The following is a 55,814-nucleotide window of genomic DNA, read 5'->3' on the forward strand; positions in this document are numbered from 1 at the left end:
CTCTCCACCGACGACTCGTGCGTACCGCAGTCCGGGTACCCCGGCGGGATCGCTTTCAAGCCTGTCCGCAAATCGCGGGCTACAGGTTGCGGGCGACGACCGCCTCGGTGACGCGATCGTCGATAGACGTCACCGGGGACTCCTTCGTCACCCAATTGTCCCCGCCGAAGTAGGTCTGGAAGATCTTTTCCGCCGTACGCGTGCCGATCGCCTGGGTCGTCAGGGTTGGATTGGGGCCACCGAGGGAATTGGCCAACGCCGAGTTGTCGGCGATGTAGAGACGTTTGACCCATCTGGCCTGGGCATCGGAGGCGAGCACCGACGTGTTGGGGTCCTCGCCCATGCGCATGCTCGACTGTGAATGCAGGATGAGCGGGGGCCAGTCGCACCGGTGGACTGTGTGGGCGCCTGCGGCCCGCATGAGTTCCACCGCCTTCTCGGTGCAGTACTTCCTGTTCCGTTTGGTCCGGGCCGACCGGTTGCGATGTTGCATGGTGACGCGCGGCGCCAGGCCGTTCTCGTCCGGGGGGAGGATGCCGGGTACCGAGACGGTGTTGCCGGGCTCGACGTCGTCGTCAGTGATGACCAGCGCGGCAAGCGTTCTGTTGGCGTCGCCCAGGGTGGTGAGCAGATCGCGGCCGACCAGGCGGCCATAGGTGTCGGCGCCCGCGGAATCGACCACACTGCCGGCGCGACCGTGGCCTTGGATGCCCGAGTCGCTGAAGTTCATCGCGTACGCCTGCAGGGCCGGCGGTAGGCAGATCTGTTCGATGCCGCCATAGCCCGGGAAGTCCACACGGGCGTTGGATCCTGCGCCTTTCGTCTGGCCGGTGTATTCGTCGAATACACCGAAGACACAGTCCATGTGGTGGTCGGTGATCCCCCGACCCACCCAACCGTTCGGGTTGGGGAGCAGGGACTGCAGCCACAGTCGCGGAGACTCGACACAGCCTGCGGCCAGAACGACCACCTTCGCGGTCTCCTCGTGGATCGACCCGTCCACGGTCCGGAACTGGACGCCATGAGCGGTGGTCTCACCGTTCACGTCGTGGGTCAGGATCCTGGTCACGAACGCGTCGGTGATGAGCCTGGCTGCCTTGCCCCCACGGGACCACGCGTCGGCGGTGAGCATCATCGGAATGTATGAATTGTCGGTGGAGCGACGGGCTTTGAGGTTGCGAGGCGCACCTTTGGGGAGGTAACAACCCTCGTAACAGTGGCCGCACATGGTGCATCCCTGTGCTTCGGGGTAGCGCAGCCGGTTCGGGTCGCGGGTGCGGCCCGCCGTGCCACCGGGCTGCAGGATCGCGTTCTGCTGGGCCCGGTGCGCCGGTCCGGTGGTGTCGAGTGAGGTCTGGTGCGGCAGGCCCATGGCGGCGGCCCCGCGCAGGAAGACCTCTTCTTTGGCACCCATCGGGGCGGTCTGAATCGGAAGTGTTGCCTCACACCACTCGTAGTAGGGCCGGAGCTCTTCGTAACCGAAAGGGAACAGGTGCGCCGTGTCGTACATGTTCCGGTCGGCCCCGGTGTAGTCGTTGAACACGCCGGGTGCCGATCGGGGGCAGTTGCCGAAATAGTGCAGGGTGGTGCCGCCGGCGCCGCTGACCTGCCAGACGAACGAACTCTGCGGCAGGTCTCGCAACCAGGGTCCCTTGGATCGGTCGCCGGGACCCTCGCGCAGGAAGCCGGTGATCGGATTGTTGGCGTCGTCTTCGAAGTGTGTCCACTGATTCTCCGGATCGGCATGCCGTGGACCGGCTTCCAGGACGAGCACATCCAGACCCCGGGCAGCGAGTTCCTTCGCCACCACGGGCCCGCCGCCCCCGGCACCTATCACAATGATGTCTGTCATCGATTCCCCCTCATACAGATCCGTCAATCGATGGCTGTGACCCCTTGGTAATAACCGCGGAACTCGTCCCAGCCGTCACTCACGCCCTCGTACTTGCTCAGCTCCCAGCCGACCGGGCGTCCGGTCAGTCGCTTGTTGCCGGCATCGAAGGCGGAGACCTCCGAATAGGCCGCGAACGCTGCGAGAGTGGGTATTGCATTGACCGCGAACTTGATCGGCAAACCTGGTAACAGCGGGTTGGTGTCCAGCATCTCGAAGACCTGGGCCTTTTCCCGGTGCGAGAGGTTCGCGAACGGAGCGGCGAATTGGCCACGCGCCGAACCCGGATTGAGTGTCACCGCGAAGATGTTGATCAGTGCGGCTATCGCAGCGGCACCCGGAAGTGTGATCCCGAAAGCCGGCCCGAGGACGGGGACCGGGACCGCCCGGTCGAGCGTCTTCTCCAGCGATTCGGGAATGCCCGGGGACACCCCGCCCGGCCGATCTGTCGCCATACCCTGCGCGCGAGAGTAGGGGTCATTGCCCGGGACGATGAAGGAAAGGATGCCATTGATCGTATCCCGCACGGGTGGAAGGGAATTGGCGTAGACCCGCATTTTTGACATGGCGCCGGGGAGGGTGACTGCGGCGGTCAGGCTCACGCCGACCGCACCGGCCCTGGTGAAGAACTGGCGACGACTCAGCACGCTTGGCTCCTGTCGAGGAGGGGAATCACAGCGCCGACCCTGCACTGTGGGTTGGAACACATTAACAAGGTTGGTCCCGTTCGGCAGCGATTAGACGACCTTCGGTGAACCGGCTAGTTCTGACCGTGTGCTCCGGCGCGGGACAACAGTCGACCCAGTGCGAGCGATGCCGTCTGGACGGCGGGAGCCAGGAGTTCGGGTTTGAACCGCTCTTTGGGCACGGACACCGACAACGATGCGATGGGTTCGTCGCGGATCAGCACGGTGGCCGCGACACAGCAGCTGCCTTCCGCCGCTTCTTCGCGTTCGAGCGCGACACCTCGCGCGCGGATAGCGGCCAGCTCGCGGTCGAGTGTCCGCGGATCGGTGATCGAGTTCGCGGTGTAGCGCCGCAACGGCCGCGAGAGCACCTCCGCCTGGAACTCCGCGGATTCGAATGCCAGGAGCGCCTTACCCACCGCGGTGCAGGTGAGGGGCAGCCTGCCGCCGACTTGTGAGGGCAGGGGTTGAGCGGTGTGTCCGTGCAGCTTCTCGATGTAGACCACGTCGTACTGATCGCGGACGGCGAGGTGGATGGTCTGCTCGGTGACCGCGAACAGATCCTGCATGAAGGGCATGGCCGCCACCCGGAGCCGGTGTTTGACCGAGACCCGCTCACCGAGCTCGAACAGCGTCATACCCAGTTCGAACTTGTTACCGGTGCGCTGGATCCAACCCAGGTCGGCCAGCTCGACCAGTAACCGATGGGTGGTCGAGCGGGGGATACCGGTGCGCGTGCAGACTTCGGCGAGCGTGAGCGCGGTCCCGCCGGGGAACGAATCGAGCAGAAGCGCCGACTTTTCGAGCTGCGACATATTTCCATCCCGTGACATGGGATGAATCCTAGTCAGTGGTTCGGTTGAGCAATAGGTTCGTCCACATGACAACGCAAGTGAACGTGATCGAGGCTGCGGCCGAGCGGCTGGCCACCGCGACTCGTACGGGTACACCGTGCGAGCCGGTGCGCGACCTGATCGGAAGCGACGACATCGAAGCGGCCTATCGGGTCCAGACCTTGAACATCGAGGCACTGGTGGCCTCGGGTCGCCGTATCGTCGGACGTAAGACCGGACTGACTTCGCCGGCGGTGCAGAAGCAACTCGGTGTCGACCAGCCCGATTTCGGGGTGTTGCTCGACGACATGGACTGCACCGGTGACGCCGAGATCGATTCGAACCGTCTGCTGCAGCCCAAGGTCGAGGCGGAGATCGCCTTTGTGCTGTCCCGGGACATCACCGCACCGATCACCGAAGCCGAAGCACCGCAGTATGTCTCGGACGTCTATGCCTCGTTCGAGATCGTCGACAGCCGTATCGCCGGGTGGGACATCAGGCTCGCCGACACCGTGGCCGACAACGCCTCGTCGGGACTGTATGTCCTGGGCGATCGGTGTGACCGGAACAATGTGCCGGACCTGGCCGCCGTCGAGATGACCATGTCCGAGAACGGAGTACAGGTCTCACAGGGCAAGGGCTCGGATTGCCTGGGAAGTCCATGGAATGCCCTCGCCTGGCTGGCGAACACCGCGATCGAATACGGCACCGTGCTCTACGCGGGGGACGTTGTCCTCTCCGGCGCCCTGGGACCGATGGTCCCGGCAGTGCCCGGTTCCACCTACGTCACGACAATTTCCGGCATCGGCAGCGCAACCGCAGTTTTCAGTGCCTGACCAACCCATCCGAAAGCAGAACACAATGAGCACAATCAAGGCCGCGATCATCGGATCGGGCAACATCGGGACCGATCTGGTCATCAAACTCAAGCGGGTGGCCAAGAATGTCGAGATCGCGGTCCTGGTCGGCATCGACCCGGAATCCGACGGACTCGCTCGCGCCAAGCGGATGGGCATCAGCACCGTCCACACCGGCGTACAGGGCCTCATCGACCACCCGGACTTCGACGACATCGAGATCATCTTCGACTCGACGTCCGCCAAGGCGCACGTCGCCAACGAAGAAGCGTTGCGCCCGTACGGAAAACGTCTCATCGACCTCACCCCGGCCGCGATCGGTCCCTACGTGGTGCCCGCGGTCAACCTCGAAGAGCACCTGGATGCACCGGACGTGAACATGGTCACCTGCGGTGGGCAGGCCACGATTCCGATCGTGGCGGCTGTGTCCGCTGTGACCAAGGTTCACTACGCCGAGATCGTGGCCTCGATCGCCTCGAAGTCGGCCGGACCCGGAACCCGGGCGAATATCGACGAGTTCACCGAAACCACCTCTGAAGCAATCAAAATGGTCGGCGGCGCCGCCTACGGCAAGGCGATCATCGTGCTGAATCCGGCCGACCCGCCGCTGATCATGCGTGACACCGTGCTCACGCTGGTGACCAACCCCGATCAGGACGCGATCCGTCAATCGGTGCTCGACATGGTTGCGAAGGTGTCGGCCTACGTCCCCGGATACCGCCTCAAGCAGGAGGTCCAGTTCACCCAGCTCGATGACGCGGAGTCCGTCGCCACCCTGACCGGTGGCGACGATGTCGGCCCGGGTCTGTGGAAGGTGTCGGTGTTCCTCGAGGTCGAGGGTGCTGCTCACTACCTGCCGGCCTACGCAGGCAACCTCGACATCATGACCTCGGCGGCACTGCAGGTGGCCGAACGCATCGCCGAAACGAAACTCAACGACTCAACAGTGGAGATGGCCCGATGACAACTGACAACAGAGCTTCCGTGGTCGATGGCGCGGCCCTGTACATCCAGGACGTGACCCTGCGGGACGGCATGCACGCCAGTCGGCACCGCATCTCACCCGAAAACGTGGCCCGGATCGCCGGCGCTCTCGATCGGGCGGGTGTCGACGCGATCGAGGTCGCCCACGGCGACGGGCTCGCCGGGCACAGCCTGACCTATGGCGCAGGCAGCAACACCGACTGGGAGTGGATCGAAGCCGCGGCATCGGTTGTTCACCGGGCCAAGCTGACGACGTTGCTGCTGCCCGGTGTCGGTACCGTTGTCGAACTCGAACGTGCGTTCAACCTCGGCGTGACGTCGGTTCGGGTCGCGACCCATTGCACCGAAGCCGATGTGGCGGCTCAGCACATCGCCAAGGCGCGTGAACTCGGGATGGATGTGTCCGGATTCTTGATGATGTCGCATCTCTCCGAGCCGGCCGCGTTGGCGCAGCAGGCGAAGCTGATGGAATCGTATGGTGCGCACTGTGTCTACGTCACCGACTCCGGTGGCCGGTTGACGATGGATGGTGTTCGGCAGCGGGTCCGTGCATACCGGGATGTGCTCGATGAGAACACCCAGATCGGTATTCACGCGCACCAGAACCTCTCGCTGTCGGTGGCCAATTCGGTTGTGGCAGTTGAAGAAGGCGTGACCCGCGTCGACGCGTCGCTCGCCGGACACGGTGCCGGAGCAGGCAACTGCCCGATCGAGCCCTTCATCGCTGTCGCGGACATCGAGGGCTGGAAGCACGGTTGCGACCTGTTCGGGTTGCAGGACGCTGCCGACGACATCGTCCGCCCGTTGCAGGACCGGCCGGTGCAGGTCGACCGCGAGACACTCACACTCGGCTACGCCGGCGTGTACTCGAGCTTCTTGCGTCATGCCGAAGCCGCGGCGAAACAATACGGACTCGACACTCGCGCGGTGCTGCTCGAAGTCGGCGCCCGCGGACTCGTCGGTGGTCAGGAAGACCTGATCACCGACATCGCACTGGATCTGGTGGCCGGCAAGAAGTAGGCCGGCCCTCGCTCCGGGGGCCTCTCGAAACCAACCCAGGCGTCCTGTGTGTGCACAAATGCACGCACGGGGCGCCTGGGTTCTTTTGTGCCATCAGAAGTCCCGGTCGCGCACGAACATGCCTGCCAGTTCTCGCATCGGCAAACGGTTTAAATAGCGGTCCTAACAGACCGGGACCAGAATTCGGACATATGTAAACATGGCGTCGGCCGGGGAGCATGGTTGTGTAAATCCCCATTGGCCGAGTGGGGATGGAGCCGAAATGTCCAATTTTGACCGGTATTCGAATTCTATTGCGGCCCAGCCAGATTCCTGTTGTTCGGGCCATGGTCTGTGCTGATATCCAATTCGTCTTCGGGTGCGGTCGGCCGGTGCGCATCACCGACGCGGCAATTCTTCGAAAGTCTTGAGGGTTGGTTGTACTTGGAATAGTGTCCGAAGTACTGCACTCCGAGGTCAGCGCTTTTTCAGGATGCGGGCCGTAACAGCAGGAAGGTCGTCGAGGCCATGAATCTGACTCCACGCGAGATGGACAAACTCGTTATCTACCAGGTTGCAGAACTCGCGCGTAGGCGACGCGACCGCGGCACCAAGCTGAATCTGAGCGAGGCGCAGGCCATGGTCTCGGAAGCGATCCTGGAAGCGGCCCGCGACGGCAAATCGGTTGCCGAGTGCATGGAACTGGGCAAGCACGTGGTGTCGGAGGCCGACTGCATGCCCGGTGTGCGGGCGCGGCTATCCCTGCTGCAGGTCGAGGCGACGTTTGTGGACGGCAGCAAACTGGTTTCGTGCCACGACCCCGTGGGCGCTTAACCATGCCGGCCGTGCGACAGGACGCAGTGGTCACCGTTCTGGTCGGCGGCCACGAGAGCGCGCACGGCGCCGATCTGATTCCACTGCTCGATGTGTTGCCCGGCGCGGTGATCACCCCGTCGGGGCGTCCGCTACACGACGCGGTGACCGAACTCCTGGCAGACGATGCGGGTCCCGTGATGGTCCTGCCGATGACCTGGGGTCGGGATCCGGTCATGGTGGCAGAGACCGCGAAGACTCTCCGGTGGTGCGCCGCCGAGGGCGATGTAGGTCGGATCGCGCTGTGTGCGGAGTTCGGGACGGCCGATCACCTGATCGCATGGCTCCGTCGAGCCGCCGCGGATACGGCACGGCAGCGATCGGGCGCGGGCTTGATCATCGCCGCGCCGGCGTCGAATCCGTTTGATGATGCCGAGTTGCACCGCATCGCCCATCTCGTGCGCACGCATGGCACCGGAATCCACGTCGAGGTGGCCTGCGTCGGGGAAAACGACGAGCTGACCCGCGCCATCGATCGGTCGCGGTTGCTCGGTACCGAGGAGGTGGTTGTCGTCCCGGCGGGCTTTGCCAGGACCGCGCCTGCCGGGCTGCCTTCCGACCACGCGAGCTTCTTCGGGCCGTTGCTCTCCGAGCAGGCGCTTCTCGATGTCGTCCGGCGACGGGTGGCCGCCGCGCGGCACGAGCTCAGTCACGGACGAGACGGGATCGCCGCCGGCCTGGTCGCCGATCACGGCCATGGTTATGCCCACTCGCACGGGTTCGAGGACGACGGATCCGGGCATCACACACATCAGCATCCGCACCCGCACGAGGCGCCGGGCAGCGGCAGTCCGTTTGACGACGAGGTCCTGACCTCGCCTCACTGAGTCATCATCGGCGACGCAGATCGCGGCGCCCACATAAATAGTGGAGGGATCAACCCCATGCTGGGCAGCCCCAAGTATCACCACCAGGACGAAGACATCGAGATCAATGCCGGCCACCAGAGTGTCACCATCCCGGTGAGCAACACCGGCGATCGCGCAGTGCAGATCGGTTCACATTTCCACTTCTTCGAGGTCAACCGTGCGTTGCTGTTCGAGCGCGAAAAGGCCTACGGGATGCATCTCGACATCCCGGCCGGTACCGGTGTGCGGATCGAGCCGGGCGACACCCGGGATGTGACGCTCACGTCCTACTCCGGGTCGCGCCGGGTCGTGGGTTTCAACGGACTCGTCAACGGCAGCCTCGACGCGAAGCAGACGCGGCTCGACGCGCTTGCGCGGCTGGCCGAGGGTGAATTCAAGAACGGCGTACCGAAATCGGGCAATGCGTCCGAGAAGAAGGGGAAAAACTGATGGCCATCATCTCGCGCAAGCAGTACACCGATCTCTTCGGCCCGACGACCGGAGACCGGGTACATCTGGCCGACTCGAACCTGGTCATCGAGATCGAAAAGGACTACAGCGAGGGCTATTACGGCGACGAGGTCGTGTACGGCGGTGGTAAGACCGCCCGCGACGGCATGGCCGCCGACCCCGCGGCGACCGGCCCACAGGGTGTGCTGGATCTGGTGATCACGAATGCGATCATCCTCGACCCGATCCTCGGCGTCGTCAAAGGTGACATCGGCGTCAAGGACGGAAAGATCGCCGGGATCGGCAAATCCGGTAACCCGCACCTGCAGAGCGGTGTCGACCCGCGTCTCGTGGTCGGCCCCGGAACTGAATTGCTCGCAGGTGAGCACTGCATCGCGACCGCCGGTGCCATCGACACCCACGTGCACTACATCTCGCCGCAGCAGGCGGACGCCGCGCTGTCGAACGGCATCACCACCCTGTTCGGAGGTGGCACCGGGCCCACTGATGGAACCAACGGCGTCACCACCACACCCGGTATCTGGAATCTTCACCGTCTGCTCGAGGCAGCAGAGGATGTCGGTGTGAACATGGGTATCCACGGTAAGGGCAACGGGTCGCTGCCGGAGGCGCTCATCGAGCAGATCAAGGCCGGCGCGTCATCGCTGAAGGTTCATGAGGACTTCGGAGCGACTCCGGCCGTGATCCGAAATGCCTTGTCCGTGGCCGATGACTACGACATCCAGGTCTCGATCCACACCGACAGTCTCAACGAGGCGGGCTTTGTCGAGGACACGATCTCGGCGATCGACGGACGGACGATCCACACGTACCACACCGAGGGCGCCGGCGGCGGCCACGCGCCGGACCTGATGAAGATCGCCAGTCACCCCAATGTCCTTCCGTCGTCGACCAATCCGACGCTGCCGTACACCGTCAACTCGGTCGACGAGCTGCTCGACATGGTGATGGTCTGCCATCACCTCTCGCATGACATCCCCGAAGATGTCGCGTTCGCCGACTCGCGGGTGCGCGCCGAGACGATCTCGGCCGAGACGGTGCTCCACGACGAAGGTGTCCTGTCGATGTTCTCCTCCGACTCCCAGGCGATGGGACGTATAGGTGAATCGGTGACTCGCGCGTTCCAGACCGCCCACCACAACAAGGACAAGCGTGGGCCACTTCCCGAGGACTCCGACGGCCACGATAATTTCCGGGTCCTGCGTTATCTGGCGAAGGTGACCATCAATCCTGCCATCACGCAGGGGGTTTCGGACTACATCGGTTCGCTCGAGGCCGGCAAGATCGCCGACATCGTGTTGTGGAATGTCGACTCCTTCGCGGTGAAGCCGCGGCTTGTCATCAAGGGCGGCTTCATCAACTGGGCGGTCATGGGCGATCCGAATGCCTCGCTGCCCACCCCCCAGCCGGTGCTCTACCGCCCGATGTGGGGCGGATACGGCAAGGCGCGTCAGAGCACGCGGGTCAGTTTCATGTCGCAGGCGGCCATCGACCTCGGGGTGCCGGAGAAACTCGGGCTCGAAAGTCAGGTGTTGCCCGTGAAGCGTTGTCGTGGAATCGGCAAGGCGCACATGGTCCACAATGACAAGACGCCGCTGATCGACGTTGACCCCGAGACGTACAAGGTGACGTTCGACGGAAAGCCCGCCCACATCGACCCGGCACAGACCTTGCCGATGAGCCAGCTCTTCTTCCTTGCCTGAGGAAACCGATATGACGTCGACCGATGTGGGCGATCTGCTCGTCAGTCTGCAACTCTCGGACTCCGCGTTCCCCAGCGGCTTCTACACGATGTCGCACGGCCTGGAGGGGTTCGCGCAGGCTCACGCGGTCGACAAGGACGGCGTCGAAGGGCTCTTGCGGGGGCTGCTGCTCCATTCCGTCGGTCCGGGTGATGCCACGGCACTCGCTCGAGCACACGAGGCGGTCCGTGAAAACGACTGGGACCGTGTGTACCTCGTGGATGAGATGTTGTTCTCCGCCAAGCTCAACGCGGAGATGCGCAGGGCATCGGTGCGCAGCGGTCACCAACTGACGGACGTCGCCCTCACGGCAATCGGGGGAGCGGAACTCGAGCAGTGGAAACGGGCCATCGCATCCAAGCGGACCCCGGGGTGCCAGCCGGTCGCGACCGCAGTGGCCTATGCCGCAGCCGGGGTGAGTACCGAAAGGGCCGTCGCGTCGGACATGTTCGCGTTCTCGGTGAGCTTTCTCGGTGCGGCGCTGCGGCTCCGGCTCACCGACCATCTGCAGATGCAGGTCGGGTTGCGCGCGATCGGTCCGGTGATCGCGCAGGCCGCAGCCGAGGCGATGGGCCGCGAGCTCGAGGACATGGGGGGATGCGTACCGATGGCAGATGCCATGTCTGCCCAGCATGAGCGCGCGGACGCACGGCTCTTCGCGAGCTGAGAAGCCGACATGCTTCCCGGATACCAATGAGAGAAAAGATGAGGTGATCGAATGAGCGGCAGTGTTTTGCGAATCGGGATCGGTGGGCCGGTGGGTTCGGGCAAGACGGCGCTTGCCGAAGCCCTTGTGCCGCGGCTCATTGCCGCGGGCCGGCAGCCGGCGGTCATCACAAACGACATCTATACGCAAGAGGACGCCCAGCACGTGCGCCGTGAGCTCGCCGGGGTCCTGGACCCCGAACGTGTGGTCGGTGTCGAGACCGGTGCATGTCCGCACACCGCTGTGCGCGATGACCCCACCATGAACCTCGCCGCGGGTGCCGAGATGCTCGAGCGCTTCCCGGAGGTCGACACCCTGGTGTATGAGTCGGGCGGGGACAATCTGACGCTCACGTACTCGCCCTTGCTCGCGGATGTCTTCGTCTTCGTGCTCGATACGTCCGAAGGGGAGAAGATGCCGCGCAAACGGGGCCCGGGTATCACCGAGTCGGACATCCTCGTGATCAACAAAGTCGACATCGCGCAATACGTCCGGACGAACATCGAGGTGATGGAGTCCGATGCGTGGCGGGTGCGTGACGGCAAGCCCGTGGTCCTGACCAATTCGCTGACGGGGGAGGGCGTCGATGAGTTGCAGGATCACATCCTCGCGCTCTGGAATGCCCGTCCCGCTGCGATGTCCCGGTGAGCGCGGAGACAGTCCGGGCGGCCGACACCGACCCGCCCCCTGGCACCGGACGGACCGCCGGAATCTCCGTCGTCCCACCCGCGGGCGCGCAGCCGGCACGGTACGGCGGGCATCGACTCGACCCCAAGTACTACCAACCGGACCGCGTTCCGCGTGAGATCGCACTTCTTGCCGGGGTACCGGACACATTGCCGACCGGGAGTCCGGGCAAGGTCGGTTTGTTGGAGTTGGAATTCGGCCGGAACGAACGCGGCACGGAACTTGTCGGGCATTACCAGAAGTCGCCCCTGCAGATCATGCGGCCGCTGTACTACGACCTCGCCCGGCCCGACATGCCCTACACCTACCTCATGTCCACCGGGGCCGGGGTCATGCAGGGCGACCGGCTCCGAACCGATCTCGTCTTCGGTGACGACACGTCGGCCTATCTGACTACTGCTGCATACACGAAAGTCCTACGGATGGAGCATGACTACGCGGTCGCACAGATGAACCTGGATGTGGGTGCCGACGCGTACGTCGAGCTTCTTCCCGATCCCGTCATCGCGTTCGAGGGTGCCCGCCTGTATCAGCGCACCCGGGTGACGTTGGCACCGACGGCCACCCTCATCGCCGGTGAGACGCTCATCGCCGGACGTCTGGCGCGCGACGAGCGACATCGGTACACCGCGCTCGCATCCGACTTCGAGGTCCGTCGTCCGGGCGGGGCCATGGTCGCGCTCGACCGGGTGCGACTGACCCCGGTCGACGAGGACACGGGCGGTCTGGCGGTCCTGGCCGACCACGACGTGCTCTCGATGCTCTACGTGTTCACTCCGTGCGCAACGGTTTCCGAGATCAGCAACCTCCTGCACGACGTCCTGTCACCATCGGCCGAGGAGGGTGTCGTCTTCGGGGTCAGCGCACTCCCCGGGGACACCGGCGTGTGGGTGCGGATGCTGGGGGACGACACGCGGGCCATCCTGCGCGCCAACACGATCGCCTGGAGTTCCCTACGTCTGCTGCTCACCGGGAGAGAGGCGCCGACAATCCGAAAATCGTGACAGTGCGATGAAGGCCGGGGGCGTCCCGTCACACGACCCGACCGAAGAACCAGGGAGATGACATGTCGACGAGCAGTACAACAGCAGCGGCACCACCGAACAGATGGGTTGAGGCGTCGGCGACGTTGCCCCGTGGCGTGTCTGAGATCTTCTTCCAGAGCAACATCTGGTGTGGCCTGCTGATCCTTCTCGGGTTCCTGGTCGCCGATTGGCAGATGGCCGTGCTCGTCGTCATCGGTACGGTGTGCAACACCGTCGCCGGAGCCCTGATGAGGGTGGGCGCCGACAACGTCCGGATGGGGATGCAGGGTTTCAACGGGGCGCTGATCGGCGCTGCGGTCTACACCGCGTTGGGTGATCAGGGCTGGTCCTACCTGGTGACCGCGATCGCCGGCATCGTGTGTGCGCCCGTCACCTGGGGCGTGGTGTGGATCTTTGCGTCAAAACCCCTTGCCCGCTTCAACCTGCCCTCGACGACGGCGCCCTTCTGCGCCACCGCCGGCGTCATGTTCGTCGTCACCAAGAGCATCCACGAGAAGGCCGCGCCCCACCATGTCGCCGACGGTACGGGTGATTCGATATTGCGGTCGCTGCTGACGAACGTTTCCGAAGTCGTTCTGGTCAACAGTGTCTGGAGCGGGGCGCTCATCCTGCTGGGACTCTTCGTCGCGTCCTGGAAGGTCGGGCTCGCCGCGGTGATGGGCAGCGTGATCGGTACGTTGTCCGCGATGGCGCTCGGCGAGACCTCCAGCACCATCGCAGAGGGGCTCGCCGGTTATTCCGGTGTGCTGACCGCGATTGCACTGGCGGTCACGTTCTTGCAGAGCACCGTGATCTCGTGGGTGTACGCCGCAGTGGGAACGGTGGTGACGGCGGTGGTCACGCTGCTCATGACCGAACACTACGGCGGTCCGCACTACACCTGGCCCTACATCCTGACCACCTGGGTGCTACTGGTGATCGCAGCGTTCATACCCGCGATGCGCCGCACCTGAACGTTGATGCCCGAACGCTATAGCGAAGCACCCCAGCGATATCCGGCGAAAGCCAGCGCCACACACACCACCAGCACGCCGAGACCGTACGCGAGGGTGAGGCCGTAACGCTTGTCGCGGACGAGCTGCACCGTCTCGTAGCTTGCCGTGCTGAATGTTGTGTAACCGCCGAGGAATCCCGTCCCGATCACGGCTCCCACATCCGTCGAGGCAATCCTGCTCGCGATCAGGCCGGTGAGGAAGCCGAGGACGAGCGAGCCGGTCATGTTGATGATCGCGGTGGGCCACGGGAATTTCGAGTTGATCTTGGAGTGGAGGAATCCGTCGAAGACGTACCGCGTCACCGCACCCACGCCGCCGGCAAAAGCCAGCAACAGGAACAGCCAGAAAGTCATGACCGCTGCTCCCCGTCTGCGCCGCGTGCTTCATGAAGCCTCGCACCCGCGGCGATGCCTGCGATGGTCGCGGCCGCGCCGATGAGGACGGTGCCGAGCGCATAGACCACTGCCATACCCCACCGCGTGTGGTCGATCAACACGGCGGTGTCCGTCGCCAGCGAGCTGTATGTGGTGAAACCGCCGCAGAATCCGGTGCCGAGCAACAGTTTGAGCTGTGAGGTCCGCGCCGGGCCGGGATCAGTGCGTGTGAGCGCCTCATAGAGATAACCGAGTAGGAAGGCGCCCACCACGTTCACCACCGTGATCACGACCGGGACACCGTCGAGGTCGGGAACGCCCAGCGAAAGGCCCTCGCGAGCGCCTGCTCCGATGGCGCCGCCGACGAGGACCAGGGCGATGTTTGGTCCCTGCAGGTACGCGGGTCGTGTCGGCGCCGTCATCGAGTGTTCTCCTCATCCGCGCCGGCCGGCAATACGGCGATCTCCAGGACGAGCAACGGGGTGTCCATTGGTTCAGGCTAGCGATGTGAGTACTGTCATCGGGCTGGACTGGGTGAATTGACGCCGGACTTGATCGGGCATAACGGTCATTTCGCGCTCGCCGGTGAAAGTACAGTGCTGACGTGATGGTGGGCCGGAGATAGTTCATTCCTGGGACCCGAGGGAATCGACCGGATTGTGGTGGAACACTTTCCAAGCGGTACCGGTGATCGCGCCGAAACCAAGAAGGCTGGTGACGCCGACGATGAACCCGTAAGAAGTGGGCGAGAGGCTGGGAAAGGATATGCCCGGCAGTGCGATTGCGATTCCGACCAGCGGTGGGTACGCGATGATCGTCCCGGCGACCACCGCGACCCCGACGGCAACCAGCGCTTCCCAGCGAACCATCCCGCGGACCTGCCCTGTTTGTGCGCCGATCATGCGAAACAGGGCGAACTCGCGGCGGCGCTCGGAGGTCATCAGCACCAGTGTGTTGACGACCGCGATGGACAGGAACCCGAGAAGTATCGACAGCGCAACAACATTCACCGCGTCTTGTGATCGCTGCTCCTGCCGGTCCGCGACGCCGAAACCGTTGCTGTCGTTGACCGTGAGTCCGCCGATCGATTCGATGGCAGAGCGGGTCTCGTCGATCCGCTCTGCTGCGACCGAAACCGCTATGTGGCCGACGAGTCCGGTGGTGGTGTGTTCGCGGACCTGCTGATCGGGGAGCGCGATGTCACCGAAACCCAATCCGCGGACGTAGGTGGCGATGATGGTGGGCGTGATGATCGTGCCTTCCCCCAACCTCAGTGCCACGGTGTCGCCGACTTCGGCGTCCATGGTCGCTGCGGCGTCCTCGCTGAGTGCGACTGTCCCGGTTTGCAGTTCGGTCAGTGCGCCGCGCTGGACATCGAGATCGAGGGTGGTGGCTGCCTGCTCTGGATCGATGCCCAGGACGGTGTAGACCGCGGTGGTCGGTGCTTCGGCTCTGGTGGGGGTGTAGAAGGCCTGGCTGCGGGTGACCGGATTGGCAGCTTCGACGGAGTCGATCGATGCGATCGTGCTGATCAGTGTCGGCTCGACACCTCCCGACCCGGTGACCACCAGGTCTGCCTTCATTCCTTGTTCGACCTGTTGGGCAGCCGCTGCGGTCATCGTGCTCTGGCTTCCCAGTTGGACCGACCCGAAAGCGATGACCAAAGCCAGGGGCGTGATCGCTGTTGCGAGCCGACGTCCGTGGGCATCGAGATTGATGGCGGCGAGCATCGCGGCGGCAGAGCGGCTGCGGCGCATGGGGCCACCGATGAGGCGCAGTGCCTCGGAGGCCAGTGTCGGTCCGAGAACTGCCAACGCGATGATGAACAGCAGCACCGAGACGCCGGCACCGGCAAGCGCATCCGGTCCGGGGACAACAACCGGTGAGAACGCGGTCACCACACCACCGAGGCCGATGAGGAGGCCACAGATGGTGCGGGCCCGGCTGATCGCGTCGGGTTCGGCTGCCGACTCGCGGAGGGCCTCGATCGCGTCGAGCCGGGCCGGACGACGTGCCGAGATCGCGGCGGCGAGTCGGGCAGTGATCACGGCGGTGGCGATGGCGGCCAGGGCGGGAAGTGGGCTGATGGCCAGGCCGAAGTCGGCGGGGAGTATTCCCGCCCCGGCAAACTGCTTGCGAATCACCTGGGCGAGCAGGTATCCGGGGATGACGCCCAACACCGCCGCGGTGCCGGCGATGACCCACACCTCGGATCCGATGAGCTTGTGAATCTGCCGTGGTGCGGCGCCCATGGATCGCAATAGGGCGAAGTCGCGGCGGCGTTGCGAAATGGACAGCGACACAGTGCTCGAGACCACGAACACGGCGATCATCAGTGTCACGCCGGCAAGCGCAGCGGTCAGAACCACCAGTTCGCCGCGAGCTGCCCCGACATCAAGGAATTCGGCGTCGGCGCGGGCATCGTCGATGTAGGTGGTGACATCGAGATCGTCGAGTTCGGCGTGAACCTGCGAGGCCAGCGCCGACGAGCTGACTCCGTCATGACCGAGAACGCCGATCACGGCCACCGAACCCGGATGCGGCCAGAGCTGCTGCGCACGTGCGTCTTCCAAAAATACTGTCGCCGGACGGGTCGCGGTTTCGGGGGTTGGTGCGGCGGCGACACCCACCACGGTGTAGTCGCTCCCGATTCCACCGTGGCGCAGGGTAACACGGTCGCCGAGGGTCGAAGGGTCAGTTGTCACCACCTCGCTCGGACCGGTCGGTGGATGTCCCGCCGTCAGGCTGAACGGTGCCAGGGCGGCCGAGGACCATCCGTGGGCATCGAACTGTCGTCCGCTGTCGTCGGAGAGCGGGACACTGACATCACCGACCGCCGAACGTACGTCAGGCAGGCTCTTCAGCTCATCGACGGCGGAGGAGGGCAGTAGGGCGCGCTCGATGTAGGGCTGGTCGAAGTCTTCCTTGGTGTCGAGTGTCTGTGGTGCTCCCACCACAACGTCGGTTCCGGCGAATCGATGGGGTGTCGCGCCGCCGCGAATACCTGATTCGAACAAGACTCCGAGGGCACAGACGAGCAACGTGGCGCTGAACACCGTGATGAACACCGCCACAAACCCGTTGCGGTGGCGGCGGAGGTTGGCGCGGGCGAGGATGCCCAGGTTGGTCTTCGCCATGGTCACCACTGCCCGAGGTCGGTCAGTGTCTGGGCGATGGCACTTGCTGTGGGTGCTTGCAATTGACCCGCGAAGCGTCCCTCGGCGAGAAACAACACCCGGTCGGCGTGGGCGGCGGACACCGGATCGTGGGTCACCATCACCACCGTCTGCCCGTGTTCCGTGCCGGCGCCGCGCAGGAGTGTGAGGATCTGCTGACCGGTACGGCCGTCGAGGGCGCCGGTCGGTTCGTCGGCGAACAGCACCCGGGGGCGGCTGACCAGTGCCCGCGCGATGGCGACGCGCTGCTGCTGGCCGCCGGACAGTTCTGCCGGGCGACGACGCTGCATGCCGGCGAGTCCCACCGACTCCAGGACGTGTTCGAGATGTGTGCGGTCGGCGGTACGTCCGGCCAACAGCAGGGGCAGCGTCACATTCTGTTCCACCGTCAGCGCCGACATGAGGTTGTAGGCCTGGAACACGAATCCGACGTGGTCGCGTCGAAACGTGGTCAGTTTGCGCGGCTTCAGTGCGCTGATCTCGGTGTCGCCCAGCCACACTGTGCCGCGGGTGGGTTGGTCGAGACCCGCGGCACAGTGCAAGAAAGTGCTCTTGCCCGAACCGGAAGGGCCCATGATCGCGGTGAAACCACCCGCGGGCAGGGTGAGGTTCACCGCGTTCAGCGCGGTCACCTGATCGCGGCCGGATCCGTAGGTCTTGGTGACATCATCGAGCCGGATCGCCGGCTGCGGTGTCGCGGCGACCGGTGGATGTAGCGGGGCGTAAGAGGTCATGACAGCAACGTTATGAATCGGTGGCGGCTTGAACCATCCCGCTGTCTACCGGTCGATGGTGTACTGGGCTATACCGTCATCGGCCGCGCCGTACGGCATCCTGGAGCGATGAGGCGAACCGAACGGGCCGCACATTGGTGGCGGGCATCTCGCTATCTGATGGTCGAAGGTGTGTCGGCGGTTGTGTCGTTGGCGCTGGTGATTGCCGGACTGTTCGTCGTTTCCCTGATGATCCTGATCGTCGGGTGGCTGGTGGCGCCGTTCTATTTGCGCCTGGTGCGGCTCTGGGTGGACAGGGCGCGGCTGCGCACGGGGCGGTACACGGGAACTGTGATCCCAGAGCGGTATCCGCCCATGGTTGAGGCCGCCGGATTCGGCGACGTGCGGAAGATGCTGTGGGCGCCTTCCACGCGACGCGACCTTGCGTGGTTGGTCCTGCATGCTTTTGGGGCCTTTGTCGCCGGGGTGGTTGCCGTGGCTTTGCCGCTGGCGGCGCTGGACTCGCTGTCGTCTCCTTTCTACTGGTGGGCCATGCCCGCCGATTCTCCGGCGGGCAGTCCGTTCCCGGTTACGTCGTGGTGGCTGGCGGCCGCGATGCTGTTGGCCGGGGTCGCGTACGCAGTGCTGGCCTGGTGGCTGAATCCGATTATGGCCCGTGGGGTCGCGGCGGTGACGACATCGCTGTTGGCGCCCGGACGTGAAACCGAACTGTCCGAACGGGTTTCGGCTCTGACCGCCAGTCGCGCCGCGGCCCTCGACGCGCACTCGGCCGAGTTGCGGCGCATCGAGCGGGACCTGCACGACGGTGCGCAGAACAAGCTCGTCGGGGTTGTCATGATGTTGGGGTTGGCCGAGCGGTCCCTGCGGGTGGACCCGCAGCAAGCGCTTCCGCAACTACACCGGGCGCAGGATGCCGCGTCGGACGCCTTGTCGGAGTTGAGAACACTCGTCCATGACATCTATCCGCCGATCCTTGATGAGCTGGGCCTTGACGGCGCAGTGGCTGCGCTGGCCGGACGATGCTCGGTGACCTGCGTGCTCGACGCCCGGAACTTGCACCGCGCGCCCGCCGCGGTCGAGGCCGCCGCCTATTTTGTTGTGGCCGAGGCGTTGACCAACGTGGTCAAACACAGCGGTGCCGACACCGTGCATCTGACAATCAGCACCCGCAGCGGTGTGGCGGGCAACGTCCTGGTCATCGAAGTACTCGACGATGGCAGCGGCGGGGCCGACGAGGCGGTGGGCAGCGGATTGCGGGGTATCCGTCGTCGCGTGGCAGCATTCGAGGGAACCATGACGCTCGACAGCCCGCCGGGCGGCCCGACGAAACTGGAAGTGGAGCTGCCATGCGGATTCTGATCGCAGAAGACGACGCTCTGCTGCGCGAGGGACTTGCGCTCTTGCTGCGTAGTGTCGGCATCGAGGTGACCGCTGCGGTCGCCGATGCCGAACAGTTCTTGGACGCGTTCGACGCCGACCCGCCTGACGGCGCGGTGCTGGATGTGCGGATGCCACCCACCTTCACCAACGAGGGGCTGAAGGCCGCGATCGAGGCGCGTCGGCGGGTCCCGAACTTCCCGGTCCTCGTACTCTCTGCCTATGTGGAGGACCGCTACGCCGGAGAACTGCTCTCCGGCAGTGCGTCCGGTGTGGGGTATCTGCTCAAGGAGCGGGTCGGCAAGGTGGAGGAGTTCGTCGACGCGCTCCAGCGGGTGGTGGCCGGCGGCACGGTGATGGACCCAGAGGTGATCTCGCAGTTGATGAGTCGGCGCCGCGCCGACGACCCCATCCGGTCGCTGACGCCTCGTGAATCCGAAGTGCTCCAACTGATGGCCGAAGGCGTTGGGAACGCCGAGATCGCCCGCAGACTCTTTGTCACCGACACCGCGGTGAGCAAACACATCGGCAACATCTTTTCCAAGCTGGGTCTGACGGCATCGGATACCGGACATCGGCGCGTGCTCGCGGTACTTGCACATCTGCGGTCGTAGGACTCGGCGGTGGTGAGACCGGTTGGTGTCGTAGGCTTGCGGTTGTGGGAATTTCTGACGCGGACCTGACGTATCTGCGGCGTTGTGTCGATTTGGCGCGGGAGGCCTTGGCTGACGGCGATGAACCTTTTGGCTCGGTGCTTGTCGACAATGCCGGGGAAGTGCTCTTCGAAGATCGCAATCGGGTAAAGGGCGGCAACAACACTCGGCATCCCGAACTCGCGATCGCGTTGTGGGCGGTCGACAACATGGAGCCGGCGCAGCGCGCGAGCGCCACCGTCTACACCTCCGGCGAGCACTGCCCGATGTGTGCTGCTGCGCATGCCTGGGTGGGACTGGGCCGCATCGTCTACGCGGTGTCGTCGGCCCAATTGTCGTCGTGGTTGCAGGAGTGGGGTGCCTCATCGTCACCGGTGGCGGGTCTACCCATCAACACCGTCGCGCCGAAGCTACCGGTCGACGGTCCGGTCTCCGAGTTCGAAGAAGAAATGAAAGCGTTGTACTCGAACAAGTTCCGCGCTGTGTCCTGAGGATGTTCCCGATTGTCAACTAATGGTTGACAAATGGCACCAGGACCCACTCAGATGACCAACACCGTGCCGTCGGCGACATGCGCATTCATCAGCGGTGCGTCGTTGTTGTTGAATGCCTCCTGTACGTCGTTGACGATCTGACGAATTGCGTTGAGATCGGCGGGGTTCGGCGGGTCGTTCTCGGTCTCCGGGTGCATGTGTCGAACCCTAGGACTTCAACCGACATTGAAGTCAAGTGTTGAAGAAGGATTGGTCGTCAGGTTGGGGTGCCGCGACATCTCAGGTTGTTGTGACGAAACCGGATTCGTAGGCCACGATGACGGCTTGCGTCCGGTCGCGGACCCCGAGCTTTGCCAGCACCGCGCTGACGTGCGATTTGACGGTCTCGGCCCCGACAAACATATGCGTGGCGATTTCCGCGTTCGACAGACCGCGCGTCATCAATCGCAGCACGGCCGACTCCCGTTCGGTGAGGGCGGCGTCCTCGAGTTGGTCTCGGGCGGAAGTGTTTACGTGGCCTGCTGCCAGTGTCCGGACGGTGGCGGGGTAGAGCAGCGAATCACCTTCGGCGACAGTGTGTACGGCGTTGACGATCTCGGCAGGGCGGGCTCGCTTGAGCAGGAATCCGTCCGCGCCCGCCCGTAACGCCCGGTAGACGTACTCGTCGTTCTCGAATGTTGTCACGATCAGGATCTTCGGTGGTGACGGTACCGATCGAAGGATCGCGCGCGTCGTGTCGATCCCGTCCATGAGTGGCATCCGCACATCCATGGCGATCACCGTTGGCCGCAGTTTCCGCAGCAGCGGAATGACGGCGGCTCCATCAGCGGCTTCGCCGATGACCTCGATATCCGGTTGCGCATCGAGGATCGCCCGCAAACCTGCACGGGCGAGCGGTTCGTCGTCGACAAGCAGCACGGTGATCGGCATCGGTGATCACCGTGGTCCATCGAAAGGAAGTGTCACGCAGACCTGCCAGTGGTCATCGACACGACCGGTGAAGGCATGGCCACCAAGTAATTCCGCACGTTCGTGGATACCCCGCAACCCGCTGCCGGGCCGGGTGGAACGAGCGTCGACGGGGAGTGTGTTGGTGATCTCGAGCTCTAGCTGTGCGTCTTCGACGCGCACCCCGATGTGCACAGGCCCGGGACCGGCGTGCCGCAATACGTTGGTCAGCGATTCCTGGAGGATGCGGTAGCCCTCCCTGGACAGCGGTCCCGGCACGCGATCGAGCGAACCGGTGACCGATGCCTCGACGTCGGCGCCAGCGGATCGTGCGGACTTCACCAGACTTTCTGAATCGGCGAGGGTGGGACGCTGAGCCGGCCCTCCGGAATCACGGAGGACCACTAGGACTCGGTCGAGGTCATCGAGCGCGGCGCGTCCGGTTTCTTCGATGGCGCGCAGCGCGCGAGCGGTGAACTCTGGATCATCGGCCGTGCGGGCGGCCCCGGCCTGCAACACCGCCGCGGTCAGGGCATGCCCGATTGAATCGTGCAGTTCGCGGGCCAGTCGGTTGTGTTCGAGGAGCAGATCGGTGCGTTCCTCCAGTGCTTTCAGCCGTTCCGCGGGCGAGGGCCCCAGCAACCGGCGGGCCAGGCTGGTGGCCAGTTCTCCGAGGCCGATGACCGTTGCCAGGATCACCGCGAGGGGCAGTGGGATCAGCAACGCGTACAGCCAGTGTGGTTGTTCGATCCGAAGAATGGTTTCGGCACTGGGCGGCGCTCCGGCGGCGGCGCCGATCAGATCCGCGCACAGAAATATCATTGGGACACAAATGGCGAGCAGCGCGGCGCTGAGCGCCAGACGCGCCTCGAGCCAGAGCACTGTGCGCCAGCGGTCCGACCACCGTGCCGACGGCGCGGCGCTGATGGACGGCTCAGCACCATCGGCTCCCTCGCCGGGGGTGAGGAACAGGCGCGCCTGGACGCCCTCCGCCAGGCGCATTCCCGGAATCAAACCCACCGGAACGACAAAGAGCGCGAGCATGTACGGCCGGTCGAAGTCGATGAAGAGCCAAACCGCAGCAAATGCCAGTGGCACGCACAGGTGAAGGCCCCGGGTGTAGGTGACCGGGCGGATCACCAACCGGCTGATCGCGCGGAGCATGACCTCATGGTGCCAGTAGCCGCGGTCGAATTGTCTCCCCGAAACGGGGGAGGCCGGTCCCGCCCGCGGGGGGAGACCGCGAGGGCGGCCTCGACGAGGCTGAAAGTCATGACCACCATCGAAGTTCACGAGCTCACGAAGGTATACGGATCGACCCCGGTGGTCGACCGTGTGACATTCACGGTGCGACCCGGTGTGGTGACCGGTTTCCTCGGTCCCAACGGAGCAGGCAAATCCACCACCATGCGAATGATTCTCGGCCTCAACAGGCCGACGTCCGGCACCGCGACGATCGGAGGCGCACCTTTCGCCGCGGCAGACAAGCCCTTGGCGCTCGTGGGAGCGCTTCTCGATGACTCTTCTGCCCACCCGAAACGCACCGCGCGCAATCATCTACTGGCGCTTGCTGCGAGCAACCAGCTACCCACTGCCCGCGTCGAAGCTGTACTTGAAGAGGTGGGCCTGACTGCGGACGCGGGGCGACGCGTCTCGGGTTTCTCGCTCGGCATGCGTCAGCGTCTCGGGGTCGCCGCGGCGCTGCTCGGCGACCCGCGAGTGCTGATCCTCGACGAACCGTCGAATGGCCTGGATCCGGAGGGGATCATCTGGATTCGCGAGGCGCTGCAGCGGCTGGCTCGCGAGGGGCGAACCATTCTGGTTTCCAGCCATCTGATGAGTGAGACTGCCGCCTTCGCTGATCATCTGCTGGTAGTCGGCAAAGGCCGGCTCTTGGCCGACACCGGCGTCGACGATTTCGTTCGCGCGCATGCCGAACCGCATGTGCGCCTACGTACCCCGGTAGGCCTGTATCCACAGGAGGCGCTCGCTCGTTCCGGTTTCACGACCGTCGAAGTCGAGGGGGGTCTCTGGATGATTCGCGGTGCCCGGATCGAGGACGTCGGACCGCTACTGGTGGAGGCGGGCATACCTGTGCTCGAACTGGCCGAAGAACACGCGTCGCTCGAACAGGCCTACCTGGCTCTGACCGCGGACGCGGCCACTCACATATCCGGCACGACCACCCAGGAGGCAAAGCCATGACGTATGCGCCCGTGCTTCACTCGGAATGGATCAAGACCCGGACCCTGCCGTCACTCGGAGGGGCACTTGCACTGCTCTTCGTCGTCACCGTCGGATTCTCGCTGCTCGGCAGCGTAACCTTCGGACGAGACGAAGCGGCTGAACCAGATTTCGACCCACTGATCACCTCGTTCTTCGGCATCAACTTCGGTCAGGCCGTCGCGATCACCTTCGGCGCCCTCGTCGCGGCCGCGCAATACAAGAACAACGGGACGAGGATCTGGTTCGTCGCCGTGCCCCGCCGCAGTGTGATGTACCTGTCCAGTGTGGTTGTCGTTGCGGGACTGACCTTCCTGGTCGGCCTTGCGACGGCCGTGGCCTGCTTCTTCGGTGGACAAGGACTTCTCGGAGACGGCCGAATGGAATGGACCGACCCCGCTGGGCTTCGCGCGATGATGGGGTGCGCCATCTACCTTACCCTGATGGCGCTGTTCGCTTTCGGGGTAGCGAACCTATTGCGCAGCACCGCAGCGACATTGGGAATCCTCATCCCGGTTGTACTGTTGCTGTCCTTCATGCTCGGCAATGTCACCAGCAGTGCCGGCGTCGCCGATTATCTGCCCGACCGAGCGGGGCGTCAGGTTCTCGTCGAGAATCCGATCGGTTCCCCGGGGCCCTGGTTGGGTCTGCTGGTGACCGCAGTTTGGGCTGCTGCGGCTCTCGGATCGGGCTGGTGGGCCATGCGTCGCCGTGACGCCTGAGTCTGACACCGAATGACGAGAACGCGGTCACGGACTCGAACCGAGTGCGTGACCGCGTTCTCGGTGCGGTGTGCGAACCGGAGCGTTCCCGACATTCGCGATGTTGGCACTAAATGTTGCTGGTGCAGGCGCGAAGTGCCTCAGCGGTCAGGGTGTTCACCGGGCAAGTCAGAGATGTCCAACCGGGCTCACCGCTGTACTGGTCGCTTGTTCGGTCGATGAAGATATCGACAGTCAGAGTTTCTTCGGCGACGCGATAGTAGGTCGTGATGGGGTCGCCCTCCGTGGTGATTATCGTGACGCTGAATTCGCCGCCGCCGTCAACTCGACCGCTCATCAGGCAGTCGATGGCACTTCGGGGATATAGCTCTTCAAATGTGAAGTCAGGCCCGTCAGCCCACGTCTGTCCGCAGTCTGACAGTGGCAAACGGTCAACGAATGCTGCCGGTGGCGGTTCTGAAGTCGGTGAAGGCTCGTTCGGCGGTACTGAACAGGCGATGGTCAGCGCCGCGATACTGAAGACGAGCAAGATACCGCAGACAAACCACATGGCCGTTGACCGGACGCCTGGTTTGGAAGTGTTCATGGAGCCCTGTTCTCAGATGGGGGTGGTGATCGAGCCGCCGCGGGCAACCGACATCATCGCTCCTCGGCCATGTGTGTGCCCAGAACGTGAGTCAAGCGCTCGATCAGTTGAGCCGGTGCGTCTTCCGGCAGTAGGTGCCCGGCGTCGTCGAACCAAGTCAGTCCCTGGTTGGGGATTCGCTCCTCGATCCAATGCCCGTATTCCGCAGGCAGGATCTGGTCATCGCGGCCCCACAGTAACGTGACCGGGATGTCGACGGCGCCGAGCAGGTGTTCGTAGTCAGCGGTGTCATCCTGGCTCAGTTGACGGTATTGCCGGTAGTAGGCGGCTTGTCCGTCGGGGCCGCGCCATGGCTCCAGATATGTTTCGAGGACACCCGGGCGATAACCCTGACGCGTCCCGTTGCGCAGGTGCGCGGCCACCAGTGCCTCGTGGGCGTACGCCGGGAGTTGTTCGAAGACATCGTGGTGTTCGCGGATCAGCGCGAAAAGCCCGCGCTCCCACGTGCCTCCGGTTACGGCATCGAAGAGGATCAGATCAGAGTAGGAGGCCTGTTCGAGAAGTAATGCCCGTAGCGCAATCGCGCCGCCGATGTCGCAGGCAACGACGCTGGGGCGGTGCAGATTCCACCGCCGTAGCAATTCTGCGAAGTTGCGGCCCTGCGCGGCGAGGGTGAGGTCCTGGCCCTCGTGTTTGTCGGATCGGCCGTAGCCGAGGTGATCGAAAACGTACACCTCTCGACCATGTCGGGCGAGTGCAACCGCCACGTCGCGCCACAGGTATGACGAGTACGGCGTGCCATGGACGAGCACAATCGGTGGGCCTTCTCCGAAGGTGTCCCAGCGCACCACACCGTCCGCGAGCTCAGTGGATCTGGTCAATTCCCAGGTCATCGGGTTCCTCCTGATCGTTGCTCTCGCCGAGTACCAGCCCGACCTTTCACTTAAACGCGCCCTGCCCAGGATCTCGACTCACGCGACAATGGTGTTCTGCCGTCGCCAGATCAGCCACCGATCTGCTCGCCGAACGAACACGTAGAGAGCATTCATCTCCGGCGGATCACCATCCTGCGCCTCCTTCGGCGTGGCCCACGCGTTCTTGCGGGCCGTGATGACATCGGGGGACAAGGCCACGACGTCGGTGAGTTCGTAATAGGCGGTGGCGTCCTTCAGGAAGCCGGCGGCCAGGCCCGCTTCGGTCGACTCCATGATGGCCGGGCGTCCGGAGAGCACCGTGCCACGGGCGTTCACCACCACGGCGTCATCGGCGATATGCGCATTCATCAACGCTGCGTCGTTGTTGTTGAAACCTTCCTGTACGTCGTTGACAATCGCGTGAATTTCTTTGAGGGCAGTTGCGTTCGGTTGAGGCATGTGGCCAACCTAGAACCTCAACTGAAGTTGAAGTCAATGTCGCCGAGGTGATCGCCATACCGCCCGCCACCTTCGTTGTTGTGGACCGCCCGTTGCCGTGGCACCGTTGAGGGTTGATCAGGAACGAGGTTATGGCATGGAGCAGGACCCGCCGTCATTGTTCGAGGTGGACGATACCTCCCGACCGCTCGCCGACAGGCTCAGGCCGAGGGCGCTCGAAGACGTTGTCGGCCAAGACCATCTCCTCGCGCCGGACGCGCCGATCGGGCGGATGGTCGCCCAGCAGCGGCTGGTCTCGCTCATCCTGTGGGGTCCGCCAGGATGTGGCAAGACAACAATTGCCCGGCTCTTGGCGGAGCAGACAGACCTGGTGTTCGAGCCGTTGTCGGCAACGTTCTCCGGTGTCGCGGATCTGCGCAAGGTGTTCCTGGCGGCACAAAAGCGGCGAGAGGTCGGACAGGGAACGCTGCTGTTCGTCGACGAGATCCACCGATTCAACCGGGCCCAGCAGGACAGCTTTCTGCCGTATGTCGAGGACGGCACCATCGTGCTCGTCGGCGCGACCACCGAGAACCCCAGTTTCGAACTGAACGGCGCGCTCCTGTCGCGATGCCAGGTCTTTGTCCTCAGGCGACTCGATGAGCAAGCTCTCGAGGCGCTCGTCAGTCGCGCCGAGCAGCTCGTCGGCAGAGCGCTACCGGTCGACGCCGCGGCCCGCACCGCACTGCTTGCGTTGGCCGACGGTGACGGCCGCTACCTGCTCAACATGTGCGAACAACTCCTCGCACTCCCGGATGCGGCGCAGCCCCTGGACACCGCCGCGTTGGCCGCAGTGGTGCAAAAGCGGGCTCCGCTGTATGACAAGTCGCAGGAAGGTCACTACAACCTGATTTCGGCCCTGCACAAGTCGATGCGTGGTTCCGACCCCGACGCCGCGTTGTACTGGTTCGCCCGCATGCTCGACGGCGGTGAAGACCCGCTCTACATCGCCCGACGTCTTGTCCGGTTCGCGAACGAAGACATCGGCATCGCCGATCCGCAGGCGGTCCACCAGGCGCTGGCGGCATGGGATGTGTACGAACGCTTGGGTTCTCCGGAGGGAGAACTCGCGATCGCGCAGGCTGTGGTCTATTTGGCGACCGCACCGAAGTCCATCGCCGTCTACCGGGGTTTCGGTTCAGCCACCAAGGCGGCGAAGCAGACGGGTTCTCTCGCCCCGCCTCTCAACATCCTCAACGCGCCGACCAAGCTGATGAAGAATCTCGGCTACGGCAAGGAATACGAGTACGACCCGGACGCCGCCGACGGATTCTCCGGCGCGAACTACTTTCCGGACGGGATGGACCGGAAAACGTTCTATGCACCCACAGATCACGGTTACGAGCGGCACATCCGGGAACGTCTGAACCGATTGGCCCAACTGCGCGAGCGCCGGCAGTCATCAGGCGGGTCCGGCGACGACGCGTAGGTCCGTGGCGGAGAAACTCTCCACAGTGGCTCGGTCAATTGGTCAAGTACCGCAAAAGGTTTGGAATGACCGACCGAAATCCCCGGGAGCGGGGGTGGCGTAGTCGGACCACTCGTCGCGGCGGTCGAACGGATGTGTGACGACGTCCAAGAGCTTCTCGAACGGCCCAAGGTCGCCGTCGGTGGCCGCGCGCAGAGCGGCATCGAGGTGATGGTTGCGTGGGATGTACAGCGGATTGACGCGATCCATCGTGTCCGCGGTGTCGGCCGGGTCGCGGCCTTGTTCCGTCAACGCGGCGCGCCAGCGTTCCAGCCATGGCCCGGTCTGCTCGCGCGGCACGAGATTGTCGAGAGCCGAAGGGTTTCCGCGTAGTTCGTCGGCGAGCGCGCGGAAGGTCCCCGTCCAATCGGTGCCGTGTTGGTTCATCAGTGCCGGCAGGTCGTCGATCAGTGCTTGGTCGACTGGTGTACCGGCCAAGCCGAGCTTTGCTGCCATGCCCGCCGCGAAGTGACCGTGGTAGCGCTCGTCGAAGGTGTCGAGAACCGCCGACACCGCGGAGATCGCGTCATCCGGCGTGGAATCGACCAGAGTCAGCAATGTTTCGGCCAAACGTGCCAGATTCCACTTCAGGACAGCGGGCTGGTTGCCGAACGCGTAGCGGCCACCGTGGTCGATCGAACTGAACACCGCGGCCGGGTCGAACGCATCGATGAAGGCACAGGGTCCGTAGTCGATGGTTTCTCCCGAAATGGTCGTGTTGTCCGTGTTCATCACCCCGTGGACGAAACCGACGAGCATCCATTGCGCCACCAATGATGCCTGTGCCTCGACCACCGCCTCGAAGAACTTCAGATAACGACTGCTGGACGGCAATTCGGTCAGGTCCGGGTAATGGCGGGCGATGGCGTAGTCGGCGAGTTGCTGCACGATCTCGCCGCGGCGGACCGCATACTCGAAGGTGCCCACCCGCAGGTGACTGGCCGCGACGCGGGCGAGCACCGCGCCGGGTTCGGCACCGGTTCGCCGAACGTGCTGACCCGTTGCGACCACCGCGAGCGCGCGCGTGGTGGGGACACCGAGCGCGTACATGGCTTCGCTGACCAGATATTCGCGCAACATCGGACCGACAACGGCAAACCCGTCGCCGCCCCGGGAGAACGGCGTCGGCCCTGAGCCTTTGAGATGCACATCCACTCGATGACCGTCACTGCTCGTCAACTCGCCGAGCAACAGGGCCCGACCGTCCCCGAGCAGCGGTGTGTATCCGCCGAATTGATGGCCGGCATAGGCCATCGCCACCGGCTTGGCTCCGGCAGGCGCTGTTGATCCGGACAACACGCCGACCCCGTCTTCACTGCGCAGAGCCGCCACATCCAACCCCAGCGACGCCGCGAGTTGCTCGTTCAGGACGAGCAACGTGGGATCAGGTGCCGCGGCGCCCTGCCACGGCACGGCCAGGTCGCCCAGCTCGTCGGCAAAGGTGTTCTCGAGGCCGGCCAACACTGTGTTCGTGCCTGTTGCGGAATTCGGGATTGCAGCCATGATTCGAGGGTAACCACCGCGCGGCAAGCAGGGGAGAGCAGGACGAAAGGCCGTGGTCACCGGGATCTCTATCTGTCGCTCCCACGGCTTCGACCTCTTAGACTGCATAGTGACGTGGCCGTCGCCCGTCGCCACGCCTGGGCACACATTTCGGTTCTGCATTCACCTGAACACCAGTCGAAAAGGGAAGACGATGAGCCAATACAACGGTAAGACAGCCTTGGTCACCGGCGGAGCACGCGGTATCGGTGAGGCCACCGTCCGCGCCTTGAGCGCCGTGGGAATGAACGTCGTCGTCACTGACGTCCTCGACGACGAGGGTGCGGCGGTCGCCGCATCCATCGGACCCACCGCCTGCTACGAACACCTCGATGTCACCGATGCAGAGAACTGGCGTGATGTCCTGACTCGGAGTGCAGAGCGCTTCGGCACGCTCCATGCGCTGGTGAACAATGCCGGGATCGTGGATTTCGGGAACATCGAGGAGTTCGATCCGGACCGCTTCAGGCGGATCCTCGACATCAACCTCGTCGGCCCGTACCTCGGAATGCACTACGCGGCACCCTTTTTGCGCAAGGGTGGCGGTGGTGTCATCGTGAATGTCTCGTCGACCGCCGGACTCATGGGGTATCAGAATCTGGCCGGTTACGTTGCCAGCAAATGGGGTCTGCGCGGCATGACCAAATCTGCCGCACTCGATCTCAGCGACGGCGGAATCCGGGTCTGCTCAGTACATCCCGGACCCATCGCCACCCCGATGGTCGACGGCATGGACGAGTCGACGGCCGCAGGACAGCCCATACCCCGGTTCGGCCTACCTGCCGAGGTGGCCGCGATGATCCGATTCGTGATCACCGAGGCCACCTACTCCACCGGTTCGGAGTTCATCGTCGACGGAGGTGCCGCGATGGGCAGCGCTCCGACAGTCGATGCAGATGTCACCGCGGTGGAAGTCGCCGCCGGCTGACCACTGACGCCCCGGCCGGGATCAGTGGAGTGTGTCCAGGAACTCTGCGACGGAATGGGCAACAACGGTCGCCGCTCTGTCGTTGAGATGGATCTGGTCGGTCAAGAGCACCAGGCCGTTTCGCGCGGACACCGCATCCCACGAACGCCGTAGGAGTCGGTGGCTCAGGGTGGCCCTGATGATCGGACCGGTCTTTCCTTCGTATGGCGGCGGATTGTGGTCTTCGGGCAACAGTTCGACGAGGCGTCGGTGTATCGGCAGGCATGTCAGGCCACGGGCGCTCGCCATCTCGTGGATCGCCGCGTTGTAGGTGTCGACATGTTTGTTGATCGCGCTGGCACGATCCTCCCCGAGTATCGGTATCTCCAGCACGGCAATTCGTGCGTTGGTTTCCGAGGTGAGGCGTCCGAGGATCGCATCGACGCACTCGCGGTACCAATCGAGTGTCGGAGCCTGAGGGATTCCCGCCCGGGGTGTACTTCTGGCGATCGGTCCTGTTCACGCGGCCAACAGTAGAGGTCGCGGCCTTTTTCAGGGGCAGGTGAGCGCTCAGCGGCGCCGGACCCCCTCGATGGTGCACAATTTGGCATCGCGATCATCGCAGGGCGCGGCCGACTCCTGAGCCGCCGTCGACCGCTGAACAGTTGGGTGAGTGTGTGAACAAGAGGTACGCCATCATCGGCGCCGGACCCAGTGGGCTCGCGGCGGCGCGGGCGCTGCAATCGGCCGGGATCGCGTTCACCGGCTTTGAAGCCGCCTCCGGGGTGGGCGGGTTGTGGGACATCGACAACCCGCGAAGCACCGTTTACGAGTCGGCACACCTGATCTCCTCGCGAACCACCACCGAGTTCACCGAGTTCCCGATGGAGTGTGATGTCGACTATCCGGGCCACCGTGTGTTGCAGCGCTACTTCGAGGACTACGCGCACACCTTCGGTCTCGCCGATTCCTATGAGTTCGACACCAGGGTCGAACGCGCCGAACCGGCCGACGGCCGGTGGGCGGTGACGATCACCGGACCCGGCGGCGGTCGAACCGAACTCTTCGATGGCGTCATCGCGGCCAACGGCACCTTGGCCGAACCGAATGTGCCGAAGTTTCCGGGCACATTCACCGGTGAGGTCATGCACACGAGCCAGTACAAACGCGGTTCGCAGCTGTCCGGCAAGCGGGTGCTGGTGATCGGTGCGGGCAACTCCGGTTGCGACATCGCCGTCGACGCAGTGCATCACGCGGCTGCCGTCGACATGAGTGTGCGGCGCGGTTACTACTTCGTGCCGCGGTATCTGTTCGGCCGTCCGTCGGACACCCTCAACCAGGGCAAGCCGATGCCCCGCCCGATCAAACAGTTCATCGACGCGCGGCTCCTGAAGCTGTTCACCGGCGATCCGGTGAAGTTCGGTTTTCCCGAGCCGGATTACAAGATCTACGAGTCCCATCCGGTGGTGAACACACAGATCCTGCAGCATCTCGGCCAGGGCGACCTGGGTATTCGTGCCGACGTCGACCGGTTCGACGGCAGCACAGTGCATTTCCGTGACGGCCGCAGCGCCGACTATGACCTGGTCCTGCTGGCCACCGGCTACCGGCTCGACTACCCGTTTGTCGACCGCAGCGAGCTCAATTGGACCGGGGATGCCCCGGAACTGTTCCTCAACATCTTCCCGCCGGCAGTGTCCGGCCTGTTCGTGATGGGCATGGTCGAGGCGTCCGGGCTGGGCTGGCAGGGACGGTACGAGCAGGCCGAGCTGATCGCGGCCTATCTCCACGCGGTCGAACACGATCCGGGCAGCGCCGAGGCTTTCAGGCGCCGCGTCCGCGAGCAGGAATGGCCCGATCTCACTGCGGGCTACCGGTATCTCGGACTGGCCCGGATGGCCTATTACGTCAACAAGGACGCGTACCGCAGTGCGGTGCGGGAAGCCACCGCGAATCTCGCAGCGGGCCTGGGGGACAGGCGATGACCGCCGTGGCCGCCGAGATCGACGAGGTCACCGTCAACTTCTCGCAGGGTTCACTGACGTTGCTGAGCGTGGTGCTGGCATTCATCATGCTCGGCATCGCGCTGGATACCGCACCGAAGGACTTCCGGGTCGTCGCCACTCATCCTCGACCGTTTGTGATCGCGATCGCCGCCCAATTGCTGGTGCTGCCGGCGATCACGTTTGTGCTCACGCTGATCTTGCCGGTGACCGCGTCGATGGCATTGGGTATGTTGTTGGTGGCCTGCTGCCCACCGGGCAACATCTCTCAAGTCCTCACCCATCGCGCCGGAGGCAATGTGGCGCTGTCGGTGTCGATGACGGCGGTCAGCAACCTGATCTACATCGCCGCGATGCCGCTGAGCATTTCGTTCTGGGGGTCACTGCACCCCGAGGCCAGTGACCTGCTGACCGACGTGCGTCTCGAGCCGGTCAAGATGCTGGTCGAGATCGCGCTGGTGATCGGAGTGCCCTTTGCGGTGGGACTGACCCTGCGCGCCGCCTATCCGCGGATCGCGGATCGGGTGCAACCTTTCGTGAAATGGGTTGGCCTGCTGGCCTTGGTCGGCTTCATCGTGGCCGCACTGCTCGGCAACTGGAATGTCTTCGTCGCACATCTGGGCATCATCCTCGTCGTCGTGGCGATCCATGATGCGGTGGCGCTGGCCATCGGCTGGAGTACCGCCGCGGTCGGTGGGTTGGGAACCCGTGAGCGCAAGGCGATGACGTTCGAGGTTGGGATCCGCAACGCCGGTCTCGGGCTGGGCCTGGTGATGACCTTCTTCGACGGTCTGGGCGGCATGGCCGTGGTGGCCGGATGGTGGGGCGTGTGGGACATCATCGCGGGTCTGATCCTGGCGACGCTGTGGGGACGACACACTCGGCGTAAAACCGGTTCGGACAAGGGGGATGCCACCGGACGGTCCGCAAGGGAACAGCGGAGCCGGGGACTCTCGGTCGACGGTGACCCAACTGATCGGGGGGTGTCGTGATGACGCGTGTTCTGGTGACCGGTGGAGCCGGCTTTCTCGGATCGGTGGTGGTGCGTGAGCTGGTGGCCCGCGATGACGTCGAGTTGGTGGTCGCCGGCGACCTTCGGATCCCGGACCATCCACGGCCCGGCGTGCTCGACGTCCTCTGCGATGTCACCGACGCCGCGACGATCGAACCGCTCTTGCGTGAACACGAGATCGACGTCGTGGTCCATCTCGCTGCCATCGTCAATCCGGGCCGGGACACCGAGCTCGAGTACCGCGTGGATGTGATCGGCAGCCAAAACGTGGTGCGCGCCTGCCAGGCGGCGGGGGTTCGGCGCATCGTGGTGTCGAGTTCGGGGGCGGCATACGGCTATCACGCGGACAGTCCGGCCTGGATCAGTGAGGACACGCCGGTGCGCGGCAACGACGAGTTCCCGTATTCCAAGCACAAACGGATCGTCGAGGAGATGTTGGCGCAGTCCCGCGTCTCCCACCCCGAACTCGAACAGGTCGTGTTCCGGATCGGCACCATCCTGGGTCCCGACGTCGCCAACCAGATCACGTCACTGTGGGATGGGAAACGCATTCTGGCCGTGCGGGGTTCGGATTCACCGTTCGTCTTCGTCTGGGTCGACGACGTGGCCCGCGCGATGGTCCGGGCAGCTACCGATGGCCCGGCCGGTATCTACAACGTTGCCGGTGACGGTGCGCTGACTGTTGCGCAGATCGCCGCGCGACTCGGCAAGCCGCGGTTGACCCTTCCGGCGCCGGTGCTGGCGGCCGGTCTCTGGGTCGCTCGCGCACTGCGCCTGACCCCGCACGGGCCGGCCCAGGTCCGCTTTCTTCGCTATCGCCCGGTGTTGGCCAACGGCAGATTGAAAGACGTATTCGGATACACCCCGGCCCATACGTCCGCACAGTGCTTCGAGGCGTACCTGGCGTCCCATCCGGGTGTGGAGCGCGCCCATTAGCCGATCGTCGATCCTCCTTGTACACGGACCGGGGGTGATCCGGTGGGAGCAACGAAAAGTAATGTCTTTCTCACGGGGGGATTCTCGGAAAGTCTTGGAGGCTGACGGATATGGCTGGCGTGCGCACACTTCGACACGTGGCGGGAGTGGTCGCTGGACTCATTCCCCTGTGGCTGGTCACGGTGACACCTCCGACGGCCATGGCGCTGGGCTCGTCGGAATCACCATCTTGCACGACGACCGCTGCCGCCCAACACGGATGGGGCGCCGCGGAGCACGCCGACGACTTCGACAGCGCCGCATCGCTGGACCGGTGGGCCCTCTACGACGGCCCGGGCCACGACAACAACGGGCGGCGTACCCCCGATGCGGTCAGTGTGTCCGGCGGAAGTCTGGTGATCACCGCCGACACCGCCGGGAATTCCGGTGGGCTGGCACCGAAGTGGGGCGGCCGTAAATACGGGCGCTGGGAAATCTGTGCGCGGTCGACGATCGCCGGTCCGGCGTGGACTGCAGCGGCACTCCTGTGGCCCGATGCGGAGGATTGGCCGGCGGGCGGCGAAGTCGACTTCATGGAGATCTCAGACGGGACGCGGCAGACGGCCAGCTACTTCCTGCACTACGGTCCTCAAAACGGGCTCGAGCAGCATCACACGATCGTGAACTCGTCGCAGTGGCACAGTTGGGCCGTCGAGTGGACGCCACAACACATCAAGGTTTTCCTGGACGGAAGGAACTGGGCCACCAGCTCCGATGTCGACCGGCTCCCGCCGCGGCCGATGCACCTGACACTGCAACTCGACAACTTCGGCGGTATCACGTTCCCGGCGGGGCAGATGTTCGTCGAGCGGGTCGCCGAGTACGGAATCTAGCTCAGCTTGTCTGGCCACTAGTCCTGTACAGCAACAGCTTTCGCGTGTTGCACGTCTCTTGGCGGAAATGTTGCAGTCAGTGGATCAGAGTGCTAAAACGGATCTTGCAGAGACTGGTCGCCCGCCAGGGTGGCGGCCCGCGAGTGATCGAGGAGGTGCCTATCGAGTCAGCTGATGGAGTCCTAGGTCCCCACCTGATCACGGGTTGGCGGCCTTTCGAGACAACTACTCATACTGAGTCGCCGAGAGGCGACTGACCCTTTACCGCAGGTGGTGTCGCCCAGTTGAATTTCTAGGCGGCACCACCTTGGACTGTCACCACACGAACAATGGCTGATGTGAGTGGTGCTGAACTGCCTGCCGGTGTGGTGGATGGAGAGAGTGAGAGGAGCATGACGGCTTCATTCCGTGAGCCGACCGGTGTGATGCGGCTCAAAGGCACTCCCAACTTGTGGTTTACAGACCCGATCGCGCGGTGGCGTCCTACCGAAACGTCCGGTACAGAGGATGTGACCCGGTGGGCTTACGATGACGACGACCGCATCTGGATGACGACGGTCTCGACGCATTCCTCAGCCGAACCCGATGCCGATCCAATCGAGCGCCGACTGTACCCCGGACTGCTACTGGAGAACTCGGTGCAAGCGGTCCGAGACTCGAGTGATCATGATCCATTCCCGTGGGACGTGGCGGACGTGATAGCCAATCCTGGTCCGCCAGAAGATTATTTACCGATACTCGGCCGCGGCCGCATGGTCGTCAACGGGCGCCTGTATCTGGGCACGACCGTCCAGGTCGATAGCAGCATCTTCGTCGCGAGTGTGGTCGACGGACTCTGGGTTGGGGCATTGCAGCCGCGCGGCCGCCACCACCCGAAGTTGAATCTCGAGCTTCCCATGGTGTGAGAAGCGTCCACCCGAAAGGAGAGAAACATGAGCCACGACCCCTCGTCGTTGCCCTGGACATCGCCAGTGCTGCACGCTGATACTCGTCTGCGCGATGAGGAGCCCGGCCCAGGGTGGATGGGATGGTTGACCGTGGTGGCGGTCCTCGCCGGGCTGGCCTCGCTGCTGATATTCGGTATACCGAACTGACCACGGCGTTCCGGATCGAGCTGACTATCGGGCGGTGGAATGGCGGCTCAGCCACGTTGCTGCCCCGATAAGACCGACCAGGAAGCCGGCTACCGGCATCAGCGGGACGAGGTAGTCGTATTGCGCGGATGGCCAGTGACCCGGTGAATTGCTGGACTTGAATTCGTGGGCTACCTGGTAGACGACCGCGGTCAGCGCCGCACCGGCGAACGTGCATACCCCGACGGCGGACGCTGCGTCGACCACGCCATCCTGACCAGCGATTTCTTGATCATGCAGGCGCGCTGTCTTTGCTGCGAATCAGTGGCCCTGTGCACCAACAGCTTTCGTGTGCGGCGTGTCCCGTGGGGGGATTGTTGCAGTCAATGGGTCAGGGTGCTAAAACGGTTCTTGTAAGTGACTGGTCGCCCGCCAGGGTGGCGGCCCGTGAGTGATATAGGAGGTGGCTTATCGAGTTCGAGCCTTCGAATATTGCCAGTTCCATCGAACCCGTATCTAGCTGACGAGCGAGCGTTGACCCGCGTTACCTGTGGTCATTGTCATCGAGCTCGTGTCCGAGGCTGTGGTGTTCCCGACCTTGCTGTTTGAACGATGTCGAGGAGGTGCCTATCGAGTTAGCTGATGGATTCCGTGGTCCCCACCCGATTCGTGGGTTGGAGACCTTGGAGACAACCACCGCAGAGTCGCCGAGAGGCGGCTGACCCTTGACCGCAGGTGGTGTCGCCCAGTGACTTTCCTGGGCGGCACCACCTTTGACAGCTACGACAAACGATTATTGCTGCGTCTAGGCCTCGACGAGCCGACGCCTGGCCGGATCGCCACCTCGTACCGAAGCGAAACCCAAATACGCCGACATCAGGAGCGACAGCTCAATCGGGGGCGCGTTTGAGTGGTGGAGGCTCGAAGCGCCGTGTGATATCCCTCACGCAAAAAGTCTGATCATCCCTGGCCTTGCATCGTTGTTCACAAAACAACCGATGGGTGATACCGAAAACTCTGTATCAACGTCAATTGCCGGTGCGCCAGCTGGGTACGATCGTCACAGATGAGCATTCAGATGCAAGTACTCGGCGCCGCGTTACGGCTCAAGAGGCTGTCGCGGACCGGTATTGCCGAGCAGGCTCGCCGGCACATCGACCGGCCCAAAGTCCCCGCGGAGCCGCCCGCCGCGATGTACGCCACGCATTCGGTGACGCGTCGGTGGCACGAGAACTTTCCGAGTTACTGCGTCACCGCACGCGATGTCACCCCGATCACCTCTGTGCTCTATCTCTACGGTGGGGGATATGTCAACGAGATCAGCACGCAGCATTGGCTCCTGATCCGACGCCTGGCCGACGCCGGGATGCGTGTCGAGGTACCGATCTACGGGCTGGCACCACGCTTCAACCATCACGACGCGCTTCCTTTCCTCCTGTCGGTGTACGAGCGGTGGACGACGGAGCATCCAGACACACCCCGGGCCTTGATCGGCGACTCCGCCGGCGGAGGACTGGCTTTGCTACTGGCACAGACTGTCCGGGATCGTGGCCTGTCCCCGATGAGCCGGTTGATCCTCATCTCTCCGTGGCTGGATCTGTCTCTGAGTAATCCCGATATCGCCGGCCTGGAGCGTCACGACCCGTGGCTGAACAGGATCTCGCTCGACATGGCTGCCCGGGCCTGGGTTCCCGACAGAGAACTCACCCACCCTTCGGTGAGTCCGCTCTACGGAGAGCTGGGAGGACTGGCACCGACCGAAGTGCACATCGGCACCCGCGACATGCTCTACCCCGACGCGTTACGATTTCATGCGCGGGCCACGGCCGCCGGGTCGGTGGTCGAACTGAACACCTGCCACGCGGGTCTGCACATCTATCCGTTGACGCCGACTCCCGAAGGTCGGGCGGCCACGCGTGCCATCATCGATTCCCTCCGAGCCGCATGATCGGCTTTCGGCGCAGCCACACGTAATCCGGGTTCGGTCGCACCGGACGTCCGCGCAGGCGGTTCAGCAGTGGCGACTGGTCCACCCGGCCCGCGGATATCTCGAGTTGCCGAATGACCCAGGCGCGCCAGGGCCGTACCGCAATCTGGTAGGCGCCGAGGTAGTCCGTGATCTCGTTGCTGAATGCGGTCTTGAATTGACCCACCCCGTGGCGCGGATGGGAGTCGTCGGCGATGGTCGCCGACGACGGTGTCCCATCGAGGTCGTACCGCTCGCATCCCTGCTCGCGGGCCCAGCGCATGATCTCCCATTGCAGGGCGTACGACGCTCGGCTTCCCCCCAACCCGCAGAAGTTGGGGTCACCTGGACGCTTCCGAACCGAGCCCGCGCCGAGATAGAGCGCGTTCGTGCCGAACGTTGCGACGAATGCGCCGACGACGACCTCACCGTCGTGCCGGGCAAGGAACAGTTGACCGTGACCGGAGGCCTCGTACCGTTGGAACAGGGCGGTCGAAGTCGCCAGATCAGGGATGGCGAACCGGCCTCCGCTGGTCGCGTCGAGCATCTCGTAGAGCACCCGACAATTGTCGTCGGTGGCCGGAACGCGATCCACGGTCGCACCCTCCTGGATTGCCCGCCGGATCGATTTGCGGGCCCGCTTCTTGAAACGGGCTTGAACATCCGCTTCAGAACCTCGCAAATCCACGATGACGGTGCTGTCGTCGAGCCAGGTCGGTACACGTGCAAACCCCTGTGCGCGAAGCAGTTTCTCATCGTCCGGGTTCGCTTTCAGTTGAGAACGGACCCGCACCGCGGTGATTCCGTTCCGCGCCCCGAATGCTGCCACTGCACGGGAGGCGCGAATCAGCTCGTGAACGTCGGCGACGGGGGGTCCCAACAACACCCACAGTGCGCCGGCGAACGGCACGTCCACCCGGAAGGCGGTCACCGCGAAGCGGTCAACCACCAGATAGACCGGCGTTGCGCCCTGCAGGACCATGCCATCGATGTTGGCGCTGCTGCGGTAGACGGTGCCCTCGTCCGGGCTCTGCAGGATCAGTTCGTCCCACCTACGGATCTCGTCCTCGGTGGCGAAACGCACCTCCGTTGACTCGCCGATTCGGGGTTCACGCACGGGGGGAGTCCGTCGCACGACCGTCACCGGGTCCACCTTTCCGAGCTGTCGGCAAACGTGGCCGCGTAACGGCGCGCGAGCATTTCGGCCTTGGGCGGGTGCACGTTCACCCGGGTGAGGTCGCCGCCGTAATGCGCCAGTACGCGGGGATCCATGACCTTGCGCCACAATGGCGGGAATACAGCCAAAAGCACCATCAAGGCGTAGCCGGCAGGGAACTGCGGGGCATCGCTGCAACTGCGCAGGGTTTGGTACCGACGACCGGCGCGCGCGTGGTGGTCCGAGTGCCGCTGCAAGTTCAGCAAGACCAGGTTGCTGACCACATGATCGCCGTTCCAGCTGTGCTCAGGACGCACTTTCCCCAGCCTGCCGTCCGGGCCCGGCGCCCGCAGCAACCCGTAGTGCTCAATGTAATTCACCGCTTCGAGAACCAGCATGCCGATGAACGCCTGCAGTAGGAACCACGGCGCCACGGTCCAACCGAACACGACGACCACGGCGATGAGGAGGGTCAGGCTCACCGACCACGACTGCAGAATGTTGTTGCGCCAGTCCCAGAAACGGCGCCCTTGCCGGTTTAGTCGCGCCGCCTCCAGCTGTACTCCCGAGGTCAGGCCCCCGACCAGCGCACGTGGATAGAACTGCCACAAAGACTCGCCGAATCGCGCGCTCGCCGGGTCCATGGGCGTAGCGACCCGAACGTGGTGGCCGGCGTTGTGTTCCACGTAGAAGTGGCCGTAAAACGACGGTGCCAGCGCAATCTTCGCGAGACCCTGCTCGAGCTTCTCGTGTTTGTGGCCCAGCTCGTGCGCGACGTTTATCCCGATCGCTGCGCTCATTCCGAGTGTGATCGAAAGGCCCACACGCTCACCGGTTGTCATGGGCGCATATGCCAGGCACCAAAAGCCGAAGAACAACCCGGCGTATTGAAGTGGGACGAAAACGTACGTACATCGTCGGTAATACTTGTCCGCCGACAGCGCCCGCACAGCATTATCCGGCGGGCCATCGTGATCCGGCCCCCACAGCAAGTCGAGAAGCGGGACGACGACCAGCAGCAGGTAACCACCAAATCCCCAGAGCACACCGGACACACTGTGTGCGAGCAACCAGGCGAGGAAAGGACCCGCGGGCACAACGAGGCACAGCGGCCATAGGTAACGCTTCGAGTCCTTCCAGGGAGGAACATCCCTCACATCTGGGCCTTTGCCGTCACTGTTGTGCCGAGCGTGCGACAGCACAGAGTCGCCTCGGCTGCTGCGATCGTCACACGCATCCATCCCCGCGGATTCCTTCCGTGGCGCTGTAAAACTGACATGCGGCAACAACTCGATTTCCCAATATCAGGTATCGAGTGTGCCCGCGGGGGTCATGTTTTTCAGTCCGACTGAACCAGTTCACAAATGTATGTTCTCAATAGCCGTCGGTAACGTTACTCGGAGCTTGAGAGTTATTTCCAGTGAAAGATCGGAAGCCGGGGTATTCGGTTGTTACATTTTGCTTTTTGCGCAGCTATCGAGTAATGGAGTGAAGCGAAAAAACATCAGACCATTAATAATGGTGCGGTGGCATTGGTGCAGAGTTGTGAGGGAGCGGGTTTCAGCGTGCCGACGAGATGCTGTCGAGCCGATCTAGTTCAGGTGCAGTCAAAGTCAGGTCGGTAGATGCGAGCAGCGCATCGAGTTGTTCCGGGATGCGGGCACTGGCGATGGGTGCGACGATCGTCGGTTGCTGCCGCGTCCACGCGAGGGCAACGGTCGCGATGGCGACGTCATGGGCCTGTGCGATGGTGTCGAGTTCGTCGACCACCGCGAGCCCGGCGGCGCTGAAGAATCGGCCGGCCAATGGCCCGCGATCGGTTCCCTCGAGGTCTGCTTCGGTTCGGTACTTGCCGGTGAGAAATCCACTGGCCAATGCCCAATAGGGAAATACGGCGAGGTCGAACTTCTCGGCGAGAGGCCTCATGCCTGCCTCGAAGCCCTCACGTGCCAGCAAACTGTAGTTGGGCTGCAGGGCAATGGGCTTGGTGAATCCGTTGTCCTCGCACACCGTCAGCCACTCGGCCACGCGCTCGGCGGAGTAATTCGAGATCCCGACATGGCGGACCTTTCCCGACTTGACCAGGGCATCAAACGCGGCGATCGTTTCGACCAGCGGTGTTTTCGGATCGTCGTAGTGCGCGAAGTAGAGGTCGATGTAGTCGGTGTTCAGGCGGGTCAGTGAGGCCTCCGCGGCCCGGGCCACGTTGTCTGGAGCCAGACCAAAGGCGTCCTCTCGCAGCCCGACTTTGGTCGCAAGTACAACATCGTCACGCCGTTGCCGTTTCTGGAACCACTGGCCGAGGATTGTTTCCGAGTCGCCGTCTGGCTTACCTGGCCGTGTGTAGCTGTCTGACGTGTCGATGAAATTGCCGCCTGCTGCAACGTAGCCGTCGAGCACCGAGAAGGAGGTTGCGGGGTCGCTGGTCCAGCCGAAGGTGTTGCCACCCAGGGTCAGTGGGTAGACATCGAGATCCGAGGTGCCGATACGCGTCATGTGTGTGTTCTCCGTTATTTGATGTGGTCGATCTGCGCGGGCATGGAGCGGGCTGTATCCAACGGCTTACCGAGCTGTGCAGAGAATGGCACGCCGGCCTGCATCGCCGATCGAATGGGGTTCCGGCCTGGTAAGCGCCAAGAATTGTGTTCTGAAATTTCAGAATATCATTGCCGCCGGTCGGGACATCGCGCCACACATTTGCAGCCTCGATCACGCTGTTACCCGTCGTCGCGCGTTCCGGGGCCGGGTATTCGGGTAGCGGGCTACCCGTGACCGGGGACGGCGGCCCGAACACGATTGATGACGCGCGTACCGCTCACGGGCGTCGCGGAAATCGAAGACGAGAGGAATGATCATGGCCAAGAAGTACAAGGTGACTTCAGGAGACACGTTGTCGGCATTGGCAAAGCGCTTCTATCGCGATGCCGGCCTGTTCGAGGTGATCGCGATCGCGAACAGCCTGCCCGATCCGGATGTCATCAGGATCGGCCAAATCCTGATGATCCCGGGACTGACCAAGAAGTACAAAGTGATTGCCGGTGACACGCTCTCGGCATTGGCGGACACGTTCTACGGAGACAGCTCGATGTCCGAGCTGATCGCGGCAGCGAATCACATCTCCGATCGAGACTTCATCGAGGTCGGTCAAATACTCCGGATGCCGGATCTCGACCTCTGAACCGACGAGTTGCGTTCAGCTGCGAGGTGCCCGCGGTCTTCGCCGGCGGCTCTGTTCGAGGACGGTGCCCGTCAATGCGCCTCTCGGCGATAGGCCGCTCGTAGCGGCGGAGGGTAGGACCCGGGGCAATGAACCGGGCACCGTCGATTGCTTCAACTGCCGCCCCAGCACGGTTATTCCAACCGGACATGTATCGCATTTGGTGTCCTGCGTCACGGGCAGTCGAGTGCCGGCAGCCGGGCGACTGTGGTTTGCGTCCCTTCGACCCGGGGTATCGCTCGCTGATGAAACGGCTGGTTCCATCGCATACACGCTGCGTGAGCGTCTGTGGACCGGTCGACTTCAGACAGCGGACCGCACCTGCACGGGTGAGCGCGCGATGAGCCGATACGCCGGGCGTTCGGTCCCGGGTCCGGACGGCAGTGAAGGGATCACCGTGTCCGCCGTGGCCCGGTTTCTCGGTGCTGAACTGGTTGGCCGGCCGGGGGATGGTCGTGTGGTGGTTCGGGACGTCGGTGACGACTCGCGCACGCTGTCTCCGGGTGATGCCTATGTCGCCTTCAGTGGAGACCGATGGCATGGGCTGGAGTTCGAATTCGAAGCCCGGGCCGCCGGCGCGGTGGTGGTCATCAGCGATCGCCCCTCGGCGGTGCTGCCGAGTGTGATCGTGGAGGATCCGCGAGCGGTCGTCGGGCCGCTGTGTGCATGGTTTCATCACACCCGCACTGCCGACCTTCGAGTATTCGGAGTCACGGGTACCAACGGAAAGACCAGCACCGCACACTTTCTGGACGTCGGGCTCGAGGCCGCCGGAGAAACGGTCGGTTTGATCTCGGGCGCCCGGATCAGGGGACCCGGCTGCGATCTGGTCCCCGAACGCACGACACCCGAAGCGACGACACTGCACCGCACCCTGGCTCACTTTCGCCGGGAGGGAGTCACCGCCTGCGCGATGGAGATCTCTTCTCACGCCATCGATCAGCGTCGAATCGACGGCATCCGGTACCGGGCGATGGCCTTCACCAACCTGGGCCGTGACCACCTCGATTACCACGGCACGATGGAGAACTATTACGGCACCAAAGCGAGCATGTTCACTCCCGAGCGCACGGACCTCGCGGTGGTGAACGTCGATGATTCCTACGGTGCCCGCTTGGCGACCTCCGCAGCCACCGAGGTCTGGACGTGCGCGACCGGTGACCGCGCCGCTGACGTGTACGCCGACGGGATCATCTCGACCGCAACGGGTTCTGATTTCATGGCGTGGACGCCATATGGGAGGGCTCCGGTTCGGTTGCAGGCGTTGGGGCCGCATCAGGTCGGCAATGCGCTGGTCGCTCTGACCATGCTGATCGCAGAGGGCGTGGACATTGACGTTGCGGTGGAAGGCATCTCGTCGCTGCATGCGATACCCGGGCGGTGTGAGCCCGTCCACGCCGGCCAATCGTTCACCGCCATCGTCGATTACATGCACAACACTGCCGGACAACAAGCGCTGCTGCCGTATTTGAGGTCGCTGGCCACCGGTCGTCTCATCGTGGTGGCCGGCGCCACCGGGGGCCGCGATCGCGGCAAGCGGCGGCCGTTGGGCCGGTACGCCGCAAGCCAGGCCGACCTGCTCATCGTCACCGACGAAAGCCCGGAAGATGAAGACCCCGCAACCATCAGATCAGAGGTCCTGGCCGGTGCCCGCCAAGCCCACCATGCTCGCGTGGTCGAAGAACCCGACCGACGAACGGCCCTCGATCTGGCGGTGGCGGCCGCGGGGCCGGGCGATGTGCTGGTGGTGGCCGGCCGCGGGAGCGACACCATTCAACGGTTCGGCGCGAACACCGCCTATTTCGATGACCATGCGCAGCTCCACCACGCCATCGCCGGGAAGCGGTGATCCTCGAAAGAGGGCTGTTTCGCACCGCTGTTTGGAGGAGAATGTCGAGAGGAACTCGGTAGCTCTACCACGATCGTGATCATCCGATAGCCACGTTCGAGCATGGGACCAGCGATGATCGTTGAAGTCATGTCGATGTTCGATGTTGCGTCGGGCGGCGAACCGCCCGGCCTGCTGCCCGCTCGTCAGCAGATGGCGGTCTCGCTGGGTTGGCACATCATTCTGGCCTGCTTCGGTGTGGCGTTTCCGTCCATGATCTACGTGGTTCACAGACGTGGCCTGGTGCGTGATGACCCGGTGGCCCTGGGCCTGGCCAAACGGTGGGCGAAGGTATCAGCGGTCCTGTTCGCCATCGGTGCGGTCTCCGGCACTGTTCTCAGTTTCGAGATGGGGTTGCTGTGGCCCGGCCTCATGGGTCGGTTCGGTGACGTTCTGGGGTTGCCATTCGCTTTCGAGGGACTCTCGTTCTTTGTGGAGGCGATCTTCCTGGGCATCTACCTCTACGGCTGGGATCGGATGCCACCACGCCGGCATTTGGCGATGCTCATCCCGATGGCGATAGCGGGCGTTGTCGGGACGTTCTGTGTTGTCTCGGTCAACGCATGGATGAACAATCCCACCGGTTTCCGGATCGTCGACGGAGTGGTCACCGACGTCAACCCGTGGCGCGCGATGTTCAATGACGGTGTTTGGCTGCAGTTCCTGCACATGTGGGTGGGCGCGTTCATGCTGGTCGGCCTGGTGGTGGCCGGTGTGTACGCCGCGGGGATGTTGCGCGGACGTACCGATCGGCACCACCGTCTGGGTTTCACGATCCCGTTCACCTTCGCGTCGGTTGCTGCGATCGCACAACCGTTCATCGGCCATTTCCTGGGTATGCGCGTCAACGACAGTCAACCGGCGAAACTTGCCGCATTCGAACTGTCGCCCACGCCCGAAGGACCCGCGCCGCTGCGCCTGGGCGGGTTGTGGATCGATGGGGAAGTGCGCTGGGCGTTGGCGATCCCGCGCCTCGGCTCGATCATCGCGCGCAATTCACTGGACGCTCCTGTCCCTGGGCTCGACCAGGTACCACCCGATGACCTGCCACCGGTCAATATCACGCACCTGGCGTTCCAGGCGATGGTTGGCATCGGAACGCTTTTGGCGCTCTCCGTGGTGCTCTACTGGCTGTTTCGCTGGCGAAAGAGCGACCTCCTCGACAACCGCTGGTTCCTGCGCTTCGCGGTGGTAGCCGGTCCGCTGTCCATCATTGCGCTCGAGTGCGGCTGGATAGCCACAGAGGTAGGTCGCCAACCGTGGACGGTATGGCAGATCCTCCGCACCACCGACGCCGCGAGTAGGAGTAGTGGGTTGTGGTGGAGTTACGGCGGAGTTCTGGTGATCTATCTCGGGATGACAATCGGCGCGTTCGTCGTCTTGCGATCGATGGCCAGACGTTGGCGGGCAGGCGAAAACGATCTGCCCAGCCCATACGGACCCGCAGTTCTGTCCGGAAGTGAAGGTGCGGACGACCCGGGCGAGGCCAAGGAAGCAGTGCCATGACACTCGCCGATGTGGTCGCTGTCGCGCTTTTCGTCGGAGTGATCGCCTACGCGCTCTTTGGTGGCGCCGACTTCGGTTCCGGCTTCTACGATCTCACCGCCGGCGGCAGTCGTGGCGGTAGCCAGTTGAGGACGTTGATCGACCACAGCATCGGACCGGTCTGGGAGGCTAACCATGTCTGGCTGATTTATGTGCTGGTGATCTGGTGGACCGCATTTCCGGCCGCGTTCGCGGATACGATGACAACACTGTTCATCCCGCTTGCTCTGGCTTTGGCGGGGATCGTGCTGCGTGGGGCGGCGTTTGCGTTCCGAAAATATGCGGAAACCCTGGCGCAGGCGCGATTGTTCGGCGCCATCTTTGCGGGCTCATCGCTGATCACCCCGTTCTTCCTCGGCGCCGTCGCCGGCAGTCTCGCCTCGGGTCGCGTACCTGCCGGTGGCTACGGGGATCGGATCAGTTCATGGGTCAATCCGACCTCGCTGATCGGCGGGGTCCTGGCCGTTACAACGTGCGCATTTCTCGCCGGTGTGTTTCTCACCGCGGACGCCGCCCGGGCTGGAATCGACGACCTCGCCGAGCAACTTCGTGCTCGGACCCTTGTGGTCGGTGTGGTCACGGGTGTGGTCGTCTTTGCCGGCCTCTATCCCATCCTGGAGGACGCGCCCACCCTCAGCGACGGACTACTCGGTGCCGCAGCACCCTTGTTGGTGTTGGCGGCCGTCGCCGGCTTGGCAACGGTGTATCTGCTCTATCGACGGAGATATTCGCTGGCCAGGCTCCCAGCTGCGTTGGCTGTCGGGTCGGTGGTCGCAGGCTGGGGTGTCGGACAATATCCGTGGATGCTCGTCGATGAGATCACCATCGACGAAGCTGCCGGTGCCGATGCCACGTTGGTCGGGCTCCTCATCGTTGTTGCGCTGGCCGCAGTCATCGTCGTACCCGCTCTCGCTTACCTGTTGTGGTTGACGCAGACACAACGTTGGACCGAACCCGAAGGCTGACACGCCGCGCGGAAGAACGGGGAGGTGGCTCTGGGCCGCGCGCCGGCGGGTTTCCTTCAACGTGGGGCTGGGTAGGAATCAGGTACGTGAAAACGCACGTGATGCCGCTCGTCCCGGTAATTCGATGCTGGAAGGTAGGGAGAGAAATTGGCTGAGAAGGACCGTGCAACACAAAGTACTGACTTGGAAAAAACGGTGGACGACCTGGAAGAAAAGCACGTCAGCGCCCCGGATCCAGAACAGAAGATAGACCCCTCATCTGCGACCCATGAGGGCACCGACGATATCGCCGACGATCGCGCCGGCAACAGCGAACCCCCGGACTGACTGCGTCCGTCGGCGGCCGATCCGGCTTGGGCTATCGCGGCCGTGCCAATACTCGATGCGCCGCAGCCTTGGCGACATCAGGTAGGACGGAATCGACGGCGGCCATGGTCTTCGACAGCAGCGAACTTGCCACGATCTTCCGCTGTCCGTCCTTGAGTGCCCGATATCCGGCTTGGGCAACCGCGGCGGGATCGTCTTTGTTGCTTCGCCCCAACAGGGTGTTGTCCAACCCGGCCCGATGGAAGAAGTTGGTCTCGGTCGGCCCGGGCATCAGGGCTGTGACCGTCACATTCGTGTCGCTGAGCTCGCTGTGGACGGCTTCGGCGAACGACTGGATGAACGACTTCGACGCGTTGTAGACGGCCTGGTAGGGCCCGGGCATCGTGGCGGAGATCGATGAGGTGATCAACAGTTCGCCTTCGTCGCGTTCGACAAAATCGTCGAGGATCAGTTTGGCGAGGTGCACCGTGGAACGGACATTGAGGTCGATGACCGACAGGAGGTCGTCGAGCTGGGCGTCGGTGAAGCTCTGACTGTGCCCTATGCCGGCGTTCAGCGCGGCAGCGGCAAGTGGTCTGCCGATCCCCTTGACGGTGCTGAACAGCTCGATGACCCCGTCTTCGGTTCGGAGATCGGCGATCAACGGCGTCACCTGGGTCGCGTCGGTTGTGAGTTGGTCGGCGGCGGTCTCGATCTTCGTGGTGTCGGACGTGATGATGAGGTCATAGCCGTCAGCAGCGAACAGTCGGGCGAGTTCGTAACCGATCCCGCTCGACGCGCCGGTGATCAGGGCCAGGGGCTTCGTGGAGCTGGTCGGCGTCATCGCGCTGCCTCCATCCGGGTCACGATGTCGGGCATACGGGACCTCCGTCGTGCTCAGGTGCAGGTGGGTTCAACCGACATACCCATAGGCGGCGAGCAGGAAACCTCTGCCCAGCCGGGGCCGGCACGAGGCACTGTGGACACCGGACCTCAGATGATGGCAGCTCATGTGTGACTGGTGAAGTGCGGTCTGTTGAGTTCCTTCTCGGGGGTGCGGCCCAACGCCCTCGCCGCGAATCGGCCGGTGCCCAGCACCGCCCACGCCGTCACCTCATAAACAAGGAACAGCAAGTAGGACAGGGTGATGGCGACGACGGGCGCCAGCAATACCGGTAGCGCGACGACGGAGACCACCAGCACCAGCGGAGCATCCCGCCACCAACCTTCCAGCCCGCCGGTGCGGAACTGGGTGATCGAACCCCACCGCACGCCCGCCCACATCACCCAGCGATGCACGAACGGGACGCCGTCCTCGCGCATCACGCGGCGGAAAATTCCGTCGGCATCGCGCCAGGGAAAATCGGTCTTTCGTGCGCGCTCCGCCAGATGATCATGCAGAATCGCCGCCCGCGTGTAGCGACCGTAACGCGGCAGGAACCAGGCGAAAACTCTTGGTACGGAGGCAAAATCAGTCTGAAATCCGGATTCGACGCAGAAGTGCTCGCCGCGTCCACCCGTGTACTCGATGGCGCCGACCGTCTTCCAGAATTTCCAGGGATCTGAGTCGGTGATCAGCTCTCGCTCCTGGGCGGTCAGCTGACGGACCGTGATCGGCGTCGCCGGGGTCGAGGCCATGGTTCCACTGTGGCACCGTCCTTTTGTCGGCGCGGCGATTCGGTCTGATCCCGGACTCGACAAGTCTCGGTGATCGGGAACGCGGTCACGATCGGGTGCCGTCGAGTTCTACTGTCTGCGGGTGACGATCCGAAGCCAGACCTTTCCGCACCTCCTCGCACCAGGCACCATCGGCCCGATGACGGTTCCGAACCGGGTGGTTCTCCCGGCGATGGACATGAACCTGTGCGACGACGGGGAGATCGAACAGGGCGACATCGACCACTTCGTGGCCCGGGCAGCCGGCGGAACCGGGCTGATCATCACCGGCTGCTGCGCTGTTGCCTACCCGGTCGGGTGCGCGAGCACCAAGGAGCCGGGTCTGTCCGAGGATCGGTTCATTCCGGGACTCAAAGCACTGGCCGACGCCATCCATGCGACCGGCAGCAAGTTGTGTGTGCAGATGACGCACCACGGCAAGGTGGCACGAATCGACACGATCGACGAACGGCCGCTCCTGGTGGCCTCGCCGCCGGATGCTCCGCGGGACATGTCCGCGTTGGCGGACAACACGCCCGAAGAGCTGAAGAAGATGGCTGCCGTATCCGGCGGCAAGCAGGCCACTTATCACGAAGCCACCCAGGACGACATCGACTGGCTGGTGCGCTGCTTCGCGGAGGCAGCGGGCCGGGTGCAGGCGGCCGGCGGTGACGCTGTCGAGATCCACTGCGCGCACGGCTACGTCCTCGGTGGGTTCTTGAGCCGCGCCGACAACAAGCGTACCGACGGCTACGGCGGGTCCCTCGAGAACCGGGCACGGTTGGCGTGCGAGGCCATTCGGGCGGTCAAGGCAGAGGTCGGGGACTCGCTGGCGATCATCGTTCGAGTTGCCGGACGAGAATTCGGTGAGGACGACGGTCTGACCACCGAGGAGGCCTCGCAGGCTTCTGCGTTGTTCGAAGCGGCAGGCGCCGACGCCATCCATGTCACCGGCTGGGGCCGTAACCCGTTCTCCAACTTCACCGATGGGCCGCTGCCGGACAAGGTGGGCGCCTACACGGACCTGGCGGGTGAGGTGAAAAAGGCCGTGTCGGTTCCGGTGATCGCCGTGGGTCGCGTGCTTCCCGAGGTCGGCGAGAAAGCGCTGGCGGACGGTAAGGCCGATTTCGCTGCGATGGGCCGACAGTTGCTGGCCGACCCGGATCTGGTGTCCAAGCTGAAGGCCGGTCTGCCCGAGCGTATCCGTCCCTGCATCAATTGTTATGTCTGCGTTCAGGAAAACTTCTGGGACGGCACGCCACTGTGTGCGGTCAACCCGGCACTGGGCAACGAGACCTTGCTCCCGTTCGTGCGAACGGCCACACCCAAGCATGTGGTTGTCGTCGGAGCGGGTCCGGGCGGCCTCGAGGTCGCCCGCGTGGCCACTGAACGTGGACACCGGGTCACGTTGCTGGACAAGTCCGATCGTCTCGGCGGAACCCTGTGGTTCTCGAGCCTGACGACGCCGGACAACCAGCGCCTGCTGAGGTGGCTGAAGGTGGAGGTAGAGCGCCTCGGCGTCGATATCCGTTTGAAGACCGAGGCCACGGTGGCGTCGATCCAGGCACTCGATCCGGACGTCGTTGTCCTGGCCACCGGCGCTGTCCGTGACCGACCCGGGGTCCCCGGCGGCGATCTGCCACACGTACATACCGGGGATACCCTGCGCGCGTTGATGACCGGGTCCGGTGACGTCTCCCAGGTGCCGTGGTTCCTGCGGACCATGGGCCGGCTGGGCAAACTTTCTGGCATCACCAAGAGCCCCGCGGCGATCAGGACCGTCACCCGCAAGATCCTGCCGATGGGCCGGGACGTCGTGGTGATCGGCGGTTCCCTGGTCGGACTGGAACTTTCGGAGTTCCTCGCCGACCGGGGCCGGAACGTCACGCTGCTCGAAGAAGGGGCACAACTGGGCGTACCGATGGCGATGCCCCGGCGTTGGACCGCTGTTCGGCACGCGAACGAAATGGGCGTGACGATCCACCGCAACGCCTCGGTACAGCGGATCACGAAGGCGTACGTCGAGTTCCGCGTCGGTGACAAGACGATGACGGCACCGGCCGACATGGTTGTCGTGGCTTCGGGCGTCTCGGCGCAGGCGCCACTTGCCGACGCACTGGTCGGTTCGGTACCTGACGTGCACGTCGTCGGTGACGCGATGAGTGTCGACTACATCGAGGGCGCGATGCACACCGCATGGAAGGTCGCGACGGCCCTGTAACCCGATGATGTGCCCTTCTGGCGACGCCCACCTGGGCTTTTGTTCGCCAGAAGGGCACATTTTCGGAGTCATGTCTGCGATGAGCCTTCGTACTCCAGCTGCTCGATCAGGCCCGACTTGGAGAACGACGTGATCTCGAGATACTGCTCAGCACTGCGCGCGGCCTGCTTGTTCCAGTCCACGTTCAGACTGTCCACGGCGTAGGTCGACTGTCGTCGTCTTTGCAGCCGTGGTGGTCTTCGAGTCGTCCTCACCTCCGCCACCGACGATGCCCACGATAATCAGCAACACCACGACTCCAGCAACAATCCAGGGCCACTTCTTTGCCTTCTTCGGCGCAGACGGCGGTGGTATCAGGTAGCCGGGCTGTGAATACTCCGGCGGCGGTGGGGGCGGAGCGGGTGGCACGGACATGGCTATTCCTTCATTGAGGTTGATCGTCTCGTGTTCGAGTACGAAAGTGACCCCGACGGCGGCACCTTGATCGGGCCGCGGCCGAAACGGGCTTGTTGCTGTGGTTTTCAGACACCGGTCAGGAGAGGTGGTGTTGACACTCTCCTCGGCCTTCGATGATGCCGACAGCTTCCGTCGTGTACGAGTGAAGTTTCGTGCCGATATCCTCCGAATAGACCACAAGCGCCGAGCGCGGACCCGTCTGGACTGGGACTTCTTCGGTGGTTTATTTGGATGTGTCTGCAATCATGTGGCCATGGCACTTTTCAAGCAAGACGATCCCGAAACTGCAGCCCAAAAGGCGCGCATAAAAGCACAACGCAACGCTGATAGGCAGGCGCATGAAGCCAAAGAGGCGCAGCAGCGAAAGGATGAGGCGTTCAAAGCATCTCCGCAGGGCCAGGCGCGAAGCGCCTATGCGCGAGGCGATTCCCTATTCCAGCTGTCTTTGGACATCACCGACATCACCGGAACTATCGCAACAATGGCGGCGCCAGTCAGCCCTGCCGGCGCCTACAGCAGTCGGCAAGACTATTCTCCGACTGATTCGCTGAATGCGGTCCACAGCGAGGGATGGAACCTGCACTCGTTTTCCACAACATTTGTGCAGACCGCAGAGGTCTCGCGAGACAAGTTCCTCTCCTCAGGTCAGCAAACCGCGATCAGCGGAAAGATTGTCGGGACGTACGTTTTCGCCCGAGTTGTTGCGCCGAGCAACTGACCTTTCGGCAGCGCTGTTACTGCCCATAGGTGTACCGCACGTTGCGTTGATCAACGTGCCGATGCGCTGACACATGTGCCGGAACCGGCGGTCGTCGGGTGCTGGCGGCTCGACGAGCAGCGTCCACCGCAGGTTCGTCCCGCCGGCGCCGGCGGGCAAGTCGAATGCAATCCGAGCGTCGGGGCCGCTTGGGCCACAGGGATGACCAGACCACGCGTGCGGGCCGGTCGGCTTCGAGCACGACGGGTGGTATCTCGACGCGGTTGACGGGTATGGGTCGACGGGGTCGTGACCTTCGTGTTTCCGTTCATCCAGGTCCGTAGCAAATTGTTTCGCTGTCAGGATCTAAGAAAAGAACCGTCCTGCAACAGCGTCTTCGTCTTGGCACGCGATGATGCGCAGAATCGCCAGGTTCCGCCTACCTGCGGGCGCGCTGCTCGGATCCATCGCCGGAACGCATCGGGTTATCGATTCCGTCGCGTTGTCTCGAGTCTCGCAATTTCGCGACCGATGATTAATCGCACGCGTAGTGTCGATTCGGATCGCAATGGTCGCCTTTCAGCAACGAGCCGAGACCAATTTGCGTGCCGCGAAAGACCGAGGACCGGATCGGCGTCACGATCGGAGGTCGCGATGCGTTCAGACCCCGCGAGGTCGTGGCCGTCGCTGACTTCTGACCCTGGCCACGGTCTCTCATTCTCACGGTCGGTAGATCGCGGGATTCGCCCCGCTCCGAGGGGCTTTCGTTGTCATCGCACCCGTAACCCCGCTAGTTCTGATATCGCCCGAACGATTCAGTCCTATTCGCATCTTCTCGCGCACACCAGAGGTCCCCACGAACGCTGATCGACAACAGGCACACGGAGGTATGTCCGATGACATCGACGACGCTGGCCGAGGCGGCAAACATCAACAGCGGCGACACCGCGTGGGTGCTGGTGTGTGCGGCTCTCGTGCTGTTCATGACACCGGGCCTTGCCTTCTTCTATGCCGGCATGGTCAGTCGACGCAACACCTTGGTGATGCTGCAGCAGAACATGGTGGCGCTCGGTGTCATCACTCTGACCTGGTTCCTCTTCGGCTACACGCTGGCGTTCGGTAACGATCGGGCCAACGGGTTCATCGCCGACTTCAGCTTCGTCGCACTCAAGGACATCGCCGAGGCACCCGACCCGGACCTACACGTGGTGACCACGACCGTCGCGATTCCGACCCTGGCGTTCTTTGCCTATCAGATGATGTTCGCGATCATCACTCCCATTCTGGCCACGGGTGCGGTGGCCAGTCGGCTCAAGCCCCTCGGCTGGATCGTGTTCATCGGCATCTGGTCGGTCATCGTGTATGCCCCGGTCGCCCACTGGTTGTGGGCGCCGGCGGGTTGGCTGACAAAGCGCGGGGCCCAGGACTGGGCCGGTGGCATAGTCGTTCACTCATCGGCGGGCGCGGCCGCACTGGCGTTGCTGCTCGTTCTCGGACGGCGAAAGGTGTGGCCAGACAGGGCGCCCTTGCCCCACTCGATCCCACTCGTCATCGTCGGCGCGGGCATCCTCTGGTTCGGCTGGTTCGGATTCAATGCCGGAGATGGATTGCAGGCCAACGGAGTTGCGGCTCAGGCGTTGGTCAACACGCAGGTGGCGGCGGCAGCTGCGATGGTGGTGTGGCTGGTGATGGAGCGATTCCGTGAGGGTCACGCAACTGTGCTCGGCGGAGTGACCGGTGCGGTGGGAGGCCTGGCAACCATCACGCCCGCAGCCGGTTACGTCAATACCTGGTCGGCTGCCGTCATCGGAGTGCTCGCCGGCATCATCTGTCATTTCGCACTCGGACTCAAGAAGCTGATCCGCGTGGACGACGCACTCGACGTACTCGCAGTCCACTTCATCGGCGGCATCCTGGGCACTCTGCTCGTCGGGTTCTTCGGTGAGAAAGCGATCAATGCAATCGGTCGCGACGGAGTCTTCCACGGCGGCGGGTGGGGGCTTCTGGGCGAACAGGTGCTCGCCCTTGCCTCGGTCATCGCCTTCGCGTTTGTCCTCAGTCTCGTGATCGCACTCGCCGTCGACAAGACCATCGGACTGCGTGCGAACCCCGACGACGAAGAACATCTCGATGCCACCCAGCAGGGAATGTCGGCGTACACGGAGGATCCGGTCCTACCGATCCCGACCGGTGACGCTGCCGCCCGACCGATCCCGGCGCCACCGGCCGCCGTTGCCGGCGAGGGGCTCTATCTCGTGACCGCAGTCATCACTTCGGCCGGTACCGAAGGGGTGGAGCAGGAGGTACTCGCCGCCGGGGCGCGTCGAGCCGTGGTCTCGGAGGTGTTCGTCACCACGGCGGGCCCGGTCGATCACATGGTTCGGGGGCAATCCCGCCGGGTGACGATGACGCCGCGCGTCCGGGTCGAGATCTTGACACCCGCTCAGTCGCTCACCGAGGTACAGAAGTCGTTGTCGGACCTCGGTGACGGTCTCGTCGAGATGCTCGTTCTGCCGGTCTCAGATGTGCAGGGACCCGTACCTCGATGAGCAACTGATCCGGAACCGAATTTTTGTTGCGGCGACAGCGAATTCCGCAGTGGGGGAGAGATGGTCGTGGATCTGACCAAAAGAAGTTGCTTGTCCGCCATCTCGGTGGTGGTGCTCGTCGTCGCGGGTTTGCTCGTGGCGGTTCCGGGGAGCGGTGGCGCCGCGCCGCCCGCCTGGCGGTACACGATGGTGGCGTTCAGCAACACCAGCGACCGCGACTTGGACGTGTACGAATCCGGGGATGCCACCGACTTCGCACCCGTCCGAAGGTCAGCGTTTCGGCCCTCGTCCGGGGTGGTGCGCGACCCGAGCATCTTCCGGCACATCGACGGGTTGTACTACCTCACCTACACCACGATCGACGGCGCAAATATCGGTTTCGCGCGCAGCAGTGACCGCATCAACTGGACGTTCATGGCGTCCTATCCGGTCCCGTTTTGCTGCGCCCTCCTGCCGGGTACCGGAGCCGGTACCGGTCCTCCGAGCCCGCCGGGGTCCTCGGGGTCGGCCGGGTTCGAGGACGGGCCGTCGTTGTCGCCGTTCACCACGAAGGCCTGGGCTCCCGAATGGTTCGTGGACGGCGACCGGGTCAACGTCATCTTGTCGATGTCGACGGGTGGAGGGTTCGTGCCGTATCTGATGACGGCTCTGGAGCCGTCGCTCAGGTTGTGGGGCCTGCCAACCCCGATCGCGGGGATCGGGGCCGACCACGTCGACACCACCGTGGTGAAGGTGGGATCGAGCTATCACGCATTCACCAAGAACGAGACGAAGAAGGTCGTCGAACATGCAGTCGCGCCGGCGCTGGCGGGCCCGTATTCATTCGTTCGGCCCGGCGCGTGGGGCTCACGGGTGGAGGGCCCGGCCGTTGTCCGATTACCGGACGGCAACTGGCGGATCTACCTCGACGCCTATGCCGAAGGAAAGTACGTCTACTCCGACAGCGCCGATGGGCTGCAAACCTGGTCGGCGCTCAAAGAGCTTCCGGGCCTGTCCGGGGATGTACGCCATGCCGGTGTGATCAGAGAGCCGACGTGACGAGCCGTCGCCGTGATCAGCCGA

At 63.9% G+C, this 55,814-nt stretch carries 57 protein-coding genes (1 of these 57 running past the window's edge); 34 read left to right on the plus strand and 23 right to left on the minus strand.

The window, feature by feature from the left end:
* Window positions 1–79: 79 nt before the first annotated feature.
* From AC51GR_RS07335 to AC51GR_RS07345, 3 genes are all read right to left on the minus strand, one after another.
* Entirely contained in the window at window positions 80–1,852 is a 1,773-nt protein-coding gene (locus tag AC51GR_RS07335) for a GMC family oxidoreductase N-terminal domain-containing protein (protein ID WP_496323926.1), read from the minus strand.
* Between the two features lie 23 nt (window positions 1,853–1,875).
* Window positions 1,876–2,538 carry a hypothetical protein gene (locus AC51GR_RS07340; RefSeq protein ID WP_496323927.1) on the minus strand — a complete coding sequence of 221 codons (663 nt, stop codon included), beginning with the start codon at window positions 2,536–2,538 and terminating at the stop codon, window positions 1,876–1,878.
* 113 nt (window positions 2,539–2,651) lie between these two features.
* Entirely contained in the window at window positions 2,652–3,410 is a 759-nt protein-coding gene (locus AC51GR_RS07345) for an IclR family transcriptional regulator (protein WP_496323928.1), read from the minus strand.
* Between the two features lie 47 nt (window positions 3,411–3,457).
* Here AC51GR_RS07345 and AC51GR_RS07350 point away from each other — a divergent pair, with 47 nt between their 5' ends.
* The 11 genes from AC51GR_RS07350 (at window position 3,458) to AC51GR_RS07400 (ending at window position 13,576) form a co-directional block, all read left to right on the plus strand.
* On the plus strand, window positions 3,458–4,246 hold the full coding sequence (locus tag AC51GR_RS07350; protein WP_496323929.1) for a 2-keto-4-pentenoate hydratase: 789 nt from the start codon (window positions 3,458–3,460) through the stop codon (window positions 4,244–4,246).
* 25 nt (window positions 4,247–4,271) lie between these two features.
* Window positions 4,272–5,231: an acetaldehyde dehydrogenase (acetylating) gene (locus tag AC51GR_RS07355; RefSeq protein ID WP_496323930.1), complete on the plus strand. Its 960-nt coding sequence runs from the start codon at window positions 4,272–4,274 to the stop codon at window positions 5,229–5,231.
* The gene (dmpG, locus tag AC51GR_RS07360) at window positions 5,228–6,271 is read left to right on the plus strand and encodes a 4-hydroxy-2-oxovalerate aldolase (RefSeq protein WP_496323931.1); all 1,044 of its coding nucleotides are present in this window, start codon (window positions 5,228–5,230) and stop codon (window positions 6,269–6,271) included. The genes AC51GR_RS07355 and dmpG overlap by 4 nt, the downstream gene beginning before the upstream one ends.
* A gap of 507 nt (window positions 6,272–6,778) precedes the next feature.
* Window positions 6,779–7,084 carry an urease subunit gamma gene (gene ureA, locus AC51GR_RS07365; protein WP_496323932.1) on the plus strand — a complete coding sequence of 102 codons (306 nt, stop codon included), beginning with the start codon at window positions 6,779–6,781 and terminating at the stop codon, window positions 7,082–7,084.
* 11 nt (window positions 7,085–7,095) lie between these two features.
* On the plus strand, window positions 7,096–7,950 hold the full coding sequence (locus tag AC51GR_RS07370) for a sirohydrochlorin chelatase (protein ID WP_496323933.1): 855 nt from the start codon (window positions 7,096–7,098) through the stop codon (window positions 7,948–7,950).
* A 57-nt stretch (window positions 7,951–8,007) separates the two neighbouring features.
* On the plus strand, window positions 8,008–8,421 hold the full coding sequence (locus tag AC51GR_RS07375; RefSeq protein ID WP_496323934.1) for an urease subunit beta: 414 nt from the start codon (window positions 8,008–8,010) through the stop codon (window positions 8,419–8,421).
* Entirely contained in the window at window positions 8,421–10,145 is a 1,725-nt protein-coding gene (gene ureC / locus AC51GR_RS07380) for an urease subunit alpha (protein WP_496323935.1), read from the plus strand. The genes AC51GR_RS07375 and ureC overlap by 1 nt, the downstream gene beginning before the upstream one ends.
* Window positions 10,146–10,155: 10 nt before the next feature.
* Entirely contained in the window at window positions 10,156–10,851 is a 696-nt protein-coding gene (locus AC51GR_RS07385; RefSeq protein ID WP_496323936.1) for an urease accessory protein UreF, read from the plus strand.
* A 51-nt stretch (window positions 10,852–10,902) separates the two neighbouring features.
* Window positions 10,903–11,538: an urease accessory protein UreG gene (gene ureG / locus AC51GR_RS07390; RefSeq protein ID WP_496323937.1), complete on the plus strand. Its 636-nt coding sequence runs from the start codon at window positions 10,903–10,905 to the stop codon at window positions 11,536–11,538.
* A complete protein-coding gene (locus AC51GR_RS07395) occupies window positions 11,535–12,581 on the plus strand; it encodes an urease accessory protein UreD (protein ID WP_496323938.1) in 1,047 nt (348 codons plus the stop codon). The genes ureG and AC51GR_RS07395 overlap by 4 nt, the downstream gene beginning before the upstream one ends.
* A 62-nt stretch (window positions 12,582–12,643) precedes the next feature.
* Window positions 12,644–13,576: an urea transporter gene (locus AC51GR_RS07400; protein ID WP_496323939.1), complete on the plus strand. Its 933-nt coding sequence runs from the start codon at window positions 12,644–12,646 to the stop codon at window positions 13,574–13,576.
* A 17-nt stretch (window positions 13,577–13,593) separates the two neighbouring features.
* Here AC51GR_RS07400 and crcB read toward each other — a convergent pair whose 3' ends face one another.
* The 4 genes from crcB to AC51GR_RS07420 all read right to left on the minus strand — a co-directional run bounded on the left by crcB (window position 13,594) and on the right by AC51GR_RS07420 (window position 17,902).
* Window positions 13,594–13,971: a fluoride efflux transporter CrcB gene (gene crcB / locus AC51GR_RS07405; RefSeq protein ID WP_496323940.1), complete on the minus strand. Its 378-nt coding sequence runs from the start codon at window positions 13,969–13,971 to the stop codon at window positions 13,594–13,596.
* Window positions 13,968–14,414, minus strand: a complete 447-nt coding sequence (locus AC51GR_RS07410; protein ID WP_496323941.1) for a fluoride efflux transporter FluC — start codon at window positions 14,412–14,414, stop codon at window positions 13,968–13,970. Before AC51GR_RS07410 ends, crcB begins: the two co-directional genes overlap by 4 nt.
* 204 nt (window positions 14,415–14,618) lie before the next feature.
* Entirely contained in the window at window positions 14,619–17,129 is a 2,511-nt protein-coding gene (locus AC51GR_RS07415) for an FtsX-like permease family protein (protein ID WP_496323942.1), read from the minus strand.
* 2 nt (window positions 17,130–17,131) lie between these two features.
* On the minus strand, window positions 17,132–17,902 hold the full coding sequence (locus AC51GR_RS07420; protein WP_496323943.1) for an ABC transporter ATP-binding protein: 771 nt from the start codon (window positions 17,900–17,902) through the stop codon (window positions 17,132–17,134).
* Window positions 17,903–18,010: 108 nt separating this feature from the next.
* Here AC51GR_RS07420 and AC51GR_RS07425 point away from each other — a divergent pair, with 108 nt between their 5' ends.
* Genes AC51GR_RS07425 through AC51GR_RS07435 form a run of 3 tightly spaced genes read left to right on the plus strand, consistent with a single transcriptional unit; the run spans window position 18,011 to window position 20,423 of the window.
* The gene (locus AC51GR_RS07425; protein WP_496323944.1) at window positions 18,011–19,261 is read left to right on the plus strand and encodes a sensor histidine kinase; all 1,251 of its coding nucleotides are present in this window, start codon (window positions 18,011–18,013) and stop codon (window positions 19,259–19,261) included.
* The gene (locus tag AC51GR_RS07430; protein WP_496323945.1) at window positions 19,249–19,893 is read left to right on the plus strand and encodes a LuxR C-terminal-related transcriptional regulator; all 645 of its coding nucleotides are present in this window, start codon (window positions 19,249–19,251) and stop codon (window positions 19,891–19,893) included. Before AC51GR_RS07425 ends, AC51GR_RS07430 begins: the two co-directional genes overlap by 13 nt.
* A gap of 44 nt (window positions 19,894–19,937) precedes the next feature.
* On the plus strand, window positions 19,938–20,423 hold the full coding sequence (locus tag AC51GR_RS07435) for a nucleoside deaminase (RefSeq protein WP_496323946.1): 486 nt from the start codon (window positions 19,938–19,940) through the stop codon (window positions 20,421–20,423).
* 50 nt (window positions 20,424–20,473) lie between these two features.
* On the opposite strand, the gene AC51GR_RS07440 is transcribed toward AC51GR_RS07435, so the two are convergent.
* From AC51GR_RS07440 to AC51GR_RS07450, 3 genes are all read right to left on the minus strand, one after another.
* Window positions 20,474–20,623 (minus strand): hypothetical protein, encoded by a 150-nt coding sequence (locus AC51GR_RS07440; protein WP_496323947.1) that lies wholly within the window; start codon window positions 20,621–20,623, stop codon window positions 20,474–20,476.
* An 82-nt stretch (window positions 20,624–20,705) separates the two neighbouring features.
* Window positions 20,706–21,356: a response regulator gene (locus AC51GR_RS07445; protein WP_496323948.1), complete on the minus strand. Its 651-nt coding sequence runs from the start codon at window positions 21,354–21,356 to the stop codon at window positions 20,706–20,708.
* Between the two features lie 6 nt (window positions 21,357–21,362).
* The gene (locus AC51GR_RS07450) at window positions 21,363–22,538 is read right to left on the minus strand and encodes a sensor histidine kinase (protein WP_496323949.1); all 1,176 of its coding nucleotides are present in this window, start codon (window positions 22,536–22,538) and stop codon (window positions 21,363–21,365) included.
* A 108-nt stretch (window positions 22,539–22,646) separates the two neighbouring features.
* On the opposite strand from AC51GR_RS07450, the gene AC51GR_RS07455 reads away from it, so the two are divergent.
* Together AC51GR_RS07455 and AC51GR_RS07460 are read left to right on the plus strand one after the other, a co-directional pair.
* The gene (locus AC51GR_RS07455; RefSeq protein WP_496323950.1) at window positions 22,647–23,579 is read left to right on the plus strand and encodes an ABC transporter ATP-binding protein; all 933 of its coding nucleotides are present in this window, start codon (window positions 22,647–22,649) and stop codon (window positions 23,577–23,579) included.
* Window positions 23,576–24,319, plus strand: coding sequence for an ABC-2 transporter permease family protein (locus AC51GR_RS07460; RefSeq protein ID WP_496323951.1), 744 nt, complete (start codon window positions 23,576–23,578; stop codon window positions 24,317–24,319). The genes AC51GR_RS07455 and AC51GR_RS07460 overlap by 4 nt, the downstream gene beginning before the upstream one ends.
* 109 nt (window positions 24,320–24,428) lie before the next feature.
* Here the strand turns inward: AC51GR_RS07460 and AC51GR_RS07465 are convergent, their stop codons facing one another.
* From AC51GR_RS07465 to AC51GR_RS07475, 3 genes are all read right to left on the minus strand, one after another.
* Entirely contained in the window at window positions 24,429–24,905 is a 477-nt protein-coding gene (locus tag AC51GR_RS07465) for a hypothetical protein (protein ID WP_496323952.1), read from the minus strand.
* A 53-nt stretch (window positions 24,906–24,958) separates the two neighbouring features.
* Window positions 24,959–25,798, minus strand: coding sequence for an alpha/beta fold hydrolase (locus AC51GR_RS07470; RefSeq protein WP_496323953.1), 840 nt, complete (start codon window positions 25,796–25,798; stop codon window positions 24,959–24,961).
* Window positions 25,799–25,876: 78 nt separating this feature from the next.
* Complete coding sequence (locus AC51GR_RS07475; protein WP_496323954.1) at window positions 25,877–26,278, minus strand: YybH family protein; 402 nt, start codon at window positions 26,276–26,278, stop codon at window positions 25,877–25,879.
* Between the two features lie 136 nt (window positions 26,279–26,414).
* Here AC51GR_RS07475 and AC51GR_RS07480 point away from each other — a divergent pair, with 136 nt between their 5' ends.
* Window positions 26,415–27,746 carry a replication-associated recombination protein A gene (locus AC51GR_RS07480; protein WP_496323955.1) on the plus strand — a complete coding sequence of 444 codons (1,332 nt, stop codon included), beginning with the start codon at window positions 26,415–26,417 and terminating at the stop codon, window positions 27,744–27,746.
* A gap of 42 nt (window positions 27,747–27,788) precedes the next feature.
* Here the strand turns inward: AC51GR_RS07480 and AC51GR_RS07485 are convergent, their stop codons facing one another.
* Window positions 27,789–29,288, minus strand: coding sequence for a protein adenylyltransferase SelO (locus AC51GR_RS07485; RefSeq protein ID WP_496323956.1), 1,500 nt, complete (start codon window positions 29,286–29,288; stop codon window positions 27,789–27,791).
* 193 nt (window positions 29,289–29,481) lie between these two features.
* On the opposite strand from AC51GR_RS07485, the gene AC51GR_RS07490 reads away from it, so the two are divergent.
* Complete coding sequence (locus tag AC51GR_RS07490) at window positions 29,482–30,255, plus strand: SDR family NAD(P)-dependent oxidoreductase (protein WP_496323957.1); 774 nt, start codon at window positions 29,482–29,484, stop codon at window positions 30,253–30,255.
* Window positions 30,256–30,276: 21 nt separating this feature from the next.
* Here AC51GR_RS07490 and AC51GR_RS07495 read toward each other — a convergent pair whose 3' ends face one another.
* A complete protein-coding gene (locus AC51GR_RS07495; protein WP_496323958.1) occupies window positions 30,277–30,627 on the minus strand; it encodes a hypothetical protein in 351 nt (116 codons plus the stop codon).
* 284 nt (window positions 30,628–30,911) lie between these two features.
* Here AC51GR_RS07495 and AC51GR_RS07500 point away from each other — a divergent pair, with 284 nt between their 5' ends.
* From AC51GR_RS07500 to AC51GR_RS07525, 6 genes are all read left to right on the plus strand, one after another.
* A complete protein-coding gene (locus AC51GR_RS07500; RefSeq protein ID WP_496323959.1) occupies window positions 30,912–32,219 on the plus strand; it encodes a flavin-containing monooxygenase in 1,308 nt (435 codons plus the stop codon).
* Window positions 32,216–33,229: a bile acid:sodium symporter family protein gene (locus AC51GR_RS07505; RefSeq protein WP_496323960.1), complete on the plus strand. Its 1,014-nt coding sequence runs from the start codon at window positions 32,216–32,218 to the stop codon at window positions 33,227–33,229. Before AC51GR_RS07500 ends, AC51GR_RS07505 begins: the two co-directional genes overlap by 4 nt.
* Window positions 33,229–34,185, plus strand: coding sequence for an SDR family oxidoreductase (locus AC51GR_RS07510; RefSeq protein ID WP_496323961.1), 957 nt, complete (start codon window positions 33,229–33,231; stop codon window positions 34,183–34,185). Before AC51GR_RS07505 ends, AC51GR_RS07510 begins: the two co-directional genes overlap by 1 nt.
* A gap of 137 nt (window positions 34,186–34,322) precedes the next feature.
* Window positions 34,323–35,057, plus strand: a complete 735-nt coding sequence (locus AC51GR_RS07515) for a glycoside hydrolase family 16 protein (protein ID WP_496323962.1) — start codon at window positions 34,323–34,325, stop codon at window positions 35,055–35,057.
* A gap of 392 nt (window positions 35,058–35,449) precedes the next feature.
* Entirely contained in the window at window positions 35,450–35,962 is a 513-nt protein-coding gene (locus AC51GR_RS07520) for a hypothetical protein (RefSeq protein WP_496323963.1), read from the plus strand.
* Between the two features lie 27 nt (window positions 35,963–35,989).
* Complete coding sequence (locus AC51GR_RS07525) at window positions 35,990–36,151, plus strand: hypothetical protein (protein WP_496323964.1); 162 nt, start codon at window positions 35,990–35,992, stop codon at window positions 36,149–36,151.
* A gap of 24 nt (window positions 36,152–36,175) precedes the next feature.
* Here the strand turns inward: AC51GR_RS07525 and AC51GR_RS07530 are convergent, their stop codons facing one another.
* Window positions 36,176–36,397, minus strand: a complete 222-nt coding sequence (locus AC51GR_RS07530; RefSeq protein ID WP_496323965.1) for a hypothetical protein — start codon at window positions 36,395–36,397, stop codon at window positions 36,176–36,178.
* Window positions 36,398–37,196: 799 nt separating this feature from the next.
* Between AC51GR_RS07530 and AC51GR_RS07535 the strand changes: the two genes are divergently transcribed.
* The gene (locus tag AC51GR_RS07535; RefSeq protein WP_496323966.1) at window positions 37,197–38,078 is read left to right on the plus strand and encodes an alpha/beta hydrolase fold domain-containing protein; all 882 of its coding nucleotides are present in this window, start codon (window positions 37,197–37,199) and stop codon (window positions 38,076–38,078) included.
* On the opposite strand, the gene AC51GR_RS07540 is transcribed toward AC51GR_RS07535, so the two are convergent.
* The 3 genes from AC51GR_RS07540 to AC51GR_RS07550 form a co-directional block, all read right to left on the minus strand.
* Complete coding sequence (locus AC51GR_RS07540; RefSeq protein WP_496323967.1) at window positions 38,053–39,213, minus strand: lipid II:glycine glycyltransferase FemX; 1,161 nt, start codon at window positions 39,211–39,213, stop codon at window positions 38,053–38,055. The genes AC51GR_RS07535 and AC51GR_RS07540 overlap by 26 nt on opposite strands.
* A 23-nt stretch (window positions 39,214–39,236) precedes the next feature.
* The gene (locus AC51GR_RS07545; RefSeq protein ID WP_496323968.1) at window positions 39,237–40,307 is read right to left on the minus strand and encodes an alkane 1-monooxygenase; all 1,071 of its coding nucleotides are present in this window, start codon (window positions 40,305–40,307) and stop codon (window positions 39,237–39,239) included.
* Between the two features lie 505 nt (window positions 40,308–40,812).
* A complete protein-coding gene (locus tag AC51GR_RS07550; RefSeq protein ID WP_496323969.1) occupies window positions 40,813–41,748 on the minus strand; it encodes an aldo/keto reductase in 936 nt (311 codons plus the stop codon).
* Window positions 41,749–42,106: 358 nt separating this feature from the next.
* On the opposite strand from AC51GR_RS07550, the gene AC51GR_RS07555 reads away from it, so the two are divergent.
* From AC51GR_RS07555 to AC51GR_RS07575, 5 genes are all read left to right on the plus strand, one after another.
* Window positions 42,107–42,430: a LysM peptidoglycan-binding domain-containing protein gene (locus AC51GR_RS07555; RefSeq protein ID WP_496323970.1), complete on the plus strand. Its 324-nt coding sequence runs from the start codon at window positions 42,107–42,109 to the stop codon at window positions 42,428–42,430.
* 379 nt (window positions 42,431–42,809) lie between these two features.
* Window positions 42,810–44,318 carry a Mur ligase family protein gene (locus AC51GR_RS07560; protein ID WP_496323971.1) on the plus strand — a complete coding sequence of 503 codons (1,509 nt, stop codon included), beginning with the start codon at window positions 42,810–42,812 and terminating at the stop codon, window positions 44,316–44,318.
* 114 nt (window positions 44,319–44,432) lie between these two features.
* Window positions 44,433–45,863 (plus strand): cytochrome ubiquinol oxidase subunit I, encoded by a 1,431-nt coding sequence (locus AC51GR_RS07565; protein ID WP_496323972.1) that lies wholly within the window; start codon window positions 44,433–44,435, stop codon window positions 45,861–45,863.
* A complete protein-coding gene (locus tag AC51GR_RS07570; RefSeq protein ID WP_496323973.1) occupies window positions 45,860–46,867 on the plus strand; it encodes a cytochrome d ubiquinol oxidase subunit II in 1,008 nt (335 codons plus the stop codon). Before AC51GR_RS07565 ends, AC51GR_RS07570 begins: the two co-directional genes overlap by 4 nt.
* A gap of 147 nt (window positions 46,868–47,014) precedes the next feature.
* Window positions 47,015–47,194 (plus strand): hypothetical protein, encoded by a 180-nt coding sequence (locus tag AC51GR_RS07575; protein WP_496323974.1) that lies wholly within the window; start codon window positions 47,015–47,017, stop codon window positions 47,192–47,194.
* Between the two features lie 31 nt (window positions 47,195–47,225).
* Here the strand turns inward: AC51GR_RS07575 and AC51GR_RS07580 are convergent, their stop codons facing one another.
* A complete protein-coding gene (locus AC51GR_RS07580) occupies window positions 47,226–48,017 on the minus strand; it encodes an SDR family NAD(P)-dependent oxidoreductase (RefSeq protein ID WP_496323975.1) in 792 nt (263 codons plus the stop codon).
* Window positions 48,018–48,181: 164 nt separating this feature from the next.
* Complete coding sequence (locus tag AC51GR_RS07585) at window positions 48,182–48,811, minus strand: DUF1353 domain-containing protein (protein WP_496323976.1); 630 nt, start codon at window positions 48,809–48,811, stop codon at window positions 48,182–48,184.
* 121 nt (window positions 48,812–48,932) lie between these two features.
* On the opposite strand from AC51GR_RS07585, the gene AC51GR_RS07590 reads away from it, so the two are divergent.
* Window positions 48,933–51,050, plus strand: a complete 2,118-nt coding sequence (locus AC51GR_RS07590) for an oxidoreductase (RefSeq protein WP_496323977.1) — start codon at window positions 48,933–48,935, stop codon at window positions 51,048–51,050.
* A gap of 68 nt (window positions 51,051–51,118) precedes the next feature.
* Here the strand turns inward: AC51GR_RS07590 and AC51GR_RS07595 are convergent, their stop codons facing one another.
* Entirely contained in the window at window positions 51,119–51,232 is a 114-nt protein-coding gene (locus tag AC51GR_RS07595; RefSeq protein WP_496323978.1) for an Ltp family lipoprotein, read from the minus strand.
* Window positions 51,233–51,594: 362 nt separating this feature from the next.
* Between AC51GR_RS07595 and AC51GR_RS07600 the strand changes: the two genes are divergently transcribed.
* The 3 genes from AC51GR_RS07600 (at window position 51,595) to AC51GR_RS07610 (ending at window position 55,790) form a co-directional block, all read left to right on the plus strand.
* Complete coding sequence (locus AC51GR_RS07600) at window positions 51,595–52,224, plus strand: hypothetical protein (protein WP_496323979.1); 630 nt, start codon at window positions 51,595–51,597, stop codon at window positions 52,222–52,224.
* An 875-nt stretch (window positions 52,225–53,099) separates the two neighbouring features.
* Window positions 53,100–54,752, plus strand: coding sequence for an ammonium transporter (locus AC51GR_RS07605; protein WP_496323980.1), 1,653 nt, complete (start codon window positions 53,100–53,102; stop codon window positions 54,750–54,752).
* A gap of 60 nt (window positions 54,753–54,812) precedes the next feature.
* Complete coding sequence (locus AC51GR_RS07610; protein ID WP_496323981.1) at window positions 54,813–55,790, plus strand: glycoside hydrolase family protein; 978 nt, start codon at window positions 54,813–54,815, stop codon at window positions 55,788–55,790.
* 16 nt (window positions 55,791–55,806) lie between these two features.
* Here AC51GR_RS07610 and AC51GR_RS07615 read toward each other — a convergent pair whose 3' ends face one another.
* On the minus strand, window positions 55,807–55,814 hold the final stretch of the coding sequence (locus AC51GR_RS07615; RefSeq protein ID WP_496323982.1) for a M23 family metallopeptidase. Its footprint extends 739 nt past the window's final position; only the last 8 of its 747 coding nucleotides appear in the window; its start codon lies off the right edge, out of view; the stop codon is at window positions 55,807–55,809.

This window comes from Williamsia sp. z71 (genome assembly GCF_059553375.1).

What these genes read in the sequence shown, in the direction of transcription:
- ureG (WP_496323937.1), top strand. Translation starts at nt 10,903, where the DNA reads ATGAGCGGCAGTGTTTTGCGAATCGGGATCGGTGGGCCGGTGGGTTCG.
- ureC (WP_496323935.1), top strand. Translation starts at nt 8,421, where the DNA reads ATGGCCATCATCTCGCGCAAGCAGTACACCGATCTCTTCGGCCCGACG.
- AC51GR_RS07465 (WP_496323952.1), bottom strand. Translation starts at nt 24,905, where the DNA reads ATGAACACTTCCAAACCAGGCGTCCGGTCAACGGCCATGTGGTTTGTC.
- AC51GR_RS07460 (WP_496323951.1), top strand. Translation starts at nt 23,576, where the DNA reads ATGACGTATGCGCCCGTGCTTCACTCGGAATGGATCAAGACCCGGACC.
- crcB (WP_496323940.1), bottom strand. Translation starts at nt 13,971, where the DNA reads ATGACTTTCTGGCTGTTCCTGTTGCTGGCTTTTGCCGGCGGCGTGGGT.
- dmpG (WP_496323931.1), top strand. Translation starts at nt 5,228, where the DNA reads ATGACAACTGACAACAGAGCTTCCGTGGTCGATGGCGCGGCCCTGTAC.
- AC51GR_RS07450 (WP_496323949.1), bottom strand. Translation starts at nt 22,538, where the DNA reads ATGCTCCGCGCGATCAGCCGGTTGGTGATCCGCCCGGTCACCTACACC.
- AC51GR_RS07580 (WP_496323975.1), bottom strand. Translation starts at nt 48,017, where the DNA reads ATGACGCCGACCAGCTCCACGAAGCCCCTGGCCCTGATCACCGGCGCG.
- AC51GR_RS07430 (WP_496323945.1), top strand. Translation starts at nt 19,249, where the DNA reads ATGCGGATTCTGATCGCAGAAGACGACGCTCTGCTGCGCGAGGGACTT.
- AC51GR_RS07415 (WP_496323942.1), bottom strand. Translation starts at nt 17,129, where the DNA reads ATGGCGAAGACCAACCTGGGCATCCTCGCCCGCGCCAACCTCCGCCGC.
- AC51GR_RS07560 (WP_496323971.1), top strand. Translation starts at nt 42,810, where the DNA reads ATGAGCCGATACGCCGGGCGTTCGGTCCCGGGTCCGGACGGCAGTGAA.
- AC51GR_RS07455 (WP_496323950.1), top strand. Translation starts at nt 22,647, where the DNA reads ATGACCACCATCGAAGTTCACGAGCTCACGAAGGTATACGGATCGACC.
- AC51GR_RS07550 (WP_496323969.1), bottom strand. Translation starts at nt 41,748, where the DNA reads ATGACGCGTATCGGCACCTCGGATCTCGATGTCTACCCACTGACCCTG.
- AC51GR_RS07355 (WP_496323930.1), top strand. Translation starts at nt 4,272, where the DNA reads ATGAGCACAATCAAGGCCGCGATCATCGGATCGGGCAACATCGGGACC.
- AC51GR_RS07570 (WP_496323973.1), top strand. Translation starts at nt 45,860, where the DNA reads ATGACACTCGCCGATGTGGTCGCTGTCGCGCTTTTCGTCGGAGTGATC.
- AC51GR_RS07490 (WP_496323957.1), top strand. Translation starts at nt 29,482, where the DNA reads ATGAGCCAATACAACGGTAAGACAGCCTTGGTCACCGGCGGAGCACGC.
- AC51GR_RS07535 (WP_496323966.1), top strand. Translation starts at nt 37,197, where the DNA reads ATGAGCATTCAGATGCAAGTACTCGGCGCCGCGTTACGGCTCAAGAGG.
- AC51GR_RS07565 (WP_496323972.1), top strand. Translation starts at nt 44,433, where the DNA reads ATGATCGTTGAAGTCATGTCGATGTTCGATGTTGCGTCGGGCGGCGAA.
- AC51GR_RS07610 (WP_496323981.1), top strand. Translation starts at nt 54,813, where the DNA reads ATGGTCGTGGATCTGACCAAAAGAAGTTGCTTGTCCGCCATCTCGGTG.
- AC51GR_RS07420 (WP_496323943.1), bottom strand. Translation starts at nt 17,902, where the DNA reads ATGACCTCTTACGCCCCGCTACATCCACCGGTCGCCGCGACACCGCAG.
- AC51GR_RS07585 (WP_496323976.1), bottom strand. Translation starts at nt 48,811, where the DNA reads ATGGCCTCGACCCCGGCGACGCCGATCACGGTCCGTCAGCTGACCGCC.
- AC51GR_RS07400 (WP_496323939.1), top strand. Translation starts at nt 12,644, where the DNA reads ATGTCGACGAGCAGTACAACAGCAGCGGCACCACCGAACAGATGGGTT.
- AC51GR_RS07410 (WP_496323941.1), bottom strand. Translation starts at nt 14,414, where the DNA reads ATGACGGCGCCGACACGACCCGCGTACCTGCAGGGACCAAACATCGCC.
- AC51GR_RS07470 (WP_496323953.1), bottom strand. Translation starts at nt 25,798, where the DNA reads ATGACCTGGGAATTGACCAGATCCACTGAGCTCGCGGACGGTGTGGTG.
- AC51GR_RS07345 (WP_496323928.1), bottom strand. Translation starts at nt 3,410, where the DNA reads ATGTCACGGGATGGAAATATGTCGCAGCTCGAAAAGTCGGCGCTTCTG.
- AC51GR_RS07375 (WP_496323934.1), top strand. Translation starts at nt 8,008, where the DNA reads ATGCTGGGCAGCCCCAAGTATCACCACCAGGACGAAGACATCGAGATC.
- ureA (WP_496323932.1), top strand. Translation starts at nt 6,779, where the DNA reads ATGAATCTGACTCCACGCGAGATGGACAAACTCGTTATCTACCAGGTT.
- AC51GR_RS07605 (WP_496323980.1), top strand. Translation starts at nt 53,100, where the DNA reads ATGACATCGACGACGCTGGCCGAGGCGGCAAACATCAACAGCGGCGAC.
- AC51GR_RS07385 (WP_496323936.1), top strand. Translation starts at nt 10,156, where the DNA reads ATGACGTCGACCGATGTGGGCGATCTGCTCGTCAGTCTGCAACTCTCG.
- AC51GR_RS07350 (WP_496323929.1), top strand. Translation starts at nt 3,458, where the DNA reads ATGACAACGCAAGTGAACGTGATCGAGGCTGCGGCCGAGCGGCTGGCC.
- AC51GR_RS07505 (WP_496323960.1), top strand. Translation starts at nt 32,216, where the DNA reads ATGACCGCCGTGGCCGCCGAGATCGACGAGGTCACCGTCAACTTCTCG.
- AC51GR_RS07480 (WP_496323955.1), top strand. Translation starts at nt 26,415, where the DNA reads ATGGAGCAGGACCCGCCGTCATTGTTCGAGGTGGACGATACCTCCCGA.
- AC51GR_RS07485 (WP_496323956.1), bottom strand. Translation starts at nt 29,288, where the DNA reads ATGGCTGCAATCCCGAATTCCGCAACAGGCACGAACACAGTGTTGGCC.
- AC51GR_RS07510 (WP_496323961.1), top strand. Translation starts at nt 33,229, where the DNA reads ATGACGCGTGTTCTGGTGACCGGTGGAGCCGGCTTTCTCGGATCGGTG.
- AC51GR_RS07555 (WP_496323970.1), top strand. Translation starts at nt 42,107, where the DNA reads ATGGCCAAGAAGTACAAGGTGACTTCAGGAGACACGTTGTCGGCATTG.
- AC51GR_RS07335 (WP_496323926.1), bottom strand. Translation starts at nt 1,852, where the DNA reads ATGACAGACATCATTGTGATAGGTGCCGGGGGCGGCGGGCCCGTGGTG.
- AC51GR_RS07475 (WP_496323954.1), bottom strand. Translation starts at nt 26,278, where the DNA reads ATGCCTCAACCGAACGCAACTGCCCTCAAAGAAATTCACGCGATTGTC.
- AC51GR_RS07445 (WP_496323948.1), bottom strand. Translation starts at nt 21,356, where the DNA reads ATGCCGATCACCGTGCTGCTTGTCGACGACGAACCGCTCGCCCGTGCA.
- AC51GR_RS07520 (WP_496323963.1), top strand. Translation starts at nt 35,450, where the DNA reads ATGACGGCTTCATTCCGTGAGCCGACCGGTGTGATGCGGCTCAAAGGC.
- AC51GR_RS07525 (WP_496323964.1), top strand. Translation starts at nt 35,990, where the DNA reads ATGAGCCACGACCCCTCGTCGTTGCCCTGGACATCGCCAGTGCTGCAC.
- AC51GR_RS07440 (WP_496323947.1), bottom strand. Translation starts at nt 20,623, where the DNA reads ATGCACCCGGAGACCGAGAACGACCCGCCGAACCCCGCCGATCTCAAC.
- AC51GR_RS07425 (WP_496323944.1), top strand. Translation starts at nt 18,011, where the DNA reads ATGAGGCGAACCGAACGGGCCGCACATTGGTGGCGGGCATCTCGCTAT.